We start from the raw sequence: 57,671 nt of genomic DNA on the forward strand, positions 1-57,671 counted from the left end.
TGAAAACCTTCAAAATTCTTGCTGAGCGATATCGCAATCGAGGCAAAAGACTAGCATTAAGATTCAATCTAATTGCTGGAATTTATAACTTGGAGCTGAGTGAAAAATGACTTATGAAAGAAATCTATTGTTTGAATCTTTTATTTGGAACTGAGTAAAAGTGACTTATGAATATAAATTAATTTTCAGAGTTAGGTGTGTTGATTTTACAAAGAATATTTGATCATGACGCTTTAAATTTATCAATAATTAAGTATAGTTATACCATTAAAAAATTACTAGATTAAACAAACAATGAGAATGCATATTTTTTTAAATTCCTTACTTACGATGTATTGTTCAATTTCAATATTTATGGTCATTTTTATATATTTTTTATCTAATTGGCAAATATGGGAAAAACATTTTACATTCATTAGTTTAATGTCATTCTTAATACTGGCAATTTGTTTTTACTTTAAATATAACGAAAAATTGAATGATGGTAATATTTTATTCAAGCAGTTGCCAATGAAAGTACAACTACCAATAAGAACTTCAACTATATTATTTTTAAACCTAAATTTGGGTTTTATCTTATTTATATTGGCAGTGCTTACGATAGTAATTACAGCTAATATATGGTTTTTTACACTTTGTATTTTTATTATTTGGAATGCAATAATTTGTCATCCTCATATTTGGTTTGTAGATTCAATTGATTTAAAACAAGATATAAAAAATAAAACAAACGAATTTGAAATTCTAAGACAGGATAAAGGTGATTTTGAATATTTTAATGATGGTTTCACATACACTATAACTGGGCCTGAAATAAGCACTAAAACTATATTATGGAAAGATATTCAAAGTATAGATGTCGTACGCCAAGATCTTGGAACCATTGATGAGATTCAGCTCTATATATTGTGTTCAAATACAATCATTTATATTGCCGAAAATACACCGGGTTATTACTATTTCATTGATCAACTGCATCAGAATTTTCCAGAAATAGATGAAATTTGGCAAATTTCAATCATTGCAGATGATTCAGGGCAACCATTCAATATTTTAAAAAAAGGCAATGGTCATTGATATGAAAAGTTATTTAGCCGTCTAAGATATTGGCGCATAATTTGCTTGCTTCTACCTAATTTTTTACTGTTTGATATAACAAATTAGGAAGTTGAAGTGACTACAGGCTACTTACGCGGGCAAGACTTAATTGACCAGATCCAACAACAGGATTATTCCAGAGATCTAATTGGATATCATGGCGATGTACCTCAAGTCGTATGGCCTAATCAGGCACGTATCGCAGTGCAGTTTGTGTTGAACTATGAAGAGGGTGGAGAAAACCATATCGAACATGGGGATGCAGGATCAGAACAATTCTTATCCGATATTATTGGAGCGGCCAGTTTTCCTGCCAAACATATGTCGATGGACTCGATGTATGAATATGGCTCCAGAGCCGGTTTTTGGCGGATTCATGAAGAATTTAAAAAACGTGATTTACCCATGACAGTCTTTGGCGTTGGTATGGCTTTAGCGCGCAATCCTTATATTGTCGAAGCGATCAAACAAGCCAATTATGATGTCGTTTCACATGGTCAACGCTGGTTACATTATCAGGATATGCCGATAGAGCTAGAATGTCAGCACATGGATCAAGCGATTAGTGTGCTTGAAGCTTTATTTGGAAAGACGCCTATTGGCTGGTACACAGGGCGTGACAGTCCCAACACACGTCAGCTATTGGCTGAATTTCCGCAAATTAAATATGACTGCGATCACTATGGTGATGACCTGCCTTTTTGGAGTCGTTTGACGAATGAAAATGGTCGAACCCGTCCACATTTAATTATTCCTTACACACTTGAAAGCAATGATATGAAGTTTTGTTCACCGGGTGGTTTTAACAGTGGTGAACAGTTTTATCAATATCTTAAAGATGCTTTTGATGTGCTATATGAAGAAGGTGAAAGTGCGCCAAAAATGTTATCGATAGGGATGCATTGTCGTATTTTAGGGCGACCAGGCCGTTTTAAAGCACTACAACGATTCTTAGATTATGTGCAATCACATGAAAAAGTCTGGATCTGTCGCCGTGGTGATATCGCGGAACATTGGTATACACATCATGCAGTCTAAAAAAAAATATTTGGATAAAGAGGAGCTTAGCTCCTCTTTTTTTAGGCCTGAACTTAGGTAACTGACATCATAGACCTAGGTTGGCACTGATATTGCAAAACTAAATTTGAACAATCATTCAATAATTTTAGGCGATTTTATAGTGCAACTTGTTGAATTTAATCAAGCATCCGAAGCAGATGTAAAAACTTTTTTAAAGCACTGTGTGCAAATTGAAGGCTGGGCAGAACACATTGTAGCGCAGCGTCCTTATACCTCTATCACGCAAATCACAGAGCAAGCAGTAAAAGCTGCAAAAGCTTGGACTTGGGATGAAATCAAAAATGCTCTAGATAACCATCCACGAATTGGTGAAAAAAAGGCGCAGGCTGAATTAAGTAGTTTGGAACAACAATTTTCAAATCAAGAACAGTCTGAAATTTCAGCAGATGAAGAAACTCAATTTGCATTGCTGAAAGGCAATATCGCGTATGAGAAAAAGTACGGTTATCTCTTTTTAATCAAAGCTTCAGGCCTCAGTAGTGAAGATGTACTACAGGCGCTGAAATATCGATTATTGAATGATCCTGAAACAGAAAAAAGAATTGTCCATCATCAACTGGCTGAAATTGCCTTATTAAGATTAAAACAGGAGCTTAGCGCATGATTAGCTCACATATTTTAGACACCAATCTAGGCAAACCTGCAGCGAACGTCAGCATTCAATTATTTAATGCTGAAGGTAAGTTGTTGGGTTCAGCCCAAACCAATGCTGATGGCCGCGTTAATGATTTTGCACTCAAGGAATTTACAGCAGGTGCGTATAGCCTTGAATTTGCGACTGCTGAATATTTTCAGACGTTAAATACCGAAACCTTTTTTCCAAAAGCTGTGATTCATTTTTATGTAAAAGATGCCTCGCAGCATTTTCATATTCCTTTACTCATTAGCCCATTTGCATATTCTACGTATCGCGGAAGCTAAGAGCAAAGTTAAAAAATAGGGGATATAAAAATGACAGAACAAGATAAAACAGTTTCACCAGAACATGAATATTTAGGCGCAGGGAAAAGCCTTGCCTATGGACTACAGCATGTATTAACCATGTATGGCGGTATTATCGCTCCGCCATTGATTATTGGTACAGCCGCGGGACTTGAACCTGCGCAAATCGGTTTATTGATTGCCGCGGCGCTTTTTGTCGGTGGCTTGGCGACCATCCTACAAACCGTAGGTGTGAAATATATCGGTGCAAAATTACCCTTAGTTCAAGGGGTTTCATTTGCAGGTGTGGCGACGATGATTGCCATAGTAACCGCAGGCGGTGGGCTTTCTGCTGTTTATGGTGCGGTGATTGTTGCATCTCTAATTGGCTTTTTTCTAGCACCTTATTTTTCAAAAATTATTCGTTTTTTCCCACCGATTGTGATTGGCTGTGTGATCACCGTGATTGGTCTTTCATTGCTGCCTGTAGCGGTACGCTGGATGATGGGGGGGAACAATAAAGCACCAGACTGGGGAAGTGCTGAGAACATCAGCTTGGCATTTTTAACTTTGGGTATCGTGATTGCGTTGAATTTAACCCGTAATGCAACCATCCGACGTTTATCTATTTTGTTGGCCATTGTCTTCGGTACAGTGCTGGCTTATGCCTTTGGCTTTGGCGATTTTTCTAAAGTTGCAAATGGTAACTGGATTCAATTTCCAAGCTTCTTTGCTTTTGGTATGCCAACTTTTGAGTTAAGTGCCATTATTGCCATGCTGATCGTGACTTTAGTGATTATGACTGAAACCACAGCAGATATTATTGCCGTTGGGGAAATTGTTGGTACTAAAGTGGATGCTGAGCGTATTACCAATGGCTTACGTGCAGATATGCTATCTAGTGCAGCAGCGCCAATCTTCGGTTCATTCATGCAAAGTGCTTTTGCACAAAATGTCGGTTTAGTAGCGATTACAGGCGTGAAAAGTCGCTTTGTTGTTGCAGCGGGTGGGATGATCTTGGTCGTATTAGGCGTTCTACCAATTATGGGACGACTGATTGCAGCGATTCCAGTCCCTGTATTAGGTGGTGCTGGTTTAGTTTTGTTTGGAACGGTTGCGGCAAGTGGTATTCGTACCTTGGCGAAAATTGACTATAACGAGCAAAAGAACCTCATCATTGTTGCGACTGCGATTGCAGCAGGGATGATTCCAATTATCGATCATTCTTTCTATGCAAACTTCCCGAAATGGGTGCAAACACTCTTTCATTCAGGCATTAGTTCAACTTGTTTGATGGCGATTATTTTAAATATTGTGTTCAATCATTTGAATTTATTTAAAAATAAGGAAGTGACTATGAGCAAAGATCAGGTTAAAAAACCAAGCATGGCGATAGATGTGCAACATTAATCATTGCCGATCTTGAGTCTTGAACCACACGATGATTCATAAAATAAAAACTTTATAGTTTAAAAAAGCCCTCGAAGTAGAGGGCTTTTTATTGAGTAATGTTTAAATAAAACATTATCAAGAGATGGAATAAATTATGTATTAACAGGTGGTTAGGTGGTTTTTAGCCTATTTAACTCTAAGTTTTTAAGCTAAAAACCATTAATTTGAAATGTGAATAGGCGTTGGGAACTGAAACACATCACAATTATGCCCAGCGCCAATCCGATCGATGACGGCAAAGCTACTCGGTGCTTCGAGTGTCAGGAGAGGATGATGCCATGTTCCTGCACGATAATTGACTCCTTGGCTACCATCAGTAATGAAAGCACATAGCTGTGTAAGATCGGGGCTGTGATCATCTAACGCAGGTGCAACTACCACTAAAAAAGCCTGCGCTTGCATTGGAATAAACGCTTGCGAGCCGTTGGGATGACGCTCTAACATCGAAATCGTAAAAGGCAATTCAGTGGTTTTGATATTTCTAAAGAGGCTAATTCCAGCAACCGCATCACCTGAAATTTCTGTTTCCACGAGGGCATGGTATCGCTCTGTATGTGCGTCATTGATGTGGAAAAAATCATGTCCAGTCGTGCAAATGACTTCTCCAAAAGGTGCAAAGCCTTCAATACTCAGAGCTTGTATTTTTATGCTGTGTGTCATGTTTAGATATCTTATAGGGCATTTAATTAAAAAAAATTGAAACCATACACATAGGAAGCACGAAGGCTTCCTATTTTATTTACACTGTAATTAAGGATGTATTTTCCCCCATAACCGTATGCGACTAATCCCCCCGTCAGGAATCATATTGATGCGGATATGCGATATTTTTTCATGCTTTAAAATCTCACTCACAAAGCTATGAATATGATCCATCTGCATGTCTTGTGCGTCGAGCAAAAACGGCCAGAACATACTTTGCGGAATCAGTTGAGGGTCAGTGGCATCTTCTATATAAATTGCTTGTATGGACACTTGTGCAGGAAAGTTGCCTTTAAAATGGGCAGTATCAATATCAATTTTCTCTATTGCACCAGATTGACCCAAAGCCAAAATGCACCAGTCAAAACCTGGTGCACGGCGACGTTTAGTTTCCCAACCATCTCCCATATTGATACCACGGCCAGGGTTAATTAAGTTTCGTGGATGTCCAAAATGAGCATCACTATAAGCAATTACGCGTCCACCATTTTCCAGTGCAACAAGGTCTAATGTGCTCGTATTGTCTTGAATTTGAACCTGAACTTCACCATAGACTTTAAATCGTGCAATACCACCGTCTGGGTATATATTTAAACGCACATGGGTAAAAACCTGATCATTTGAGACCATCAATATATGGTGTTGGCTCGGGCCCAATACGGTATTGTCTAAGATATTGACCCATGCTGCCTGTGCTAGCTCGCCATTTGGTGCAAAGCAGGCTTCAACTGATGCGGAAGCTGGATAATTCCCTGTAAAGAATGTTGTATCAATATCTAAGGCTTGAATTCGTCCAGCAACACCGAGTTGGATGATTGCCCAATCATAACCTGCATGGCGTTTACGACGCGTTTCCCAACCATCCATCCATTTGCCATGATCATCAAATTTATCTTCGACGAAGATAGGTGCATTAAATTGAAGCATGCGTTTTGCTTCTGCAAAAAAATCATCTGAACATTCAAGTATTTTTGCACCAATACGGTCATCTGCTAAATTTGTAAGTGTCTGTAATTGTGCAGGAATATCAAAACTTGGTGCGAGTAAAGTCGCCATATATAAAATCCATTCACTATTTTCATTTAAAACATATGCATTTTGTTTTTAGTGTTAAAAATTTAACATTTGATAAAAACTAGCATTTACACGTGTTTAGAAGCACAGCGTGTGCCAACTTTAGATTTTTTTATTGTTTGTTTGAAAAAATGGCATGCTTTTCGCTTTTTAGGAGAAAGATATTTAAAAAAACACAGGGGAGTTATAGATGGACATTACAATTATTGGTGCAGGTATGGCGGGCCTAACGACAGGGATCGCTTTGAAAAAATTTGGACACCAAGTAACCATCTATGAACAGGCAGAACAAATTTTACCTGTTGGAGCCGCTATTTCTTTATGGTCTAACGGTGTCAAATGTTTGAACTATTTGGGGCTAACCGAACAAGTCGAAAAGCTCGGTGGCAAGATGGATCACTTAGCCTATATCGATGGTTTAACTGGCGATGTTATGACGCAGTTTAGTCTGTTTCCTTTAATTGAAGAAGTTGGTCAGCGACCTTATCCAGTTTCACGTGCAGACTTACAAAATATGCTCATGGATGAGTTTGGCCGTGAGAATATTCATTTGGGTAAAAAAATGGTGAGCTTCTTGGAGCAAGATGATCAAGTGATCACACGTTTTGCAGATGGAAGTGAGGTTCAGGCTGATTTATTGGTGGGCGCCGATGGAACACATTCACTGACACGGGCGTATGTATTGGGGGAACAAGTTGAGCGCCGCTATGCAGGTTATGTCAATTGGAACGGTTTAGTCGAGATTTCAGAAGAATTTGCTGCGGAAGATCAGTGGACGACATTTGTAGGTGAAGGTAAACGCGTTTCGCTGATGCCCGTTGCCGACAACCGATTCTATTTCTTCTTTGATGTACCTTTAGCAGCAGGCTTAGAAAATGACCGCACACAATATAAGGCCTTATTTAAAGAATACTTTAAAGGTTGGTGTGAACCGGTGCAAAAGCTGATTGATGCTGTAGATGCCCAAAAAACCAATCGGGTAGAAATTCATGATATTGAACCTTTTGCAGATTTCTACAAAGGCCGTGTGGTGATCGTGGGTGATGCAGCACACAGCACAACGCCTGATATTGGACAAGGTGGTTGCCAAGCAATGGAAGATGCAATTTATTTAGCTCGTTCTTTGCAAATCAATACTTTGGGCTTACAAGATTCATTGCGTCGTTATCAAAATAAACGTAATGAACGTGCTAATGAATTGGTTCTGCGAGCGCGTAAACGTTGTGATGTGACGCATATGAAAGATGAAAGTGTGACGCGTGAATGGTATGCAGAACTGCGTAAAGAACAAGGCAATCATATTATGAAAGGCATCATTAGTAATATTGTAGGCAATCCATTGGATTAAAAAAATAAACTAATAAAACTTTAGCTTTCAGCAGCCAGTACGGGTTATTCGCACTGGCTTTTTTTAAATAATTATTTGCTATTACAACGCCAAAATATTGGTTTTAGGGGGTCATGGATTTTAAATTGATTTTAATTTCTTCCATTTTTTCCACCAAAAGATTAATCATGATCTGAGAAATTCGGGAGGTTTGGCGCTTCGATGCGACACATAAAGCGATGGTTAAACTGTGTAAACCTTTTTCACGGATCGGTTTAAAAATAATCTTATTATTCTCAAGCAGTGGCAAAGCATCCATATATGACATCAAACTGATGCCTAATTGTTGCTGAACCAATGACAATATCATTCTAATGTCATTACATTCGATCTTTTGAATCGGACTAAACTTATGATGTTTATATAAAGTCTGTACATATTCACTAATAATGAGTGGATCACTCGGTAAAATATGTCGTTCATTTAACGTATCTGAAAGATAAATTTTATCCATTCCACCCAAGGTATGATGCGGCGACATCACAAAGCCCAAGGGAATTTCTATAAAGGATAAAATCTCTAATTGGCTATGGCTTTTGGGATTTAAAATTATGCCAAAATCTAATTCTGCATCGACGATTTTTCTGGATATATCTTCACTGCTATTCATGCTGATATTGAGGTTGATCCACGGATATGTTTCAGCCATCTTTTGAATGCAGTCGACGACGAAACTGTCATTCAAAGCTGCAATAAAGCCCATTTCAATGTTTCCACGGTTTAAGCCTTGGATTTCATCAAATCGAGTTCGTGTCAGTTGATATTCTTTTTGCCATTTTAATAAATCGGCATACAGTAATTCACCCGCGAGCGTCAGTTTTAAGCCCTGAGGTAGTCGTTCAAATAGGGCAACCCCCAGTTCTTCTTCTGCCAAAACGATTTGTCGATGTACTGCCGAGACTGAAATAAAAAGTTGTTCAGCAGCTTTGCGCAGACTTCCAGTCCGTGCAACCGCCATGAAATATTCAGAAAATCTAGAAAAAGTAATCGACATACAGGCTTCAATCTCTATCGCGTCATCAGCGAATCATAATGTTATGCATTTTAAGCGATATTCATGCCAGCTTTATCAAATCAAGCAATAATGAATACTTAATGTTCCAAAAAACAGAACAATCTATGCAAATCATTCTAATAGACAAAAATGTGTTTAGATTTTAATTTCAATTTAGAAAATAAGGATTTAGCAAAATTTTGATGATGCTAAATGCTGAAGAAATATTGAAAATGTCGAGATGAACTATGAATGCCATTCCAGTACTCAATTTATTTACCCAACCTCAGTGCAGTACATTTGATGCTAACGACTGGAATATTTTGGCGCAGCATTGGTATCCCGTTGCACGTGTAGAAGATGTTTCGATTGAACCGCAACAAGTGCAATTACTCGATGTAAAAATGGCGTTATATCAAACTGAAAGTGGAAAAATTCATTTGGTTCGTGACATCTGTCCACATCGTGGGGTGCCATTAACCAAAGGCTGGGTCAAGGGTGAAGACATTATTTGTCCATATCATGGTCTACATTATAACGGCGCAGGAAAGTGTGTAAAAATTCCCGCACAGCCAGAGCTGACTCAAATTTCAGAGCGTTTTTCATTAACTAAATTTCCAGTTGTATTGAAATATGGATTAGTGTGGACCAGTTTATTTAACCGCGATGAATCTACGGCCAATTTTCCCGATTTAGACACGTGGGATACCGAGCAGCACCAATCTATATTGCCACCTCATGTTGATATTGGAGGTTCAAGTGGACGTCAACTCGAAGGCTTTATTGATGTTGCACATTTCGCATGGGTGCATCATGAGAGCTTTGCAGACCGTGAAAATCCTAAAGTACAAAAATATTCCACAGTACGCACGGACTATGGACTACATACAGAATATCTTAGTGATGTGAGTAATTATCCGCATGGCTTACAACATTTAGCACCAGAAGACTTTTTATGGAAAAGAACATTTGATGTCTATCCGCCATTTTCAGCAATTTTAACCATCGATTTTCCTGAAAATGGGGTGTTAAAAATATTAAATGCCTGTTGTCCTGTATCGCATAACAAAACCCGTTTATTTGTGCCTTTAACTCGTAATTTTGATACCACAGGAGATTTGCAAGCGGTCTATGATTTTAATGCACAAATTTTTGCTGAAGATCAGGACATGGTGGAAAGTCAAAAACCAGAGGAATTGCCATTGGATATCAGTATGGAGGCGCATTTCGAAGCAGATCGCTCATCGACAACCTATCGTCGCATATTAGCTGAATGGGGGTTAAGCAAACGTTATACCGTTTAATATATAAATTCCAAAATTTTTAAATTTGAAATTTTCATGCAAAAAAGCGACTCAATCGAGTCGCTTTTTGAATTTGTACGATACGGATTAGTTTACACGTATCCATGTCTGGCTGCGTCCAAGCGCGGATACTCCAATATAGCCACGACCATTCAAGGTCTTACCGTCATTCGACATTTTGGCATTGAAACTATAGGTTTTACCATTTTTCGGGTCAGTAATTTTACCGCCGTCATAGGTATTTTTACCGGTATTTTTCAAACCATTCACGATTTGCACACCGAGTAGTGGTTTATTGTGGAATTTACCTACACATTTTTGGCAGTTTTCTGCTTCACCCGGGGTGAGTACATCAACGATTTTTGCAGATAAAACGCCCTTTGATGTTTCGTTAAATTGAACTACAGATAAAGGTTTTTTGGTTTGGTCATCGATGGTTTTCCATTTAGTACCATGCAATGGATCAGCAGCCAAAGCTAAGCTAGACACCAGTGACAAACCGATTAGGCTAAGAGTTGTTTTTATCATTTTAGAACCTCTATTGAACATAGTAAGAGATGTGCATCCCTGATCTTCCAAAGGGTGGATACACAAGACTTGGAAAATTACAAAGCATCAGCCTTGTTGTCTTCAAGGGCTATATTCACAAAAAAATAAGTATATATTGTGGATTTTATATACTGATTTTGAATATCTAGAATCTGGATCGTGTAGAAAAATAGAATAAATGTTGAGCTTTGTTTATAACATTTGGGATTTGTATCAATTTTATAAATATCAAACGCTGTTTGAGCTGAAAAATTTAGAGCTACAATCCCAAAAAAAGCCGGAGCTAAAAGGCTCATTTAAGTTTTCAATTTTTGCTCTAATCATGTTGAATTACATTAATTTGATTTGAAGCAATAACGCTAAAGAGCTATGTATAGCATTCATATTTTACAATTAAATAAAATCATTTCATTCATAGATCAGTTCTCGTTAAGCTTGTGTTATGAATAATATGAAAATGCAGCTTGTTCACTGAACGAGATTAAGTGTGTATAGGAATAACGATGAAAAATTTTAACAACAAAGTCGCAGCCATTACTGGAGCAGGTTCAGGTATTGGGCAGCAGTTAGCCATTCAACTGGCTCAATCAGGTGCGCATCTAGCATTAAGTGATCGCAACCTCGACGGCCTTGCACAAACGGCTGAAATGATTAAGCACACCGGTGTGAAAATAACTCAGACCCAGTTAGATGTATCTGATCGTGCCGCTGTCGAGCAATGGGCGGCTGCAACCCAAGCTGAATTTGGTCAGGTCAATTTGATCTTTAATAATGCGGGTGTCGCGCTAGCCAGTACAGTAGAAGGTATGCATTATGATGAAATTGAGTGGATTATGAATATCAATTTCTGGGGCGTGGTGTATGGGACAAAAGCATTTTTACCGTACTTAAGACAAAGTGGCGATGGACATATAGTTAATATTTCCAGCTTATTTGGTTTGACGGCTCAACCGACTCAAAGTGCCTATAATGCAACGAAGTTTGCGGTACGAGGTTTTACTGAATCTTTACGCCAAGAATTAGACTTGGAAAATGCTGGAGTCAGCGCAACTTGCGTGCATCCGGGTGGGATTCGAACCAATATTGCAAATAGCGCGCGTATGAGTGACAGTATTCGTGCGTTAGGGATGAACCCAGATAGGGCAACCAAAGCATTTAATAAAGTGCTAAAAACACCGCCTGAAGTCGCAGCAAAAGGCATTTTAGATGCGGTAAAGCAGAATAAACGTCGAGTTTTAATTGGTAATGATGCCAAAATTATTGATTTAATTCAGCGAATTGCACCTACACGTTATGCCCAAGCCATAGATCTACTTAGTGGTAAGAAAAAACGTAAATAATTCAAAGATAAGTAAAAAAGGGATGATGCAACATGATCCCTTTTTTATCCTATAGAGCTCTTAATTTCGAATATTGAATTTTTAAGTTTAAATGACAAGAAAATCAAAAAATTGAGTTTTCGATTAAACAAAGAAGATGTAGTGTTCCATCTTCTTTGTATTGGCAATGCGTTTGGACATTATGAACTTTTAGAATCTTGAGTCGTTGTCATCGGTGCTTGTGTGGCTACTCGTTGGTGCTTGTGTGGCTACTCGTTTGGTCAAAATGACATGTGCAGCGACACCGATACAAATCCCCCAAAATACTGAGCTTAGCCCTAAAAAATGCATACCTGAGGCTGTCGCTAAAAAAGTGATTAGCGCCGCATCACGGTTGGCCTCATTTTTCATCGCAACGGACATGTTTGTTCCAATCGCACCTAATAACGCTAAACCTGCAAGTGCAGCGACCAACTCTTTAGGTAATAGGCTAAATAACATGACAATACTGCCTGCAAATAAGCCGCCTAAAATATAAAAAATACCATTGGCAATACCAGCTATATAACGTTTTTCTTTTAGTTCATGTGCATCTTTGCCCATACACATGGCTGCGGTAATAGACGCCAAAACAATGGTAATGCCTCCGACACATGCTACAGCGAGCGAGGCAATACTGGTCGCAGTGATAATGGGCTTAGCTGGCGTGTCATATCCACTTAGTTTCATGATCGCCATCCCCGGAAGGAATTGACCACTCAGACTGACTAAAATTAAGGGAATCGCCAAATTTAAAGTCGAGTTCCAAGTCCAAACTGGAGCAATAAACTGCGGTATAGCGAGTTGAAAATTCACATCAACAGGATTAATTTTTCCTAATGTAAAACTCAGGATGACACCAGTCAGTAAGACCCAAATCATCGCGTAGCGTGGCGAAAGTCTTTTCGATATGAGAAAGACCAATAACATGCCAAAGACAATGATCGGCATACTATCTGTCGCAGTGAACAGTCCAAGTCCAAACTGAAATAAAATACCTGCCATCATTCCCGCAGCGACATCTTGAGGAATCCATTTTAAGAGTTTGTCAAAATAGCCAGTGATGCCAATCAAGAAAATAACAATAGCGGACGTGATATAAGCTGCTATGGCTTCATTCAGTGAAATATTCGGAAATAGGGTGACTAAAAGGGCTGTACCGGGCGCTGACCACGCGGTAATCACCGGGGTTTTATATTTAATAGAGAGATAAATACCCGCCAGCGCAGCACCAATAGAAATCCCCCAAATCCATGAAATCATCATGGCTGGGGAAACTTGAGCTTTTTGTGCGGCTTGGAAAAAAATAATCAGTGGGCCTGAATATGAAATCAGCACGGCTAAAAATCCTGCAACCGTCGCTGAGATCGACCAATCTTCTTTTAATGTTTTTAACAGGGGTGCCATCGCTTTTGCCTCCATGCGACTATGTCAATGAGCCTGTTGAATTAAACCAATGACGGTATAGCGTTTAACCTTGATCTCCACCACCAACAGGGACGACTGTTCCTGTCATATAAGATGAATCATCGGATGCCAAAAATAAGATGGCATTCACTTGTTCCTGAATTGTGCCATAGCGTCCTAAGAATGTACGGTCAATGGTTTGATCGACCACGTCTTGCATCCATTGTTTTTCATGATCTGACAATGGATTGGTATTTCTTGGTACTTTTCGTGGTGGGGCTTCTGTGCCACCTGTGGCTACGGCATTGACTCGAATACCATCTTTGGCATGTTCAAAAGCGAGAGCAGCGGTTAAGCCATTAACCCCACCTTTTGACGCTGAATATGGCACACGGTTAATACCACGGGTTGCAATAGAAGATACATTTACAATTGTCCCTTGCTGATTTTGAATCATTTCAGGTAACACGGCTCGGCAGCACCAGAGGGTTGGAAATAATGAACGATTAACTTCCTTAATGATTTCTTCTTCTGAAAACTCTTGGAAGGGCTTCATCCAAATCGCACCTCCGACGTTATTGATCAAGATATCAATTCGGCCATATTTTTTAATGGCTTGGGTAGCAACTAATTGAGCGCCTGAATATGTTTCAAGATTGGCTTTAACAATAATGGCATCGCCATTGTGGGCTTGAATATCGTTCAGCGTATCTTCAACAAAATCTGAGAGATCTGCCAATACCACTTGAGCACCTTCTCGGGCCACTTGTAGTGCGACTCCACGACCAATACCTTGAGCGGCACCGGTTACAATAACAACTTTATTGCTAAATCTGGCTTGTTCTGACATTAAACTATTCTCCCTCAATTCGCTGAGAATTTTTCAAACAAGAAGTTTGCAGGTTTAACGCCTTCGGTATCTAACCAGCCACGTACAGCTTCGACCATCGGCACAGGACCACAGAGGTAAATATCCACATCACCATTGTTTAACCAATCTTTTTCAACATGACTGGTCACATAGCCTTTACGTTCATGCTGTGACTCAGGGTGAGCGACCACAGTACGGTATTCGAACCAAGGGAGTTTGTTTTGTAATTCATCTAGCTTGTCTTTTGCTACGATGTCAAAGTCATTGGTTACGCCAAATACAAGACGAACAGGTTGCTCAGAACCTTTTTCTTCAAGCACTTGTAACATGGACATAAACGGCGCAATACCTGTACCACCTGCAAGCATGACCACAGGACGGACGACATTACGCAGATAAAAACTACCAAAAGGACCTTTGAAGGTCATTTTGTCGCCGGCTTTCGCATCGGCACTCAGGAAGGTACTCATTTTTCCTTCAGGGACATTACGAACCACGAAGCCTGTTAAACGATTGCCCGGCTTTGAACTAAACGAATACGAACGAGTTTCTTCAGTCCCCGGAATGCCGACATTGACGTATTGACCTGCCAAGAAGTTAATGTCAGGTTGATCTTCATCCAGTTGAATATCAAAGGTAATCGTAGAATCCGACATATTTTCAACACGAGACAATGTGCCTTGAAACTCATGAATTTCAGTTTTACACACGTCAGATGATGCACTGATTTGGAAAACAGCATCTGAACTTGGACGACATTGGCAAGCTAAAATATGACCTTGCTCAGCTTCTTCGGGGGTTAAAGCGTCTTCGATATAAGATTCTTCAGGCATGTCGTAAGTTCCCGACTCACAAAATGCACGGCATGTCCCACATGCGCCATCACGGCAATCTAGAGGGATATTGATTTTTTGACGATAGGCTGCGTCGGATAAGGTTTCACCTTGAGCAACACTAATAAAACGAGTAACGCCATCTTCAAATTGAAGTGCAACATTATGGTTTGACATGGCTGAATATCCTTTTGAAAATCTGGTATAACGTGTCCTTTCAGCCAAATATCCTTCTGGCTGAAAGTAAAACCTTGCTTAGTAAAATAAGCTTTTAGAGGTGATAAATATCAATAACTTGGTTGATATAATCGTTTTTCAGAACAACATATTTGCTGAGGATTTTTGGCTGCTCACCTGAAAAATCAATTTCATAACGTGACATGCCAAAGTAGCTATAGTTGGTTTTGTAGCGGAAACTTAAGGTGTTCCAGTTAAAACGCACCGTTACTTTGTCACCATCACGTTCAATAATCTCGACGTTATTAATGTTGTGGCTGGTTCGGGTATCTGGCATCGTGGCAGATGAACGCTCAGTTTTAATGCGGAAGACACGGTCTTCTAAACCTTGACGGTCTGGATAATAAATCAAAGAAATCTCAGACTGAGGATCTTCTGTCAGGCGGTCATCATCATCCCAAGCAGGCATCCAAAATGATGCAGATGGGGCATAGCACGCTAGCCATTCATCCCACTTTTCATCATCTAAAAAACGCGCTTCGCGGTAGAGGAACTGAGATACAGCTTCAATGCTTACGCTGTCTAAATGTGCAGTTGCATTCATGCGACATCTCCTTGTTCATTTGCGACTTGTTGTGCCAATTCTTTTTCTTCAGCGATGGCATGTTTCATGGTTTTTAACCAATATTGATGCTGAGCAAGGTAAAGACCTTCATCTTCGGTTTTGATGCCACTTAATAGTGGTTTTAATCCAATTTCATTGGCTGCATCATCTGGTCCATGAATCCAGTGTTTTGAACCACGGCACATGTCGTTCCATTCCAGCTCAATCCCTGCATAACCTGCTTGGCAGGCACGGAATTCTTCTAAATCGTCAGGTGTTGCCATGCCTGAAGCATTAAAGAAGTCTTCATATTGACGAATACGACGTGTACGTGCTTCTGGCTCTTCACCAACAGGGGCGATACAGTAAATGGTGACTTCAGTTTTATTGACAGAAATCGGGCGTAAAACTCGAATTTGTGAACCGAATTGATCCATCAAATAGACGTTTGGATAAAGACATAGGTTACGTGAACGCTCGATCATCCATTTCGACATCGGTGCGCCGAATTTTTCGGTATATTCATCGGCTTTGCTAAAGTTTGGCCGGTCTTCTGGGTTAGCCCATTGTGTCCACAACAACATGTGACCACTGTCAAAACCATAAGAACCACCGCCTTGCTTGCCCCAAGAACCCGCACTCATGGCACGAATATTATCTGCCGCTTGTGCTTCTTTACGGTGCTGAGTGGTCGCTGCATAGTTCCAATGCACGGCTGATACGTGATAGCCATCTGCGCCATTTTCAGCTGTCAGTTTCCAGTTACCTTCATAGGTATAGGTAGATGAACCACGTAAAACTTCCAAACCGTTTTCCGACTGACCTTCGATCATGTCGATAATTTTGGTGGTTTCACCTAAGAATTCTTCAAGGCTTGGCACATCAGGATTTAAGCTACCAAATAAAAAGCCTTTATAACTTTCAAAGCGCGCGACTTTTTTCAAGTCATGTGAACCATTTTGGTTAAAGCAATCTGAATAACCCGCTTCGGCAGGGTCTTTAACTTTGAGTAATTTACCTGAGTTATTAAAGGTCCAACCATGGAATGGACATGTATACGTCGCTTTGTTGCCTTTTTTATAACGACATAACTGTGCACCACGATGTGAGCAGGCATTGATCATGGCATTCAGTTCACCATTACGGTTACGTGCAATGATGATCGGCTGGCGACCGATATGAGTCGTGTAATAATCATTGTTATTTGGAATTTGGCTTTCATGTGCCAAATACACCCAGTTACCTTCAAAAATGTATTTCATTTCAAGATCAAATAACGCTTGATCGGTAAATACTGAGCGGTGCAGTTTAAATTCACCAGTGTCAAAATTATCGACAAGAAGTTCATCAATACGATCTAGATGGCTAGTGTTAATTACAGGAATACGTGGCATGTCCATTCTCCGACTGTCCAATGAGGGGATAGTCGCCGAGTTGTCAAACTTGGATGAGACAGCTCGGCTTCCTTTGAGTGAGTAATTAAGCGCTAGCGCGTCGACGATCAACTTCAGTATTTGGTGCAGCAGCTTGTTCTTTAACTAACTCAACATTAAAGCTAATGTGTTTAAACGGTTGGTTTAGACCACGACGTGCAATTTCAGCTTCGTCTGTGATATCAACGGCAGTTGCCACTAGACCATCACGTGTTGCAAAGGCAAAGTCGTCCCAAAGGTATTTATCACCTTCGATGTTGAATTGAGTAGTTAGCTTGCGGTAACCCGGTGCAGAGATAAAATAATGAACATGTGATGGACGGTTACCATGACGGCCTAATTTGTCTAAAACAAATTGAGTTGTGCCTTCTGGAGGGCAGCCATAACCAACGGGCATCGTAGTTTGTGCAACATATTTACCGTCTTGGTCAGAAAGAATCGTACGGCGAAGGTTAAAGTCAGATTGAGACTTATCAAAGAAAGAATAGTTACCTAGGCTGTTGGCATGCCAAATTTCAACTTTAGCGCCTTCAATGATGTTGCCTTCGGTATCTGTTACCGTACCTTCAATAAACAGAGTTGGAATTTTATCGGTTTCCGTACCATCGTCCATACGAGCAAAGCCCACTGATTCAGGTGCGCCAGCCACATATAAAGGGCCTTCAATGGTACGTGGTGTACCACCTGTAATACCTGCTTTCGCATCAGCTTCATCCGCACGTAAATCAAGATAGTGCTCTAAACCTAAACCTGCGGCTAAAAGACCTAATTCGTTTGCTTGACCCGCGTCTGTAAAATACTCTAGACCTTTCCATAGTTCAGTTTGAGTAATATCTAGATCTTCAATCGCTTGGAATAAATCACCCAATAAACGTACCACAACTTGCTGTACACGTTGGTCAACAGGCCCTGTCGCTGTATCTACGTTCATTTGTTTAACCAGAACATCAATCTCTTGACGGTTCATACTATATCTCCTTAAGTATGCATTTAAGTATGGGTGGCTATCACTCGATAAAAGAGGTCTTTGGCTGCCACGTTCCTTGTTTGGTGTCTAACAATACTTTTTAAGTTGTTTCGTGTAGCGGTTGAAGCCTCTTTCAGGTAATGCGCTGCACGATGTTTTTGATCTGTTGGATGGGATTAAATTTGCTTAATCCTGTCTATGTGATATACCTTAAAAGAATAAAATCTTCACGTCGAAGATCAAATTTGCATTTTATTATACTTAATAGGTATCGATAACTATGGAACTAAGACACTTAAGATACTTTGTCGCGGTGGTTGAAGAGCAGAGTTTTACCAAAGCGGCAGAAAAACTATATATAGCTCAACCACCTTTGAGTCGGCAGATTCAAAATTTGGAACATGAGCTTGGAATTCAGTTATTTGAACGAGGTAGCCGTCCGCTTAAGACTACAGAAGCAGGTCAATTTTTTTATCATCATGCTTTAAAACTTTTGTCTAATGCAGAAGAAATTAAATCAATGACGAAACGAATCGGTTTGACAGAACGGACCGTGACAATCGGTTTTGTGAGCTCTTTATTGTTTGGTTTACTTTCGAATATTTTGTATTTATTTAAACAACAACACCCACATTTAAAAATAGAAATGGAGGAAATGGCGACCACTGAACAAATTAAAGCATTAAAAGAAGGTCGTATAGATGTCGGCTTTGGGCGTTTGCGTATTTCAGACCCCGCGATCAAACGGGTTTTACTGCGTGAAGAACGCTTAGTGGTAGCCTTACATGCTAGTCATCCATTGGCACAAAAAAAGGAAGGGGTATATCTCGCAGATCTGATCGATCAACAATTGATTTTTTACCCAAATCACAACAAACCAAACTTTTCGACCCAAGTGCGTGGCATATTTTCAGAGTATGGTTTAGAACCTAAAAAAGTACGTGAAGTACGTGAATTACAACTGGCACTAGGCTTTGTTGCAGCGAATGAAGGGGTTTGTATTACCCCAATGAGTGCCCAAAGTGTGCAATTAACACATTTAACCTTTGTTCCTATCTTAGACGAAGCCGCGATTAGCCCTGTATTTATGGCTGTGCGTCATATGGATGAGAGCGAAGATATTCGTGGTTTATTTGATAGTGTTTATCAAGTGTATGATTTAGAAGCGATTCCATATGATCGTGCTGTGTTTTGAGTATGCTGTCGCTAGACGTTCAGATGAACTGCAGTTATGAAATGATCTATTTAAATAAAGCGGAATCAAGGGATTAATTTATATTCTACTTTTTAGGTATACAAACATGCCTAATCGGTTTTGGACATTAAGCACCGACTTATTCATTGTGAAAAGCGAATTTTACAAGCTTCACAATTAGGAGGTGGGCTATGCAAAACCAGAAAATTAATATTAATACCTTGGTTGATGAAGCCAAATTTACGCCATTTCATTGGGGTGTTTTGATTTGGTGTCTTTTGATTATTATTTTTGACGGTTATGACTTGGTGATCTATGGCGTTGCCTTACCGTTGTTGATGCAAGAATGGTCCTTATCTGCGGTACAAGCCGGCTTACTGGCAAGTACGGCTTTATTTGGCATGATGTTTGGTGCCATGTGTTTTGGCACACTGTCCGATAAAATTGGTCGTAAAAAAACCATTATGATCTGCGTCGGTATTTTTAGTGGTTTTACCTTCTGCGGTGCTTTTGCAAGTACTCCAGTTGAGTTTGGTATTTTACGCTTTCTTGCCGGTCTAGGCATCGGTGGTGTTATGCCGAACGTTGTGGCATTAATGACAGAATACGCGCCAAAACGTATACGCAGCACCTTGGTTGCACTAATGTTTAGTGGTTATGCCATTGGTGGTATGGCTTCAGCGTTATTGGGTGCTTGGTTAGTGCCTGTATATGGCTGGAAAATCATGTTTTATATTGCGATTATTCCATGTCTTGCACTGCCTTTAATCTGGAAATTCCTCCCTGAATCATTGATGTATTTAACTTCAAAGCATCAAACAGATACGACTCGAACGATTGTCTCAAAAATTGCCCCTGAACAAGTCCTCACAACAGATACTCAATTTGTACTCAATGAGGTTTCTGAAGAAGACAAAGCTCCGTTAAAAGCATTATTTCAACAAGGCCGTAGTTTCAGTACGTTTATGTTCTGGATTGCATTTTTCATGTGCTTATTGATGGTTTATGCACTTGGAAGTTGGTTACCAAAATTGATGATTCAAGCTGGCTATTCGCTAGGTGCAAGTATGATTTTCCTCTTTGCACTGAATATTGGTGGAATGGTAGGTGCTATTGGTGGAGGTGCTTTGGCAGACCGATTCCATATCAAGAAAGTACTAAGCATCATGTTCATGTGTGGCGCATTGGCTTTAATCTTACTGGGCTTTAACAGTCCGCAAATGGTTCTGTATACCTTAATTGCTGTAGCAGGCGCAGCTACCATCGGTTCGCAAATCCTACTTTATACCTTTGTCGCACAATACTACCCAACCACGGTACGTTCTACAGGTATGGGCTGGGCATCGGGTATTGGACGAATTGGTGCAATCGTTGGACCTGTGCTTACAGGGGCACTGTTAACCATGAATTTGCCGCATCAAATGAACTTCTTGGTGATAGCCATTCCCGGTGTTATTGCTGCATTGGCGATCTTTATGGTGAATTTGCAAGCGTCTGTAGAGGCATCTACTCAAGGTCAATCGCCAAAACTCAATACGCAAGCTATCAAAAATCCAGCGAATTAAGCCGATATTTAAAGATTTAACATTACCCCAAAATTTTAAGTTTCCAGGCCCTGATGCACAGCATGAGGGCTAGTGGGAAATTGTGACAAAAAATAAGGAAAGGGCATTGCCCAAATCGAGGTCAGGATGAAAACTCAAAAGCTAAATTTAGTCAAAAAAACCTTTAAAATTAAACCGATGATACTAGCTTGTGCAGTCGCGTTCCCCATGTGGACACATGCGGCAGTCAGCGAAGCTGAAGTTGAACAGTTGCGTGATGAAGTCAAAGCATTAAAAGCCATGATGCAGCAATATGTTCAGCAGCAAAACACTTTGTCGAGTGAAATCAAAGACGTAAAACAAGGGTCTGTAGTTGCTGCGCAGAATCAAAAACCGACTCAAACACCGAGCCTGAGTTTAAATACCAAATCGGGCGCTGAGTTTAGCTTGTATGGCAATGTGCGTGCAGATGCATCTTATCAGGCAGAAGGCGGCAGCTTATCTCGCCTGTATAACCAAATGAATAGTGTTCCGCTAGAAGGGAATGCTGAAAGTTCAGATCGTTTAAAAGCAACACTTGCTGCCACACGTTTAGGACTAGACTTTAAAACGCCGACTCAAGTGGGAAATGTAGGCGGTAAAATTGAAGCCGACTTTTTGGGCGCAAATGATGGACTACGTATTCGTCATGCCTATTTAACCTATAGCAATTGGTTGGTGGGGCAAACATGGTCTAACTTTGCTGTACCTGATTATATGCCTGAAACCATTGATGCATTGGGCTATGTCGGTGGTGCTGTTAAACGTACACCGCAAGTTCGCTATAGTCACAAATTTAGTCCTGAGACAAATCTAGTACTTGCCGCAGAAGATTCTAAGGATGACAGCTCAAATATGCGTTTACCTGCATTAACAGTGCGGTTAAACCATAAAATGACAGATACACTCATGTTGAGCGCACGTGCGATGGGTGCTGAAAAGAAAACGGATACGGATACAGAAACTGCATGGGGGCTTGGTCTGGGCGCAAAGCTAGATTTGACGGATAAAACAGTGCTCAAAGCGGATTATTACCATGTCAAAGGCGACAGTAGTTTTGTGTCATGGACCAACCAAGGTTTTGTGACCAATGCGGATAAAGACATCATCGCCACCAATGAATTTGACTCGATTACAGTAGGTTTAACTCAACAAATTTCAGCACAATGGCGCGGAACATTGGGCTATGGTTATATGAAAGCAGATAACAATGCAGATTATGTCAACTCATTAGTCGATAAAACCAAGGCCAATAAAAACTTGTGGCAAGCATGGGCAAATGTATTTTACAGCCCTGTTAAGCCGATTAGTTTAGGTCTGGAGTATGTTTATGGTGAACGTGAAGCATTTGGTGCTGCACCAAATGGCAGTACGAAGGGTGAAGATAACCGAATCAATGCGGTCGCGATGTATAACTTCTAATGCCATTACAGAGAATTGTTTAATTTAAATTGGCTTAGAAATTTCAATATCAATTTAACGAGAGCGTGATTGGAAGTATTTTCAAGTTTTGACATCTGACTTTCCGACAATCTTTCAATGCGTACTCTTAATCAATACACGCCCTTGATCTTCTCCGATTGAGGGCTTTTATCTTATTTAGAAACTTTTATTTTTTGACTAAAAAATATAATTATCTGTTTTATTTCATTTAACAAATCATTTGAATATAAAAATACGAAGAAGGATATTGATAAAAATCATGAATTTTGAAATATTTTAATACATACATGACGATAAAACACACTACAATCCTTGCCGTAAATTTCGTTTCACTTAGAAGACGCAATCATGGATGTCCCTCAATTTTCCAAATATAACAACACGTCACTTAAGCTTTTAAGCCTGATGATGCTCACCGCAATGGCACAATATAGTGTTGCAGATAGCAATGTATTACCTGAAATCACCATCAACGTTGAACAAAGTTCAATGGATGAACAAATAAAAAAAGCACTGACTAAAGTAAATGGTGCAACCAATGCGATCGTTGCAGCAGACATTCAGAATATACCGAAGCGAACAAATGCTGATTTATTTAAAAATCAACCGGGGATTTACGCGGCATCTTCAGGAAATGAAGGGGTAAAACTGTCGATACGTGGCTCGGGGATCAATCGCGCACCGGGGGCGCATGCTTCAGGGTTGTATGTAACCTTAGATGATTTGCCATTTACAGGGCCAGGAGGAACACCTTATGAACTGCTTGAGCCGCTGTGGGTAGACCATATAGAGGTTTTACGGGGGGCTAATGGTTTAACACGTGGTGCATTAAGCTTGGGTGGTCTAATTAACTATGATAGCCCAACTGGAAAAAATGCAGCAAAACTGTCAGTGCATCATGAAATGGGTAGCCACGGTTATCAGAAAAGTGAAATCAGCTCAGGACAACAAATCGGCGACTTAGACTATTATCTTTCCTTAACGCAAAGTGATGATGATGGTTTTCAAGATCATTCCTCAAGCCAGAGCAAAGGTTTATCGGCCAATGTGGGATATAAAATAAACCCTAACCTAGATACACGTTTTTATCTGCGTTACCGAGAGACTGAACACCAAACACCGGGACGTCTAACCCAACAACAGATTGAACAAGATCCAAAACAAGCAGTACCTCTAAATATCTCGCTGAATAATAATCGTCCGCAGCCGGGAAGTCTTTGGTTGGCGAATAAAACCAATATGACTTTGGACTCAGGCGATCGCTTACAGTTGGGGCTGGCCTATCATCATTATCCGATGGATTTGCAAGAAGGACTTTATAGTACTGATGTTGACTATGATGATATTAGTACCTTATTTAACTACCAATTTGACCGAACCTTGTGGGGGCATAAAAGCCAAAATAACTTAGGTTTTCGTAGTACCACGCATTTGCCAGATGGTCAGGTCGTTGAACGCTTGCGTGTAGCGCAAGGAGCTTTTGCTGCGGGTACAGAAACGCGGCATTATACCTACCAAGGTGGTGACTATGTTTTACATTATGCTAATGCCTTGGCACTACACCCACAGTTTTGGCTCGATAGTCGTGTTGCATTGGCGTACACCCATCGTGAAAGTGAAGTGACATGGCCTGTGCAAAGCCATAAAGAAAATATTCGTGAATGGAATGTCCTGCCATCGCTAGGTTTTCGATATCAAATTCAACCTGAAACACAGCTCTTTGCCAATGTCAGTCGAAGCTTAGAAGCACCACATCCATGGGCTTTAATTTGGGGGTCGGATCAATACTTCCCAGATGGTAGTGGCGCAGCAACGGGACGCCAAAGTGCTCCGATACATTTGAATAGTCAGACAGCGAACACTCTTGAACTAGGTGGGCGTGGTCAACATGCACTGGGTGAGTGGAATATTGCATATTACTATTCACAGGTTAAAAATGAACTATTGGCCGTTGAAATCCAATCAGAGCCTAAAAAGATTATTGCTGAATCGAATGCTTCAGACACTGTCCATCAAGGGATTGAAGTCGGTTTAAACAGTTCACTTTGGCAAAATGATGTATATGGACAAGTTCAACTGAAACAAGCTTACACCTTGAATGATTTTCACTATAAAAATGATGCGGTATTTGGAAAAAATGAGCTGGCAGGTATACCAAAACACATCTATCAGGCTGAACTCAAATACGAACATCCTTTAGGCTTTTATGCTGCGGTGAATACACTTTATGCCGCAAAGGTCGCAACCGACTATGCCAATAGTTTCTACGCAAAAGATTGGCAAATTTGGGGAGCATCGTTCGGCTATATACAACCACAAAAACAATATATGGCGTGGTTGGATTTCAGAAATATGGCCAATAAAAAATATGCATCTACCGTGACACCGGGCTATAACGATGCCGGCAAAGATCCTGCTCGTTTAACACCGGGTGAAGGCCGAGCGGTATATGCAGGACTAACGTATCATTTTAATTAAGCATCTTGTATTTAAACAGTGATCTATTAAAAAGCTTTGATTCGCAGATTTGAAAATAAAAAAAGGGAGCCAATCAGCTCCCTTTTTTAACTCTTTGATTCGGTTGTTAAGCAGTTCGAGGCATATCCTGAATACGTCGCCATGGCTGAGCTTCTTCAATTTCATATGCCAGTTCGATCAAGGTTTTTTCATCATCGACATCGGCTGATATTTGCATACTGATCGGTAGTCCGTCGTTTTGCGTTTCTCCCATAGGAATCGACATACCCGGCGCACCCACCACATTTTGAATAGGTGTAAAAGTCACATAGTTCTGAATACGCTCAAATAATTGGTCAAACGGTAATTGAGGTGACAAATAGCCAATTTTCGGTGTGGTATGTGCAAGTACAGGCGATAGCAAAACGTCATAATGCTTAAAGATTTCACGATATTGTTGCTGCATTTTCTTTAATCGATACAGAAATAGCGGGGTTTTATAAAAGTTCTTTTTATATAACATCGATAAACCAACGGTTAAGTTATCTAACTCTTTTGGATTAAAGTCAGCGCCAAAAATTTTCTTGCCAAAGGTACTCAGTAAAAAGGACAACATCCCCCAATATTCACTAAAATCTTCAACAAAGCTTAAGGCAAAAGGTAATTGAAGTTCTTCAACATGATGGCCTAATTTTTCCAATAGTGCTGCGCTATGCATTAATGTTGCAGTCGTTTCGCTATCTATTTGCCCAGTAATCGATTGCGGGACTAAACCGATGCGTAGTCGACGTTTAGAAGGGCCATGAATCATGCCTATGCGTGGCAGCTTTTTATTGTAATAACTTGACTCCATTCCTGCATAGAAATGCGCAGTATCTCGTATGCTACGGGTTAGGACACCTTCACTGATGATATTAATCGGAAGAGAGCCTGCTGCTTCACTGTCATAAGTACGGCCACGGCTAGGCTTTAATCCAATCAGGCCGCAGCATGCAGCAGGGATACGAATCGAACCACCGCCATCATTGGCATGGGCAATCGGAACTACACCGGCTGCAACGAGAGCTGCGGAACCCCCTGAAGATGCACCGCAGGAATAACCTAAATGCCAAGGGTTATAGGTGGCTGATCCATCTTTATATTCGGTGCTGGCATTTAGACCAAATTCAGGGAGCTTGGATTTTCCTAATACGACAAACCCTTGATCTAAGATTTGTTGGCTAATTTGAGGATTACGATCGGCTGGTTTTAAACCTATGGCCTTTGAACCATGGCGTGAGGGCAATCCTTGATAATCTAGATTATCTTTAAAGAAAAAAGGGACACCCGCAAAAAGACCATGTTCAACATATTGATTTTGCTCTAAAGCACGCTGAAAACAGTCCAGTTCAATGGCATTTAGATGCGGGTTCACTTGTTCCGCACGTGCAATGGCCGCTTGAGTTATTTCTTGCACGGAGGCTTCTTTAGATTTGATGAGCTGTGCAATCCCCACAGCATCTAGATCTGTGAGTACATCCGAACTAAAGGCATGTATGCGTTGACTGTGTTTTTGATCTTCCATGAACGAACCTATTTGTTTTTTGAATTTTGGTAAATGTTGAATGAATTCGTTGTTATCTCAACAACAAATATATGTATTTGAACAATATCTGTTTGAGCATAATAATGACAATAAAAATTGTCAAATATTCATCTGATCTGAGGAAAGTGCAGAGATTGTACTAAGGAGGGCATCTAAAGCCTGTTGAATCTCATCCTTCCATGCAAAGGAACAATTTAAACGGATATATTGAGTTTTGGCTTCCGCAACATTAAATAAACGGCCTGGTGCAATGCCAATCTGCTGTTGAATTAGGGCTTCATAGACTGCCATACTTTCAACATTTTCCGGTAGTTTTAACCAAAGAAAATAACCACTTGGATGATATTGTAATTTGCATCCAGTCGGTAGGCGGCTTTCTAAATAACGGTAAAACTGTAATTTATGCTGTTGTAGACTTTTTCTTAAGACCCTTAAATGTTTTTCATAATGATAATTTGAAATAAATTCCACTAAGGCATTTTGCAATAAGGTATTAACGGAAATAGTGCTCATAAGCTGTAAGTGTTGAATCGCTTGAGAGTATTTACCTGCATGCACCCAACCGACCCGAAATGCAGCGCCCAACGTTTTAGAAAAAGAAGAGCAATGTAAGACCATATTATTTTGATCAAAGTATTTCATTGAAACAGGTTTCTTAGACGCATAATGCATTTCTTCATACACATCGTCCTCAATTAAATGCACATGATATTGGTGTAAGAGCACGGCAATTTTTTGCTTGATTTCATCGCTGACTGTAAAGCCCACAGGATTATGCGAATTCAGCATCAACCAACAGATCTTGACGGGATAAGTTTTTAAAATATGTTCAAACGCGGTTAAATCAAAACCATCTTGTGGATGTTCAGGTAAGTTCACCACTTTAAGGCCTAAGCGCTCTGCAGCTTGCAAGGCGCCATAGAAAATATTTTGCTGTAACACGATATAGTCACCCGGTGAGGCTATGGCCTGTAAGGAAAGATTCAGTGCATCCATACAGCCTGAGGTAATCACAATATCCTCTGGATCAGTGGCTATGCCTTGCATGCAATAACGCTGTGCAATCAACTTACGAAGGGCTAAATTACCGGGTGGAAGATTATCAATGGCATCGTAACTTTTGGGATTTCGGGAAATTTGCCCCATGATTTGGGTTAACTTTTTAGAAAAAACAATGTCTTGAGCTGGAAAAGCTGATCCCAATGGAACGATTTTTTCATCTTGTATTGATTTTAAATACTTAAAGACCAGAGAGTTAATTTCAACCGGCGTGTTTAAGGACACGATTTGAGCGTGTTCAGCCTCTATTTCGACTAAGCCTTGCGCCACATAGTAGCCTGATTTTTCACGTGCATAGATTAAGCCACGCGATTCTAACTCCTGATAAGCATTCATGACCGTGATTAAACTAAAGCCGGACAACTGTACTTGTTCACGTAAAGAAGGGAGTTTTTCGTGCGCTTTTAAAGTGCCATTTTCAATCAGTTGACGTAGGTGCTGTGCGAGCTGTTCCGATTTATACATAGTCATCAACAAGTCAAGATTCTGTTATAAATATATCAGTAAAAGTTTCCCAGCATTATATTTTTATAACAGATGGGTCGGTACTGTTATATGTTTTTTCAAATTCACTGTATCTAGTTTTAAGCTTGAATTTTTTATAAGGTGCATTGACCACAACACTTGTGGCGTCAAATGGTATGGAAGTTAGGGAGTTGACTATGTTTAAAGCCAGTGAATTAGAACTGTTACAACATTTACTGGTGGGTGTTCCATTGACAGATTCAACGCTGCATCTGTTGCAACAACAGCATACTAATTTAGAAGCAGTACTTTTACGCAGTCGAATTTTACGACAAGTACAGCAAGTGGGCTATGTCAGTATTTGTCAGGAGCATATGAATGCCAAGGCTGAAAATGCGGCTTTTTTATTTGCACCTTTTATCCTAGCGAATTTGAATCAGAAGGTGATGTACGCTACACCACAAAGCCCTGAAAATGTTGCGATATTGAATCGTTATTATCATGCTGAGGCTAAACTTAGCGCATTTAAAGTTGATGATGTTTTATCGGGACTCAATGTCTACATTGAGCTAAATAATGAACAGCTATCGCCAGCAGAATACTTCTATTTTAGTTTGATCAATAGCTTATGTAATCCGAAAGTTTCCAAAATTATTTGTATTACACATCTACATATCGACTTAGAAAAATTAAATCAGCTTGCTGAATATTTAGATGTTGAAATCCATGTCTTGGCGGATAAAGCTGAACCGATTGACTTTGATCTAAATAAAATCAATATGTTAAAGCTGCTATTTAAAGACAAAGATCAGCAATATATCGATTTATGTCAAAAATTTTCGTTTATTAATGCGCAAATTTTACAACGATTAGGTTTATATGAATTTGACCGTGCGCAAGTCTTGGTAGAAGACATGTTTTATTCAGAACACATCTTTGAAAAAATGTCGGTATACGGTGAATATATTCAAACGCATCTACAGCACCAAGTTTAAAAAAACAGAGTCCTGCATAAGCGATTCAGAGGGGAAAGTAATTTTATAGCTGTAATTTGATCACTTTAAAAATGCAAAAAAGCTTGTAAATCTAGACTTACAAGCTTTTTTTAAATTCAAATTTAAACCAATTTATTTGGCCCAATGATCCGATTAATACTTTATGAACTGATCATGAGCAAACATGAAATGTAAGATATACATGCAATAGCGAGTTGCAATAAGTGAATAGATTATCGCTTAAGGTAGATAAGAATTATCTGCACCAACGACAAACGCTACACCAATACAGAATAAAAGCACATAGATTGAGAACCAAATAATGGCACGTTTAAAGGCCTTATCTGAAATTTCACTGTCTGCATATTTTTGCGGTTTTTTAGGCTCTTGATTGCTCATAAGATGTACTCTAAATCCCTAGTGGTTATAGGTGATTATTGGGGTATATCGCTTGAAAGCATAGATACAACATTCATCTAAATTTCTATAACAGTTATAGTTTGGAAGGAAGCTTCATCTCTTAATCCATTAATAAACTATGATATTGGTCAGTTCTTTTTCTCAAAAAGTCCCAGACCAGCTTAATGCGTGGCTCATGTTGTAAATCGACTAGGGTTAGCATCCAAAAGGTATGCACAAAACGAACATCTTGCGCCAAGACTTGTTCTAATTCGGGTTTTTCCTCGGCCAAAAATTTGGGCAATATTGCCAATCCTGCACCCGCACTCACGGCAATTTGTTGTGCCAAAATACTACTACTTCTAAAGTTAGCATTGAGCTGAATAGGTAAGCGCTCTAAACAATACAGTTCTGGGCTATAGACTAGATCATCTATATAGTTCACAAAAGTGTGTGATTTTAAATCTTCTAATGTATGAATGGGTTGCGTGTTTTTTAAGTATTCTTTACTGCCATAAATCTTTAAACAATAGTCTGCTAGTCGAGTAATAATATAAGGTCCTGATTTCGGTCGATCAATTGAAATAACAATATCTGCTTCACGATGTGAAAGTTTGATCATTTTCGGCACTGGAATAAGGTCGATAGTCAATAGAGGGTATTTTTTGGACAATTCTGCCAAGAGCTGTGTCAAAAATGCTGTTCCAAACCCTTCGGGTGTGCCAATTCGCACACGACCTTGCATAGGTTGGTTAGGTTTTTCGATTTGTAAAAATGCCTGTTCCATTTGTTCTACCCGAGGAACCAGTGCCAAACCTTCTAAGGTAAGCTCATAACCTGTGGCTTCACGTTTAAATAATGGCGTGCCTAAAGCCAGTTCTAGCGCATGTATACGTCTAGAAACTGTACTGTGCTCAACTCCAATAATACGTGCGGTATTGGTTAGGGTTTTCGCACGAGCCAAAACCAGAAAATACTGTAAATGATCCCAATCTACTTTCATTGTTATTGTCATCCCTGTGCATATTTGCACATCAATCGTGCGTGAATCTCTATTGGTAGTCAAAATTTTCTTTGCTAGTTTGAAGTGAATTGGAAAATATAAATATAAGGCTTTTGGATATTTTCTAAGTCAGTACAAAACAATAAGTGCCTATGGAGAGGTCATGAACACAATGTCAAATATTCAGTCAGCGACGGCTAAATTATTAATTAACGGTAAATTTATAGAGTCAAACACTACAGAGTGGCAAGACATTCTAAATCCTGCAACTCAAGAGGTTTTGGGTCGTGTTCCAATGGCGACTATGGAAGAAGTGGATGCAGCGATTGCTTCAGCGCAAGAGGCGTTTAAGACTTGGCGCTTAACACCTGTTCAAGCACGTATGCGCATTATGCTGAAGCTACAAGATCTCATCCGTAGCAATATGAAAGAGATTGCCCGTGTACTGACTGCTGAGCAAGGAAAGACGCTAGCAGATGCTGAAGGTGATATTCAACGTGGTTTAGAAGTCGTTGAGCATGCATGTTCGGTTGGCACACTTCAAATGGGCGAATATATAGAAGGTGTGGCACGTGGTGTGGATACCTATACTTTGCAGCAACCTTTGGGTGTATGTGCAGGAATTACGCCATTTAACTTTCCTGCGATGATTCCACTGTGGATGTTCCCAATGGCCATTGTCAGTGGAAATACCTTTGTCTTAAAGCCATCTGAACAAGATCCATTGTCGACCATGATGCTTGTCGAACTTGCGATTGAAGCCGGTATTCCAGCAGGTGTATTAAACGTAGTGCATGGTGGTAAAGACGTTGTTGATCGTTTATGTACACATCAAGCTATTAAGGCCATTTCATTTGTAGGCTCTACAGCCGTTGGTACACATGTATATAACCTTGCAGGACAGCATGGAAAACGTGTGCAGTCGATGATGGGGGCTAAAAACCATGTGGTGGTGATGCCAGATGCCAATAAAGAACAAACCTTAAATGCCCTCGTTGGTGCAGCATTTGGTGCGGCAGGTCAGCGTTGTATGGCTTTGTCTGTTGCTGTCATGGTTGGTGAAAGTAAAGAATGGGTCAATGAACTGGTTGAAAAAGCCAAAACGCTGAAGGTCAATGCAGGGCATGAACCGAATACCGATATTGGCCCAGTCATCTCACCTCGCGCAAAAGCACGTGTACTGGATTTAATTCAAAGCGGTGTAGATCAAGGCGCAGAGCTGTTGCTGGATGGTCGTGATATTCAAGTCATCGGCTATGAGCAAGGAAACTTTGTCGGAGCAACGATTTTTAATCAAGTTTCAACTGATATGCGCATCTATACCGAAGAGATCTTTGGACCCGTGTTAGCCATTATTCATGTTGATACTTTAGAGCAGGCAATTGAATTAATTAATGCCAATCCATTTGGCAACGGTGTTGGACTATTTACACAAAGCGGTGCAGTCGCTCGTACATTCCAAAGCGATATCGATATTGGTCAAGTGGGTATCAATATTCCAATTCCTGTACCTGTACCTTTCTTTAGCTTTACAGGATCGCGTGGTTCAAAACTGGGTGACTTAGGTCCATATGGTAAGCAAGCAGTTCAGTTCTATACACAAACCAAAACCATCACCAGTCGTTGGTTTGAAGATACACAAGAAAAAGGTGAAGTGAATACCACCATTAACCTACGTTAATTTAGGAGTTCAAGGATGAATATTGCCTTTATCGGTTTAGGAAACATGGGCGGAAAAATGGCTCAAAACCTACTCAAAGCAGGTTTTACGGTTTACGGTTTCGACTTAAGCGAAATTGCGATTCAGCATTTTACTGAAGCAGGTGGCATCGTTTGCCAAAGCCCACAAGATGCCGCGAAACAAGCAGATGTCGTGATTAGCATGTTGCCTGCTGCCAAGCATGTCAAAGAGGTGTACTTGGGAGAAAATGGTGTATTGGCGGTAATGAAAGCAGGAAGCTTATGTATCGATAGCAGTACCATTGATCCGCAAACCATTAAGGATATAGCCGAGGCGGGTGCTGCACATCAGATAAAAATCTGTGATGCACCTGTTTCAGGCGGAACTATTGGTGCTCAGGCAGGTACATTAACCTTTATGGTCGGTTCGGATGATCAAACCTTTGAAAAAACCAAAGCTGTCTTAAGCCACATGGGTAAAAACATTGTGCATTGTGGTGATGTGGGTGCAGGTCAAATTGCGAAAATTTGCAATAACTTGATTCTTGGTATTTCCATGGCAGCCGTTGCTGAAGGTATGGCACTCGGTGCGCGTCTGGGAATTGATCCTCAAGCCTTAGCGGGTGTGGTGAATAGTTCGAGTGGACGTTGCTGGAGTTCGGATGTATGTAATCCATGGCCGGGTATCTCAGCAAATGCACCTGCGGGACGTGGCTATACTGATGGTTTTGCAACGCAGTTGATGTTGAAAGATTTAGGGCTGGCTGTAGAAGCCGCAGGACAAGTCAAACAGCCGATTATTTTAGGCGGACTGGTTCAGCAAATGTATCAACAGCTGTGTTTACAAGGTAATGCTCACTTAGATTTTTCAAGCATCGTGCAGCAATATTTACCTAAGGATGCTGAATAATCGCATTGAACACCAATCAGGCCTAGGTATGGCTAACAATACAAACACTCGTGTCGGAATAACAATAAATTGAGACTGAGGTAGAGAAGATGTCGAATTATCAAGATGTTGCTAAGGCATTTGACTTAAATCATGCTGCCAAAGAAATGTTATCAGGCTCTTTAGAGCAATTAAATGCATGCTATGAATGCTGTGACCGTCATGCGATTGATCAAGATAAGGTCGCACTGTATTGGCAAGGTAAAGATGGGCGGAAAGAACAATATACCTTTGCAGAGCTACAACAGTGGTCGAGCCAATTTGCCAATTTTTTAAAGTCACAGGGTGTGCAAAAAGGTGATCGTGTATCGGGTTTATTACCTCGTACAGTTGAATTACTTGTGGTGATTTTAGGGGCTTGGCGAATAGGTGCTGTATATCAACCGCTGTTTACCGCCTTTGGCCCCAAAGCCATTGAACATCGTTTACACCTTGCACAAAGCAAATTGGTGATTAGCGATGTGGGTAATCGCAGTAAATTAGATGAAGTTGCACATTGTCCCCAAATCGTTACTGTTGCAGATCTAGCGGGTCAAGGGATTCAACAGGGAGATTTAAACTTTTGGGATGAAGTAAACGCACAGTCTACAGATTGTGAAATTGTCCTACAGAGCATCAATGATCCATTTCTTTTGATGTTTACTTCAGGTACTACAGGTCCTGCAAAGCCCTTAGAAGTCCCGCTTAAAGCTTTGATCGCTTTTGGTCAATATATGAAAAATGCGGTAGGGCTACGTGAAGATGATTCGTTTTGGAATATTGCCGATCCGGGTTGGGCTTATGGTTTGTATTACGGAATTACTGGGCCACTTTTACTTGGACATGCAACACTCTTTTACGAAGGTGGTTTTAGCATTGATAGTTTGTGTCAGATCGTAGATGACTACAAAGTAACAAACCTTGCAGGTGCACCGACAGCATATCGAATGATGATGGCGGCTGATCCTGAACAAATGGCAAAACTTAAAGGCAAATTTCGTGTGGTCAGTAGTGCTGGAGAGCCGCTTAACCCTGAAGTGTTCCGCTGGTTTAAACAAGTCCTAGATGCACCGATCTTTGACCATTATGGGCAGACTGAAGTCGGTATGGTGGTGTGTAATCACCATGGTTTACAACATGATATTCGCGCAGGTGTAGCAGGTTATGCCAGTCCAGGATATCGCGTGGCGGTTGTTGATGAACAAGGGCAAGAGCTAGCTGCAGGAACGCCGGGAGTGCTTGCCGTCGATATTAGTCAATCACCGATGATGTGGTTTGGTGGATATAAAGAAAGTCGTAAGTCACCCTTTGTAAAGCATTATTACCTCACTGGTGATACCGCAGAATTACACGCAGATGGCAGTATGAGCTTCGTTGGTCGTAATGATGATGTGATTACAACATCAGGTTATCGTATCGGGCCATTCGATGTAGAAAGCGCTTTACTTGAGCATGATGCAGTGATTGAAGCTGCGGTCATTGGTGTACCTGATCCGGATCGGACAGAAATCGTAAAAGCTTTTGTAATTTTAGCTGAGCATGTCACAGCGTCAGAAGAATTAGCAGAGCAGCTGGGGCAATTTGTGAAAAAGCGCTTATCCGCACATGCTTATCCACGATTGGTGGAGTTCGTTCAAGAACTACCGAAAACCCCAAGTGGAAAAATTCAGCGTTTCTTATTAAGAAATCAAGAGATTGCGAAACAATCCACGCAGCATGCAAGTTAAATGACGTAACGATTAACCCTAAATTAATGCCGAACAATCAGGATCAAAATCAAGCTTTCATTCAGTTTTAATCATTTTCAAACTGGATGAAAGCAAATGATTGATGTACAGGACGATAAGATGCAATTTACCGAAGAACAATTATTAATTCAGGACATGGCACGCAGTTTCGCGCAGGAACAAATTAAACCTCAAGCGGCTGAATGGGATAAACACGGAACCTTTCCCAAAGCGGCTTTAGCGCAGATGGGAGAACTGGGTTTATTGGGTATGTTGGTATCAGATGAATGGGGTGGTTCAGATACAGGTAATCTTGCCTATGTTATGGCTTTAGAAGAGGTTGCCGCGGCCGATGGGGCAACATCAACCATTATGAGTGTACATAACTCAGTAGGCTGTGTTCCTATTGCTAAATTTGGCACAGAAGAACAAAAGCAGAAATATTTAGTGCCTTTAGCACAAGGCAAAATGATCGGTGCATTTGCATTAACTGAGCCGCATACGGGTTCAGATGCTGCTGCCATTAAAACTCGTGCAGTAAAAGATGGCAATGAATGGGTGATTAATGGTGCTAAGCAGTTTATTACCTCTGGTCATAATGCAGGGGTCATTATTGTCTTTGCTGTGACTGACCCAAGTGCAGGGAAAAAAGGCATGAGTGCTTTTATTGTCCCAAGAGAAACACCTGGTTATGAAGTGATTCGTACTGAAGAAAAGCTTGGGTTACATGCTTCCGATACCTGCCAAATCGCACTCACAGACGTGCGTGTGCATGAAAGCCTAATGTTAGGAAAAGAAGGTGAAGGTTTGAAAATCGCCTTATCAAATCTAGAAGGCGGTCGTATTGGTATAGCAGCGCAAGCAGTCGGTCTTGCACGTGCAGCATTAGAAGAAGCAACCCGATATGCCAAAGAGCGTATTACTTTTGGAAAGCCGATCTTTGAACATCAGGCTGTTGCGTTCCGATTGGCAAGTATGGCAACAGAAATAGAAGCTGCACGCCAATTGGTCTATCACGCGGCACGTTTAAAAGAAGCAGGACAACCTTGCTTAAATGAAGCGTCTATGGCCAAGCTTTTTTCATCTGAAATGGCAGAACGAGTTTGCTCCGCAGCATTACAAGTCTTTGGAGGTTATGGCTATCTCAAAGATTTCCCTATAGAGCGTATTTATCGTGATGCACGTATTTGCCAAATCTATGAAGGCACAAGTGATATCCAACGTTTAGTGATTGCTCGCAGCTTATAACGTGGTCATTAAGACATTTAAAACGACAAGGCTTCAGACGAAGCCTACTTATAAATATTGAACAAATATAGGGATATTACATGCAATTTGAAACGATTCTACTCGAAAAGAACAAGGGTGTTGGACTCATTACTTTAAATCGTCCTCAGGCCTTAAATGCGTTAAATAGCACATTAATTCAAGACCTTAATTTGGCCTTAGATGATTTAGACAGAGATTCTTCCATTGGCTGTATGGTTATTACAGGTTCAGAAAAAGCCTTTGCCGCTGGTGCAGATATTAAAGAAATGGCTGAACTGAGTTTTCCAAATATTTATTTGGATGATTTTTTTCATCTGGCAGATCGAATTGCTCAGCGCCGTAAACCTCTAATCGCAGCTGTCAGTGGTTATGCGTTAGGTGGAGGCTGTGAGTTAGCGCTCATGTGTGACTTTATTTACTGTGCCGATAATGCAAAATTCGGTTTACCAGAAGTGACTTTGGGAGTAATTCCCGGGATAGGTGGGACACAGCGCTTAACGCTTGCTATAGGTAAGGCCAAAGCCATGGAAATGTGTCTGACTGCGAGACAAATGGGCGCAGTAGAAGCAGAGCAGAGTGGTTTAGTTGCGCAAGTCTTCCCTAAAGAGGAGTTAGTCGAAAAGACCTTAAATGCTGCTAAAAAAATAGCCGAAAAATCTGTGGTGGCAACCATGATGATCAAAGAGTCAATTAACCGTGCATTTGAAGTCAGTTTGCAAGAAGGTTTGCGTTTTGAACGCAGAACATTCCATTCGATTTTTGCAACTCAAGACCAAAAAGAAGGCATGCAAGCATTTGTTGAAAAGCGCCAAGCCAATTTTAAAGACAATTAAAAATAAAAAAGGATGATATGGATATGAGTACAAATAACTTAATGATTGAAGAACATGGACATTTAGGCCAAATCAGTTTAGATCGCGTGGCAAGTTTAAATGCCTTGTCTTTAGAAATGATCCAAGGGATTCAACAGCAATTAGCACTATGGGCTGATCAAACCAATATTCATGCCGTACTTATTCGCTCAAATAGTCCCAAAGCATTTTGTGCAGGTGGAGATATTCGCTATCTCTATGATAGTTATATGAATGGTAAAGAAGATCATCAAGCTTATTTTCAAGCTGAGTATGAAATGCTGAATACCATTCGTGCGTATGAAAAACCCATTATTGTCATACTTGATGGCTATGTACTTGGCGGTGGATTTGGCTTAGCCCAAGCATGTCATGTGCTTGTCAGCAGCGAAAAGTCTAGATTTGCCATGCCTGAAACTGCCATTGGATTTTTCCCAGATGTGGCTGCGACACACTTTTTATCCCGTTTAGATGATATTGGTGTGTACATGGCAACTACGGGCGATCAAATCAGTGCTAGCGATGCGTTGTATCTAGATTTGATTGACTACCATGTTCCGAGTGAGCAACTTGTTCAATTAGAAGAAGATTTAAGAAATTCCAAGCATCTCAGCAAAGAAAATATTGAACAATTGATTGCGAAATATATTACTCGACCAGCGGAAAGTGAACTTAGTCAAAATGCAGATTTAATTCGTAAGCATTTTGGTTTTGAGAGCATTGATGCCATTGAAAATAGTCTTGAAAATGAACAGCATAATGATGCTCAAGCGTGGGCGTTAAAAATACGCAATACCTTGGAACAACGATCTCCAATCGCGAAAAGGATCAGTTTGCAACTCCAACATTTAGGTCGAGGTCTTTCACTAAAGCAATGCATGCAAATTGAACGACATTTACAAGACGTTTGGTTTCAACATGGCGATATTGTCGAAGGTGTGCGTGCATTAATTGTGGATAAAGACAAACAGCCAAAGTGGCAACAGTCTAGTCCGACTTTAGACAAAATAATGGAGGAAATATCTATTTAATCAGTAGGTTTATATTTTTAACGGTTCAAACCCTTGGTCAATATTCATATTTGATTTTATGTTCGATATGAACCAGTGACTCAGCGTAAATTAAACACATATAAGATCTAAAAATATTGATTTTCATGAAGAAAATCATCATACAAATCAAGCATCGTGAAAATGCAACGTAGAAATATCTTGCAGAATAAGGAAGATAACAATGCAAAATGTACAGGGAAACACAGCTCCACCAGCTAAGTCCTCGCATCGTTTAGCGGGTATTTCCAGCATGGTGGGTACAACCATCGAATGGTATGACTTTTTTATCTATGGTGCTGCCGCAGCACTCATTTTCAATCGACTTTTTTTCCCAAATCTTGATCCCTTAACTGGCGTATTGGCAGCATTTGCTACCTATGCTGTAGGCTTTATTGGTCGACCACTTGGTGGCATTGTTTTTGGCCATTTTGGCGATAAAATTGGTCGTAAATCAATGTTATTGGTCACACTAATGTTGATGGGTATTCCAACGGTTATGATTGGGTTGTTACCGACTTTTGAAACCATTGGTTATTGGGCAACGGTCTGTTTAATTATTTTAAGATTTATACAGGGCATGGCCATGGGTGGAGAATGGGGCGGAGCAGTCCTCATGGCGGTAGAACATGCGCCAGCGGGTAAAAAAGGCTTTTGGGGAAGTTTACCGCAAGCCAGTACAGGTGGTGGTTTATTGCTCGCTTCGGTGGCTTTAGGTTTAGTCTCAATGTTGCCTGAAGAAGCACTTTTTAGCTGGGGTTGGCGTCTGCCATTTTTAGCCAGCATTATTTTACTGGCTGTAGGTTGGTATATTCGCGTAAAGGTGCCTGAGTCTCCAGACTTTGAAAAAGTTAAAGCTCAAACCGAAACAATTAAAGTTCCAGCAAAACAAGTGTTTAAAAATCATCCTAAGCAGTTGATTACGATTATTTTATCTCGTGCTGCTGAAAATGCTTGGTTCTATTTGGCATCGACATTTGCTTTAGCCTATACCACCACACAGCTAAATATTCCTAGGCAAGATATCTTGTTTGCAACGATTTGTGGTGCTGCAGTCATCATGGTTATTACGCCAATTTTTGGACATTTGTCTGATAAAGTTGGGCAAAAAAACATGTTCAGATTTGGTTTATGCGTACTGGCTTTATACAGCTATCCATTTTTTGCAATGTTAAATACCAAGGATCCTGTATTGGTTTGGACGGCCATTGTGATTGGTATTGGCGTAGTTTTTCCTTTGATGTATGCGCCGCAGTCACAGTTATTTTCACGCCAATTTCCAGCAGAAATACGTTATAGCGGTATTTCAATCTCAGTTCAATTTGCAGGCGTGCTAGGTGGTGGTTTAGCTCCATTAATCGCGACGAAATTGTTGAGTATTGGTGATGGAAGCCCCAATTTAATTATTGCCTATATTTCAGGCTTTGCAGTGATTGCGATTATTGCGTCGTCATTTTTAAAGCCGGATCAAATAGAGCAAAAAACAAAAGCATTTAGCAGTAAAGAAATTAAATCTTCATAAATCAAAAATCAGGTAAACAGTAGGCTGATTTAAATATAGAAATTAATGTGAATTAGCCATAGCAATCGTTGTTATGGCTTTTTTCTTGTCTGAGGATTGTAGCAGGACAAATAATATTGTCAGTATTGCGTAGGATCTTGGCGGCACAAAATATGTTTGATGTGTAAGAGCAACAAATCAAGTTTGTTACACAAATGAAAGATTTAAGCACCAATAAATTAAAAAATATTAAATATCAAAGTCTTAATTATACTTGTTATTCCCAAGTAGAAATGTCCTACCTTAAAACCAAATAGAAATGTCCTATACAGGCATTTCCAAGTCAAGCACAGGATTCAGATTTCGTTGTTCAATCGCTGTTTTCTGTGCACGTCTACTTGGCATCTTTTGAGAACGATTGCGTTTGTTTTGTTGTTCCAGTTCTTCATGCTGTTGTTGGATATGATTCAGAACAGCACTCAACCGTTTATTCTCAACGATCTCTCGCTGATTCAGCTGACTTAATTTATCGAAGAGGCTGTAATTGATCTTTCGGCTATTATGCATGATGGCTACAGTACCATCCGGGTATTCCAGGAACTCAAGATACTTACCGATCAACCTCTGATTTTCTTCGGTGTTTTCCAAGAGATATACGCATTTATCATAAGTAATCGTCAGGCTATTCGTGACTCTGCGGGGTTCACGCCAAGTAAAAATATCATCTAACTCTTCGGCTGTTTCAGTGATAGGCCGATGTAGATTCTTAGGATTAAAAGCCATCTTGGCGAACTTCTGATTGAACTGCTCAATGAAGCAGGGTAGCCAGGCATTCGCTTGCTCAATCGAACAGATGCCTTTCAGGCGCATCTCCTTGATCAGACGGTCCTGAAGGGTTCTGTTGGCCCGTTCTACACGGCCTTTGGCCTGCGGTGAATTGGCGAAGATGATATCGATATTCAGGGTGCTGAGTACACGTCCAAACTGGGTAATCTTGGTGTCTTTCTTGCTGCTTTGATTCACTCTAAAGACTGAATGTTTGTCGCTGTAAAACGCTAAAGGCTTACCATGCTGTTCAACATACAAGCGTGTCGAAATCATATAGTCAAAGGCTGATTCTGATTCACAGAAGCGTAAATGCTGCAATTTGCCTGTGGCATCATCGATAAAGACTAGCAGACAGCATTTAGCGGCTCTTCCTTCAAACCAGTCATGGTGTGAGCCATCGATTTGTACCAGTTCACCATAACAATCTCGGTTATATCGAGGCTGATATGGGCGTTTCAGGCGCTTGCAGCGAGGGATCCATAAATCGGCTGCAATCATCCAAGAACGCAGGGTTTCTACTGAAAGATCGAATCCATGTACGGTAGTGAGCTTTTCATGCGCTAAAGTGGGTCCGAAACCATAAAGTTGATCTGAAACAATATTGAGGCACTTGAGTCTGATTTCTTCAGGAAGTTTAGAATTGCTGATTTGGCCACGACCGGCATGGGCTAATGCAACTGGACCTTGGGCTTTGTATTTCTGCAGTAAGCGTCTGATCTGACGTTCTGAAATATGAAGTAGCTGAGCAGCATGGGATTGAGTTATGCGTTGATCGCAGGTTTCCTGCAAGACCGACAATCGTTTAAGTTCTTTATCCGACATAGACACCAACATATCAAACCGTCCGCTAAGGAAATTGCAGAAGTGCATATTCTAAAAGCGGACATTTTTACTTTGGAGAAACCGGACATTTCTATTTTGGAGTTACAGAGGCATTTCGTATAATATGGTCGAAGATTATGTTACATAGGTGATTTTGTACAATATCGAGCTGCAAAATCACCGTCATTTAACATCAATCTTTATTATACGAAATTAGTCGTTTACTAATTAAGAAGGGCCTTATTCGGCCCTTTTTGTATATTTAATATTCGATGTCTATAAGAATTACACTAATCAGCTTTTTTTATTTCCTCAATGTATTTTGTTACATCTTTCGAGTTTATATCTTTTAAGTGTTTGTAAATTAAAGCATTAATTATGTCCGCTTCTTCTATTCTTTCCTTAGTTTCAATAATAAAGTCTAGTGATTTTTCCTTAATAGATTCAACAAATTCTCCTCGAACTCTATAAGTTTTTGATAAGTCTGATTTTTTCATGTAACACCTGAACATTGTTTAACGCAACAATATTATTGTGTCACACGTTGCAGTGTTGCGTGCAATTCTGTTATATTCCTGTGAAATTGTTGCGTGTGATGTTGTTGCAATGGAAAAAGAACTAGCTTTCGAAATTGTCTCAAAAATTATCTTCGACAGGGCATGTCAGCTCATTGTTGGTGGTAATCCTGCTTACGAATCTGAAAAGGTTCTTTTTCACATTGAAATGGTCATGACAGAGTGGGGCTATCGCTCTGCAAAAGTGGCTGAATATTGCGACTTGCTAAAACAAGAAAACGACCACATGCGTTCAATGGGGATTCAGGGATGATCAATAATCAATCGAATACAGCGAGTTTACAGTGGGGATTGGATACCCCCTCTAATAAGATGGGGGTAAAGCTTAATCAGCCGTCACGCATGGATACTACTGATTGGGACTTGCCGCTACCTTTTGGCCGTGAATTTCCTGTTCCGTACATGCACATGGTTTCAACAAGTTCAGGAATGAAACCAGTTCAATGCCGTTTACCTGCTGACAATGAAATTGCTGTAGTCGATTGGGTCAACTTCACCATTGGTATTGAAACAATGGGTGATCGTTTCCTAAATACCGAAGATGACACAGACGAAAATCGTTGGTTACAAGCGATTCAAAAACTTGATGACATCCTGACTGATATTTTTGGTTTCTCCACAACTTCACAAAATAAATCAGGACGAAACTTTTACAAGCAATCTTATGTTCTTGGTCAAGAAATGGGGATCGTTTGTATTGGTGGTCAACGAAATACAATCCTTGTAATGCTTTCAGGTAAAGGCTGTGCATTTGCGGATTCAGGATGGGAACGTCGTTTATATAACTTCCTTAACGTATCTGCTAAACGTGCAAAATTAACTCGTATTGACTTAGCTCATGATGACTTTGATGGAAAAAATATCAATGTTGATTGGGGCAATATGCAAGATGATTTAGGCGGATTCCAATGTGGTAATCGTGCTCCAAATATTGAATATAAAGGAAATTGGAAGCGTCCAAATGGGCGTGGTCGTACTTTAAATATCGGTAGTCGTGAATCAGGGAAATATCTTCGTCTTTATGAAAAGGGTCGTGCTGAAGGTGATCCAGACGATAACTGGCAACGTGCAGAAGTCGAATTCAAAGCTGTAGACCGTATTTTGCCTTTCGATATGCTTCTTGCACCTTCTGAATATTTTTTAGCTTCGTATCCATGCTTTCAGCAAATCGCTGCTGATATTCAACCTGCACGTATCGAAACACTTAAAAAGAATGCGTCTATCTCTGCTAGTGCAGCGATTCAAACGATCAAACGCCAATACGGTAAATATATCAATCTATTCAAACAGGTTTATGAGCCTGAAGAATTAATCAATTTAATTTCACACCCTGACAGCTTTGCTTATCCAAAGCGGTTAGATCATGTATTGCTTACAGCAATGAGGATGTAAAAAATGATGCAGTTTAAAAACAAAGTAAAAATCTTAGGTGCTAAGGCTGTCGATTTCAAAACTGATGACGGCCGTCATTACAACCATGTAGCCCTTTATTGCGAAGTTCCTCTTGATACTTCTCAAGGTACTGCTGTTGGTAATGCTTGTGAGATTTTTAACTGGCAGGACAACTCAAATATTGTATTGCTCCGTCAACATAAATTTCCAATTGAAGCTGAAATTAGTTTCGAAATGGTGACAAGTGGTAAGAGTTCTAAATTTGTGGTTAAGGGTGTTGAACTTCCACAGGTTCAAAAAATCTAATGAATATTCGATTTGTTCATCAGATCGACACGGTTGAATGCCCACGTTGCTATTCAATCTTTCATAAAAATTATATTTCTTTTCATCTAACACGATGCAACGGATAAGGAATTTTAAGAAATGGCATACGTCTGTGAATCAATTGAATTAGTAAATGGTTTGCAGACATGTGTCGCTTGGATTCTGCAAAAAGAACCTGAGTTCAATTTGCTGAATCTATCAATCGCTGATGCAAATCTTTTGCTATCGCAAGTAGCGGTTTGTTTTGCATCGGTATTTTTGTGGAACGTCGTTAATGACGCATTTAAAGGTAGATAAGTATGCAAAATACTAACAACGGAATGCCAGCTCCTAAAACTGGTTTAGTACAAAAAGCGATTGTAGCTGCTGCTGTAGCTGCTGCACCTGTTCTTTCATTTGCAGCCGAAGGGGATGTTGATGTATCAGCGGGTGTAACTGTTATTGCGGGGGCTGTCGGTGTGATCGCTTTAGTTGGTGCTGCCAAAATTGTACCAAACGCAACAATGCAAGTTTGGGCTTATGTGAAACAAGCCTTTAACCGTACTTAATCGGTTTTGAACTAGGGAGGAATTTCCTCCCTTTTTCTTTTGGGGATTCGAATGTCTTTTGGTTTCTTTTACTTAATTTTAATGTCCGTCATTTTTTACTTGTTATTAAGGAAATAAGAATGAAAAAAATAATCGCTTTTTTATTATCCGTAATAATTGCATATACGCCAACTTTGATTTTTGCAGGTATTGACGATCCTAATTATGATTGGAATAAACACGTTGATACAGGCCCGTGGAAACATAATAAAGTAACACCGTATAACACTGCCGGCTCTACGCAGCCGGATTATTTCAACTCATCAAAATACAACGTCAATTCATCCCGTGATGTCACGAGTAACGGCTCTAAATACAAACAAACCGTTAACGTTGCTGTAGAAGCTTCAAAAGCTGAAAAGGCTGCAACGATTGCCAATCGTGCAAAAAATTATGCTGAGTATCTTAAAAAATTTGGTAAAGCTTCGCTTCCAAGTATGGTCGGCTCTGCTGCAATTTATGGTTTGTTTGAGGGCATTGATTATGTTATGGATCCTGAAAACAATACGATTCAAAAGCCAAATCCTGCACTTTTAGAATTACCGTATAATCATCCTTCTGTACCAACAATTTTTATAACGTCTGGTCATAGTACTACTCGTTCATCTTCTCCATCGGGTTCGTGTTCTCTATACAATCAAAATTTTATCAATGCTGGTAGTGAAGCAAGATACAAATTCGTCTCTGTGCCACAAGTTGGTAATACTTATGGTAAATGTGTTAATACTAAGAAAGAAACTATTTATTCAATTGTTACTGGTTCTGCTAATCCTGCTTATGATCCAAGCATTGAATCTGATCCTAGTCATATAATTGCATCACCTCAAGACATTGAAGAAGCTATAAAAAAAGCATTAGAAGAAAATAATGCTGCTCAAGCTGCTGCTATCGCTGAAGCAATTAAAGACGCTTTTTCCGAATCTGATTTAGATACCAATCCGAACACCGGTGCAAAAGACAATCCTATTGCTGACAAAACCAAAAAAGCACTTGATGAAAAAGGCGCTGCTGAACTAAAAGAAGATGCAGATCCTACGGTCTGCGTCCCTCGTCCCGGTGATTTAGAGGGGCAATGTACAAATATGCCAAAGTCTGAAGCCGATCAGATACCCACTTTGGAGTGTGTAAACAATCCGATTGTTTCAGCCAATTCATGTGTATATCAGGTTGATCCTAATGCACCGACTAAACCCGGCACGATTGAAAAGCCCGGTGTTAATCCTGAAACAGGTGAGCTACCTGAAGCTTGTGTATGGTTTGATGTTCATTGTAAATGGTTGGAATGGACTCAAGAAGAGCCGGATCAAGACAATACAGATACCGAAGTTGAAGAAAAAGACCGAGATTTTGATTTTGATATCTTTAAAAAAGACCGCTTCACAGTCTCTCGTCAATGTCCTGCTCCAGTCGAACATACAATTGAACTTTCAGGCATTTCAACAAGTTTCAGCTTTGATTTAAAACCGCTTTGTGATGTCTTAGAAATGGCTCGTCCTGCTTTGGTTGGCTGTTCGTATTTGTATGCCGCATACATTGTTATAGGGGCTGCACGTAATGGGTAATTTTTTAAAAAAATTATTAGATAGCTTTGCAGACGGCTTTTTAAATCGCCTTTTAAAAGGTGCTGGTATCAGTCTGCTTTCGGGTACTTTGATCTTAACTGTAATCAATCATTTGGTTGCTAAGTTCCTTTCCGATTTCTTCGTTGTGGGTGATCTTGCTGCCTTGGTCGGTGTTGGTGGTTTGGATCAATGCATATCTATTGTTATTTCTGCAATGATTGCTCGTGCAACTATTTCAAGTTCGTCTATGTCTTGGGGTAAAACAACATGATTACGTTAATTTCAGCTACACCTGGTTCAGGCAAAACACTGTGGGCTGTTAAAGAAATCTTTGCTCGTTCTAATGAGGCAGAACCTTGGAACATTTTTTCAAATATTGATGGTTTAAAACTCGATACGGCTCAACCATTAAAAGAATCTTTCAAAGATTATCCTCCTCGCTCGTTAGTTGTAATTGATGAAGCCCAAAGGATTAAGCATTTTAATAAAAATTATAAGCATCCTGTTAAAAATGAAATGCATCCTGAGGTTCAGTTCTTAGAAACACATCGCCATGCTGATCACTTGGATATTATCTATATCACTCAAGCCCCTCGAAGGCTTCATGCTGATGTTTTAGATATGGTTGGTATGCATTATCATCTGCATCGGCCTATGGGTATGAAAATGGCGACTTGGTGGCTTTGGAGACATCACCAATTAAATCCGAATACAAAATCAGTTAAAGCTGATGCAGAAGATACAGGTACTTTTACATATCCAAAACACCTTTTTGATATGTATAAGTCATCTGATGGCGGTGATGATTCACATAGTAAAATCAAAATTCCGATGAAAATTCTGAATGCAGTTTGGATGCTTTGCCTTGTTTTGGGTGTCACTGCATATCTTTATATGTCATCACGTCCTGCTGACAAAGAGGAAACTGTAAATAATGAACCTAAACAGACTATTGAAAAGACTATTCCTGACACTGCTAATGGCTCAAATTCGCAGACTGCTCCGCAGCCTGATGAATCGCTAGACGTATTTTGTAGAAAAGGCATTAATGTAGAAAAACCTGAATGCGTAAATTGGTTTAATAATTTATCTGTGAACAATGCAACTGTTACACCGCAACAAGTTTCTTATAACCCTAATAAACCTTATGATTTTGAATATATACCTAAAGCTGAACCCTTAGATTTTCCAAGAATGTCCGGAGTTATTAAGCTCTCCAGTGGGAAATTAATGGCTGTTGATCAACAAGGTAATTATATGCCTAAGATCACCGAAGATGACTGCAAACAGTGGCTTGCAGGATTTCGACCTTTTGATTATTACCGCAAAGAACAGCCAAAACCTGAAACTAAGCCAATTGAGACTGAAGAATCTATAATGTCTGCCAAGATACAACAGCTTCAACTTGAAGCATTACAGCATCAACAGAGGGAGCGGAGTGCTCCCGAATCGCAGGCTATGAATCTTGTAACTTCTTCTCTCTGAATACAAGCTCCCTTATACTTCTAAGACTTAGAATCAGAGAATCCCGAAGGGTTCGAACTATGCATACTGAATACATTGAAAATCAATTAAATATTATTCGTTTTTCACCTGATCGCGCTTTTGATATTGCAAAGTTTCATGGTGCTTTAGACTACTTTGTTTATAAGGGTGATATCACTTTAGAAGAACATCAATTCTTTTTAGATCGTGCTTTAGTTTTCTGGACTTATTCTGAAAAATATCCAGTTCAACAGCCAAAAGTTGGACGATGCGGAGGCGGACGACGTAAGGAGGACAACGATGCAGAGGACAAAAACTCAGCTTTTAAAGATGAATAGGCGTAAATAAGATGCCTGTAAAGATTTCCACTGGAGACAACAATGATCACTTTTCAATATGTTAATGATCTTGCTGTAGAACTTGCGACACAGCATAAAAAAACTGGTGTCTATAGAGAAACAACAATTTCAAAGCGAGTTCTAAACAATAAGAAATTAAGAGGATTTTTTAAGCTTGAATATAATAATGCTTATGGTGGTGTTTATTTTAAGCATTTAGACTGATTTCGTATAATATGGTCGAAGATTATGTTACATAGGTGATTTTGTACAATATCGAGCTGCAAAATCACCGTCATTTAACATCAATCTTTATTATACGAAATTAGTCGTTTACTAATTAAGAAGGGCCTTATTCGGCCCTTTTTGTATATTTAATATTCGATGTCTATAAGAATTACACTAATCAGCTTTTTTTATTTCCTCAATGTATTTTGTTACATCTTTCGAGTTTATATCTTTTAAGTGTTTGTAAATTAAAGCATTAATTATGTCCGCTTCTTCTATTCTTTCCTTAGTTTCAATAATAAAGTCTAGTGATTTTTCCTTAATAGATTCAACAAATTCTCCTCGAACTCTATAAGTTTTTGATAAGTCTGATTTTTTCATGTAACACCTGAACATTGTTTAACGCAACAATATTATTGTGTCACACGTTGCAGTGTTGCGTGCAATTCTGTTATATTCCTGTGAAATTGTTGCGTGTGATGTTGTTGCAATGGAAAAAGAACTAGCTTTCGAAATTGTCTCAAAAATTATCTTCGACAGGGCATGTCAGCTCATTGTTGGTGGTAATCCTGCTTACGAATCTGAAAAGGTTCTTTTTCACATTGAAATGGTCATGACAGAGTGGGGCTATCGCTCTGCAAAAGTGGCTGAATATTGCGACTTGCTAAAACAAGAAAACGACCACATGCGTTCAATGGGGATTCAGGGATGATCAATAATCAATCGAATACAGCGAGTTTACAGTGGGGATTGGATACCCCCTCTAATAAGATGGGGGTAAAGCTTAATCAGCCGTCACGCATGGATACTACTGATTGGGACTTGCCGCTACCTTTTGGCCGTGAATTTCCTGTTCCGTACATGCACATGGTTTCAACAAGTTCAGGAATGAAACCAGTTCAATGCCGTTTACCTGCTGACAATGAAATTGCTGTAGTCGATTGGGTCAACTTCACCATTGGTATTGAAACAATGGGTGATCGTTTCCTAAATACCGAAGATGACACAGACGAAAATCGTTGGTTACAAGCGATTCAAAAACTTGATGACATCCTGACTGATATTTTTGGTTTCTCCACAACTTCACAAAATAAATCAGGACGAAACTTTTACAAGCAATCTTATGTTCTTGGTCAAGAAATGGGGATCGTTTGTATTGGTGGTCAACGAAATACAATCCTTGTAATGCTTTCAGGTAAAGGCTGTGCATTTGCGGATTCAGGATGGGAACGTCGTTTATATAACTTCCTTAACGTATCTGCTAAACGTGCAAAATTAACTCGTATTGACTTAGCTCATGATGACTTTGATGGAAAAAATATCAATGTTGATTGGGGCAATATGCAAGATGATTTAGGCGGATTCCAATGTGGTAATCGTGCTCCAAATATTGAATATAAAGGAAATTGGAAGCGTCCAAATGGGCGTGGTCGTACTTTAAATATCGGTAGTCGTGAATCAGGGAAATATCTTCGTCTTTATGAAAAGGGTCGTGCTGAAGGTGATCCAGACGATAACTGGCAACGTGCAGAAGTCGAATTCAAAGCTGTAGACCGTATTTTGCCTTTCGATATGCTTCTTGCACCTTCTGAATATTTTTTAGCTTCGTATCCATGCTTTCAGCAAATCGCTGCTGATATTCAACCTGCACGTATCGAAACACTTAAAAAGAATGCGTCTATCTCTGCTAGTGCAGCGATTCAAACGATCAAACGCCAATACGGTAAATATATCAATCTATTCAAACAGGTTTATGAGCCTGAAGAATTAATCAATTTAATTTCACACCCTGACAGCTTTGCTTATCCAAAGCGGTTAGATCATGTATTGCTTACAGCAATGAGGATGTAAAAAATGATGCAGTTTAAAAACAAAGTAAAAATCTTAGGTGCTAAGGCTGTCGATTTCAAAACTGATGACGGCCGTCATTACAACCATGTAGCCCTTTATTGCGAAGTTCCTCTTGATACTTCTCAAGGTACTGCTGTTGGTAATGCTTGTGAGATTTTTAACTGGCAGGACAACTCAAATATTGTATTGCTCCGTCAACATAAATTTCCAATTGAAGCTGAAATTAGTTTCGAAATGGTGACAAGTGGTAAGAGTTCTAAATTTGTGGTTAAGGGTGTTGAACTTCCACAGGTTCAAAAAATCTAATGAATATTCGATTTGTTCATCAGATCGACACGGTTGAATGCCCACGTTGCTATTCAATCTTTCATAAAAATTATATTTCTTTTCATCTAACACGATGCAACGGATAAGGAATTTTAAGAAATGGCATACGTCTGTGAATCAATTGAATTAGTAAATGGTTTGCAGACATGTGTCGCTTGGATTCTGCAAAAAGAACCTGAGTTCAATTTGCTGAATCTATCAATCGCTGATGCAAATCTTTTGCTATCGCAAGTAGCGGTTTGTTTTGCATCGGTATTTTTGTGGAACGTCGTTAATGACGCATTTAAAGGTAGATAAGTATGCAAAATACTAACAACGGAATGCCAGCTCCTAAAACTGGTTTAGTACAAAAAGCGATTGTAGCTGCTGCTGTAGCTGCTGCACCTGTTCTTTCATTTGCAGCCGAAGGGGATGTTGATGTATCAGCGGGTGTAACTGTTATTGCGGGGGCTGTCGGTGTGATCGCTTTAGTTGGTGCTGCCAAAATTGTACCAAACGCAACAATGCAAGTTTGGGCTTATGTGAAACAAGCCTTTAACCGTACTTAATCGGTTTTGAACTAGGGAGGAATTTCCTCCCTTTTTCTTTTGGGGATTCGAATGTCTTTTGGTTTCTTTTACTTAATTTTAATGTCCGTCATTTTTTACTTGTTATTAAGGAAATAAGAATGAAAAAAATAATCGCTTTTTTATTATCCGTAATAATTGCATATACGCCAACTTTGATTTTTGCAGGTATTGACGATCCTAATTATGATTGGAATAAACACGTTGATACAGGCCCGTGGAAACATAATAAAGTAACACCGTATAACACTGCCGGCTCTACGCAGCCGGATTATTTCAACTCATCAAAATACAACGTCAATTCATCCCGTGATGTCACGAGTAACGGCTCTAAATACAAACAAACCGTTAACGTTGCTGTAGAAGCTTCAAAAGCTGAAAAGGCTGCAACGATTGCCAATCGTGCAAAAAATTATGCTGAGTATCTTAAAAAATTTGGTAAAGCTTCGCTTCCAAGTATGGTCGGCTCTGCTGCAATTTATGGTTTGTTTGAGGGCATTGATTATGTTATGGATCCTGAAAACAATACGATTCAAAAGCCAAATCCTGCACTTTTAGAATTACCGTATAATCATCCTTCTGTACCAACAATTTTTATAACGTCTGGTCATAGTACTACTCGTTCATCTTCTCCATCGGGTTCGTGTTCTCTATACAATCAAAATTTTATCAATGCTGGTAGTGAAGCAAGATACAAATTCGTCTCTGTGCCACAAGTTGGTAATACTTATGGTAAATGTGTTAATACTAAGAAAGAAACTATTTATTCAATTGTTACTGGTTCTGCTAATCCTGCTTATGATCCAAGCATTGAATCTGATCCTAGTCATATAATTGCATCACCTCAAGACATTGAAGAAGCTATAAAAAAAGCATTAGAAGAAAATAATGCTGCTCAAGCTGCTGCTATCGCTGAAGCAATTAAAGACGCTTTTTCCGAATCTGATTTAGATACCAATCCGAACACCGGTGCAAAAGACAATCCTATTGCTGACAAAACCAAAAAAGCACTTGATGAAAAAGGCGCTGCTGAACTAAAAGAAGATGCAGATCCTACGGTCTGCGTCCCTCGTCCCGGTGATTTAGAGGGGCAATGTACAAATATGCCAAAGTCTGAAGCCGATCAGATACCCACTTTGGAGTGTGTAAACAATCCGATTGTTTCAGCCAATTCATGTGTATATCAGGTTGATCCTAATGCACCGACTAAACCCGGCACGATTGAAAAGCCCGGTGTTAATCCTGAAACAGGTGAGCTACCTGAAGCTTGTGTATGGTTTGATGTTCATTGTAAATGGTTGGAATGGACTCAAGAAGAGCCGGATCAAGACAATACAGATACCGAAGTTGAAGAAAAAGACCGAGATTTTGATTTTGATATCTTTAAAAAAGACCGCTTCACAGTCTCTCGTCAATGTCCTGCTCCAGTCGAACATACAATTGAACTTTCAGGCATTTCAACAAGTTTCAGCTTTGATTTAAAACCGCTTTGTGATGTCTTAGAAATGGCTCGTCCTGCTTTGGTTGGCTGTTCGTATTTGTATGCCGCATACATTGTTATAGGGGCTGCACGTAATGGGTAATTTTTTAAAAAAATTATTAGATAGCTTTGCAGACGGCTTTTTAAATCGCCTTTTAAAAGGTGCTGGTATCAGTCTGCTTTCGGGTACTTTGATCTTAACTGTAATCAATCATTTGGTTGCTAAGTTCCTTTCCGATTTCTTCGTTGTGGGTGATCTTGCTGCCTTGGTCGGTGTTGGTGGTTTGGATCAATGCATATCTATTGTTATTTCTGCAATGATTGCTCGTGCAACTATTTCAAGTTCGTCTATGTCTTGGGGTAAAACAACATGATTACGTTAATTTCAGCTACACCTGGTTCAGGCAAAACACTGTGGGCTGTTAAAGAAATCTTTGCTCGTTCTAATGAGGCAGAACCTTGGAACATTTTTTCAAATATTGATGGTTTAAAACTCGATACGGCTCAACCATTAAAAGAATCTTTCAAAGATTATCCTCCTCGCTCGTTAGTTGTAATTGATGAAGCCCAAAGGATTAAGCATTTTAATAAAAATTATAAGCATCCTGTTAAAAATGAAATGCATCCTGAGGTTCAGTTCTTAGAAACACATCGCCATGCTGATCACTTGGATATTATCTATATCACTCAAGCCCCTCGAAGGCTTCATGCTGATGTTTTAGATATGGTTGGTATGCATTATCATCTGCATCGGCCTATGGGTATGAAAATGGCGACTTGGTGGCTTTGGAGACATCACCAATTAAATCCGAATACAAAATCAGTTAAAGCTGATGCAGAAGATACAGGTACTTTTACATATCCAAAACACCTTTTTGATATGTATAAGTCATCTGATGGCGGTGATGATTCACATAGTAAAATCAAAATTCCGATGAAAATTCTGAATGCAGTTTGGATGCTTTGCCTTGTTTTGGGTGTCACTGCATATCTTTATATGTCATCACGTCCTGCTGACAAAGAGGAAACTGTAAATAATGAACCTAAACAGACTATTGAAAAGACTATTCCTGACACTGCTAATGGCTCAAATTCGCAGACTGCTCCGCAGCCTGATGAATCGCTAGACGTATTTTGTAGAAAAGGCATTAATGTAGAAAAACCTGAATGCGTAAATTGGTTTAATAATTTATCTGTGAACAATGCAACTGTTACACCGCAACAAGTTTCTTATAACCCTAATAAACCTTATGATTTTGAATATATACCTAAAGCTGAACCCTTAGATTTTCCAAGAATGTCCGGAGTTATTAAGCTCTCCAGTGGGAAATTAATGGCTGTTGATCAACAAGGTAATTATATGCCTAAGATCACCGAAGATGACTGCAAACAGTGGCTTGCAGGATTTCGACCTTTTGATTATTACCGCAAAGAACAGCCAAAACCTGAAACTAAGCCAATTGAGACTGAAGAATCTATAATGTCTGCCAAGATACAACAGCTTCAACTTGAAGCATTACAGCATCAACAGAGGGAGCGGAGTGCTCCCGAATCGCAGGCTATGAATCTTGTAACTTCTTCTCTCTGAATACAAGCTCCCTTATACTTCTAAGACTTAGAATCAGAGAATCCCGAAGGGTTCGAACTATGCATACTGAATACATTGAAAATCAATTAAATATTATTCGTTTTTCACCTGATCGCGCTTTTGATATTGCAAAGTTTCATGGTGCTTTAGACTACTTTGTTTATAAGGGTGATATCACTTTAGAAGAACATCAATTCTTTTTAGATCGTGCTTTAGTTTTCTGGACTTATTCTGAAAAATATCCAGTTCAACAGCCAAAAGTTGGACGATGCGGAGGCGGACGACGTAAGGAGGACAACGATGCAGAGGACAAAAACTCAGCTTTTAAAGATGAATAGGCGTAAATAAGATGCCTGTAAAGATTTCCACTGGAGACAACAATGATCACTTTTCAATATGTTAATGATCTTGCTGTAGAACTTGCGACACAGCATAAAAAAACTGGTGTCTATAGAGAAACAACAATTTCAAAGCGAGTTCTAAACAATAAGAAATTAAGAGGATTTTTTAAGCTTGAATATAATAATGCTTATGGTGGTGTTTATTTTAAGCATTTAGACTGATTTCGTATAATATATATTATGTTAAATTGAGTACATGATACTTTAAGTTCATAGACCTCGTTGCTCAACCTAAAATCAATCACTTATGTAAAATAACATTTCACATTCAGTTCACTTATGTTTATATTTTATTTACTTCATAAAGTTCTTGGTACTTAGAATGTTTGTCGTAAAAACAATTAAACTTTCAAAAAAGTATTCAAATCAAAATCACATAGTTCTATTGTTTGATGCTTCAGCTACAGTACCTTGTCTCTATCCTTTACTCTATTCTACGGCTGTCCTGAGATTTCAAAGTTTTGCCACACAACAATCAGATATGCTGGCACTAAAGTTTTGGTTTATTTAAAAACTTATTTTCTATCTTTACTAGGCTCTATGATCAAAATCATACTGGCACTCAACACTGTAAATTTGAGAATGAATCTGTACGTACAGACTCATTCCCTATCTATAAAGATATTAGAAATAGCTATATAGAGTTTATTTCTAGCTTATTCAAATTAGTCGTTCAAATTAGGCTTTACTACGGATGAACAATAATTTTTACAGCAGACTCATTATTATGAATCAGCGTTTCAAAGCCTTTAGAAACAAGATCATCTAATGCAATCCGTTGGGTAATAAAAGGTTCTAGATTAATCTTACCTTGCTCAACCAAACGAATAGTTTCCTGATGGTCATTGACGTAAGCTATCGTGCCACGAATATCTAGCTCTTTCATCACCACACTATGCACATTAATTGTGGCAGGATGGCTCCAAATAGAAACGATAACGACTACACCAGTTGGTTTCATTGCTGCAACGAGTGTATCCATGACTTTATTGACACTACTACATTCAAAAGCAACATCTACACCGCGGTCTTGAGTAATTTTCATTACTTCATTTACCACATCAACCTGAGATGGATCCAATACATAATCGGCAACACCAGCCTCTATCGCTTTTTCTTTACGTTTTGCACTCAGTTCAGTGATGATAACCGTAAGACCTTTAGCCTTTAAAATAGCAGATAAAAGTAAGCCTATTGGGCCTGCTCCACCAACCAGTGCGATATCGCCAGCTTTTGCGCCACTTCTGACATAGGCATGATGACCGACAGATAAAGGTTCTATCAATGCTGCTTGGTCTAAAGGAATATCATTTGAAATAGGATGTACCCAACGCCGCTGAACTGCAATTTTTTCAGAAAGACCACCACCGCGTCCGCCTAAACCAATAAAATTCATATTTTTTGATAAATGATACTTATCATTGGGGCCAGTCGGGACATCATCCGCAATAATATAGGGTTCAACTACGACATGTTGTCCAATTTGGATATCGTCTACACCCTCACCAACTGCATAAACTACGCCTGAAAATTCATGTCCCATTGTTACAGGTGCAGATTCTCCCGAAATTGGATGTGGATGACCACAAGGTGGAATAAAAATAGGGCCTTCCATGAATTCATGTAAATCTGTACCGCAAATACCGCACCATGCAACTTGAATTCCAACTGTGCCTGGAAGTACTTTCGGTTCAGGGATATCTTCAATTCGAATATCCCCTCGGTCATAAAAACGAGCTGCTTTCATTGTGTATTCCTTATGTTGATATTAACGGTAAACCATTCCACCATCTGTCAAAATAGACTGACCTGTAATATAGTTTGCATCCTCGCTGGCTAAAAATGCAACTAATGCAGCCACGTCATCTGGTGTTTCAGCACGTCCTAAAGCAATACCATCTACATATTTTTTATACGTTTGACCAATTGGTGCACCTGTAATTTCAGAGAACCGCTGATCTATTTCGACCCACATGTCTGTACCAACAACACCCGGACAATAACTATTTACAGTAATTTCAACACTAGCATATTCTTTAGCCGCAGCTTGCGTCAATGCACGAACTGCAAATTTCGTTGCCGAATAAACACCGAGTAAAGCAAAGCCTTCATGACCTGCTATTGAGCATGCATTAATAATTTTTCCAGCCTGTTGGCGTTGTTTAAATTTATTTGCTGCGGCTTGAATCCCCCAAAGTACACCACCGACATTGATGTTCATAATTTGGTTAAATTCACTAGGCGTTACTTCTGCCAAAGCTTTGACTTGTGCAATACCTGCATTATTAATCATGATATCAAAGCCATTAAGTGTCGATTCTGCATGATTAATAGCGTCACTGATTTGTATTGGATCTGAAATATCCGCAATAAATGTGGTGGCTTTTACGCCAAAGGCTTCAACCTCTTGTTGAACAGTATTTAACTTTTCTTGATGAAGATCGACCAAGGCAATATGTACACCTTCTTGTGCTAAACGTAAGGCAATACCACGTCCAATGCCTTGTGCCGCACCCGTAATTAAAGCAACTTTGTTGTTTAAACCTCTAGGCATGTTGCGACTCCTTAAATATGGATTGCACGTTGCATCGCCGACAAGACCGACTCATGCATCGCCTCAGACAAAGTAGGATGAGGGAAAATGACCTGCGCTAAGCTTTCATCTGTAGCTTCTAGGTATTTCGCGATGGCAAAACCTTGAATGTGTTCGGTGACTTCATGTCCAACCATGTGAGCACCCAACAATTCACCCGTTTCCTGACTAAAAATGGTTTTAATAAATCCTGCGCTATCGCCCAAAGCCAATGCTTTACCATTCGCTTGTAAAGGAAACTTACCCACATTGATATTCAAGCCCGTAGCTTTCGCTTTCTGTTCTGTCAAACCAATACTGGCCACTTGTGGATGGGTAAAGATACAGCCCGGAATTTGTGTACGATCTAAAGCATGTACATGACTTAGGCCTGCAATTTTCTCCACACAAAGAATGGCTTCATGACTGGCTTTGTGTGCCAAACACGGTGCACCTGCGACATCACCAATTGCATAAATGCCCACTACATTGGTTTTACACCATGAGTCGACTTTAATAAAACCATTCTCAAATTCAACTCCCAAAGCTTCTAGGCCAAGATTTTCAGCATTCGGTTTCACGCCAATAGCTGAAAGCACCTTTTCAACAGTAATGATTTGCACACCTGTGGCAGTTTCAATATGACAATGTACTTGAGCCTGATCAGTTTCTATTTTTTTTACAGTCGCTTCGGTTAAAACCTGCATACCCTGCTGTTCAAATTGCTTTTGTACATACTTCGCAACTTCAATGTCTTCGCTAGGGAGAATCTGCTTTGCAATATCAACCAAGGTAACTTGGCAGCCTAAGTCTTGGTATAGGCTTGCAAACTCACTGCCTATAGCCCCCGAACCAATGACCAGTAAAGATTTTGGTAATTGTTCCGGAACTAAAGCCTCTTTATAACTCCAGACCTGATGGCCATCTACAGGAATATGAGGCAAATTGGCCGCACGTGCACCTGTTGCGACAATAATATGCGGTGCAGAAATCTGCTGTTTTTGACCATTCGCATCTGTAAGCTCTAATTGCTCTTTGGCAATAAACTGGGCTGCCGCGTTAAAAACAGTGATTTGATTTTTTTTCAATAATTGACCGATACCTTGCACGAGTTGCTCAGAAACCTGTCTGCTATGATGGACCAGTTTTTGAATGTCAAAATCAATCGCGTTAAGAGTAAAGCCAAACTGCCCTGCATGTTTGAACTGCTGTGCAAGCGCAGCCCCGCTCAATAATGCCTTGGTTGGAATGCATCCCCAATTAAGACACACTCCGCCTAAGTGTTGTTTTTCAACGATTACAGTTTTTAATCCCAGTTGCGCTGCGCGAATCGCAGCGACAT

Annotated in this window: 58 protein-coding genes and 1 pseudogene (1 of these 59 running past the window's edge); 39 read left to right on the forward strand and 20 right to left on the reverse strand. The window is 39.8% G+C overall.

Features of this window, described 5'->3' with window-relative positions; translation table 11 throughout:
* The 6 genes and pseudogenes from FTT76_RS12990 to FTT76_RS13015 all read left to right on the forward strand — a co-directional run.
* Positions 1-110: pseudogene (locus tag FTT76_RS12990) on the forward strand (IS5/IS1182 family transposase); the annotation flags it as partial.
* Between the two features lie 400 nt (positions 111-510).
* The gene (locus tag FTT76_RS12995; RefSeq protein WP_180008127.1) at positions 511-1,077 is read left to right on the forward strand and encodes a hypothetical protein; all 567 of its coding nucleotides are present in this window, start codon (positions 511-513) and stop codon (positions 1,075-1,077) included.
* Between the two features lie 96 nt (positions 1,078-1,173).
* A complete protein-coding gene (gene puuE / locus FTT76_RS13000; RefSeq protein WP_180008128.1) occupies positions 1,174-2,136 on the forward strand; it encodes an allantoinase PuuE in 963 nt (320 codons plus the stop codon).
* 142 nt (positions 2,137-2,278) lie between these two features.
* Positions 2,279-2,782 (forward strand): 2-oxo-4-hydroxy-4-carboxy-5-ureidoimidazoline decarboxylase, encoded by a 504-nt coding sequence (gene uraD, locus FTT76_RS13005; RefSeq protein WP_180008129.1) that lies wholly within the window; start codon positions 2,279-2,281, stop codon positions 2,780-2,782.
* Complete coding sequence (gene uraH / locus FTT76_RS13010; protein WP_180008130.1) at positions 2,779-3,099, forward strand: hydroxyisourate hydrolase; 321 nt, start codon at positions 2,779-2,781, stop codon at positions 3,097-3,099. The genes uraD and uraH overlap by 4 nt, the downstream gene beginning before the upstream one ends.
* A 30-nt stretch (positions 3,100-3,129) precedes the next feature.
* Positions 3,130-4,509, forward strand: a complete 1,380-nt coding sequence (locus tag FTT76_RS13015; RefSeq protein WP_180008131.1) for a nucleobase:cation symporter-2 family protein — start codon at positions 3,130-3,132, stop codon at positions 4,507-4,509.
* A 201-nt stretch (positions 4,510-4,710) separates the two neighbouring features.
* Here FTT76_RS13015 and FTT76_RS13020 read toward each other — a convergent pair whose 3' ends face one another.
* Both FTT76_RS13020 and alc read right to left on the reverse strand, forming a co-directional pair.
* Positions 4,711-5,211, reverse strand: coding sequence for an ureidoglycolate lyase (locus tag FTT76_RS13020; protein WP_180008132.1), 501 nt, complete (start codon positions 5,209-5,211; stop codon positions 4,711-4,713).
* A gap of 90 nt (positions 5,212-5,301) precedes the next feature.
* Positions 5,302-6,309 (reverse strand): allantoicase, encoded by a 1,008-nt coding sequence (gene alc, locus FTT76_RS13025; protein ID WP_180008133.1) that lies wholly within the window; start codon positions 6,307-6,309, stop codon positions 5,302-5,304.
* 208 nt (positions 6,310-6,517) lie between these two features.
* Between alc and hpxO the strand changes: the two genes are divergently transcribed.
* The gene (gene hpxO, locus FTT76_RS13030) at positions 6,518-7,675 is read left to right on the forward strand and encodes an FAD-dependent urate hydroxylase HpxO (RefSeq protein ID WP_180008134.1); all 1,158 of its coding nucleotides are present in this window, start codon (positions 6,518-6,520) and stop codon (positions 7,673-7,675) included.
* Between the two features lie 103 nt (positions 7,676-7,778).
* Here hpxO and FTT76_RS13035 read toward each other — a convergent pair whose 3' ends face one another.
* A complete protein-coding gene (locus FTT76_RS13035; RefSeq protein ID WP_180008135.1) occupies positions 7,779-8,708 on the reverse strand; it encodes a LysR family transcriptional regulator in 930 nt (309 codons plus the stop codon).
* 248 nt (positions 8,709-8,956) lie between these two features.
* Here FTT76_RS13035 and FTT76_RS13040 point away from each other — a divergent pair, with 248 nt between their 5' ends.
* The gene (locus tag FTT76_RS13040) at positions 8,957-10,012 is read left to right on the forward strand and encodes an aromatic ring-hydroxylating dioxygenase subunit alpha (RefSeq protein ID WP_180008136.1); all 1,056 of its coding nucleotides are present in this window, start codon (positions 8,957-8,959) and stop codon (positions 10,010-10,012) included.
* An 87-nt stretch (positions 10,013-10,099) separates the two neighbouring features.
* Here the strand turns inward: FTT76_RS13040 and FTT76_RS13045 are convergent, their stop codons facing one another.
* Complete coding sequence (locus tag FTT76_RS13045; RefSeq protein WP_168379617.1) at positions 10,100-10,540, reverse strand: DUF2147 domain-containing protein; 441 nt, start codon at positions 10,538-10,540, stop codon at positions 10,100-10,102.
* Between the two features lie 524 nt (positions 10,541-11,064).
* Here FTT76_RS13045 and FTT76_RS13050 point away from each other — a divergent pair.
* Positions 11,065-11,901, forward strand: a complete 837-nt coding sequence (locus FTT76_RS13050) for an SDR family oxidoreductase (RefSeq protein WP_180008137.1) — start codon at positions 11,065-11,067, stop codon at positions 11,899-11,901.
* A 189-nt stretch (positions 11,902-12,090) separates the two neighbouring features.
* Here FTT76_RS13050 and benE read toward each other — a convergent pair whose 3' ends face one another.
* The 6 genes from benE to catA all read right to left on the reverse strand — a co-directional run bounded on the left by benE (position 12,091) and on the right by catA (position 18,211).
* Positions 12,091-13,326: a benzoate/H(+) symporter BenE gene (benE, locus tag FTT76_RS13055; protein WP_180008138.1), complete on the reverse strand. Its 1,236-nt coding sequence runs from the start codon at positions 13,324-13,326 to the stop codon at positions 12,091-12,093.
* Positions 13,327-13,390: 64 nt separating this feature from the next.
* Positions 13,391-14,176, reverse strand: a complete 786-nt coding sequence (gene benD / locus FTT76_RS13060; protein WP_180008139.1) for a benzoate diol dehydrogenase BenD — start codon at positions 14,174-14,176, stop codon at positions 13,391-13,393.
* 14 nt (positions 14,177-14,190) lie between these two features.
* Positions 14,191-15,207, reverse strand: coding sequence for a benzoate 1,2-dioxygenase electron transfer component BenC (gene benC / locus FTT76_RS13065; protein ID WP_180190564.1), 1,017 nt, complete (start codon positions 15,205-15,207; stop codon positions 14,191-14,193).
* A gap of 94 nt (positions 15,208-15,301) precedes the next feature.
* A complete protein-coding gene (gene benB, locus FTT76_RS13070; RefSeq protein ID WP_078193336.1) occupies positions 15,302-15,811 on the reverse strand; it encodes a benzoate 1,2-dioxygenase small subunit in 510 nt (169 codons plus the stop codon).
* Positions 15,808-17,205 carry a benzoate 1,2-dioxygenase large subunit gene (benA, locus tag FTT76_RS13075; protein WP_180008141.1) on the reverse strand — a complete coding sequence of 466 codons (1,398 nt, stop codon included), beginning with the start codon at positions 17,203-17,205 and terminating at the stop codon, positions 15,808-15,810. The genes benB and benA overlap by 4 nt, the downstream gene beginning before the upstream one ends.
* A gap of 85 nt (positions 17,206-17,290) precedes the next feature.
* Positions 17,291-18,211: a catechol 1,2-dioxygenase gene (catA, locus tag FTT76_RS13080; protein WP_078193335.1), complete on the reverse strand. Its 921-nt coding sequence runs from the start codon at positions 18,209-18,211 to the stop codon at positions 17,291-17,293.
* Positions 18,212-18,491: 280 nt separating this feature from the next.
* Here catA and FTT76_RS13085 point away from each other — a divergent pair, with 280 nt between their 5' ends.
* From FTT76_RS13085 to FTT76_RS13100, 4 genes are all read left to right on the forward strand, one after another.
* Entirely contained in the window at positions 18,492-19,406 is a 915-nt protein-coding gene (locus FTT76_RS13085) for a LysR family transcriptional regulator (protein ID WP_180027179.1), read from the forward strand.
* Positions 19,407-19,597: 191 nt separating this feature from the next.
* A complete protein-coding gene (locus tag FTT76_RS13090) occupies positions 19,598-20,971 on the forward strand; it encodes an MFS transporter (protein WP_180004495.1) in 1,374 nt (457 codons plus the stop codon).
* A gap of 177 nt (positions 20,972-21,148) precedes the next feature.
* Complete coding sequence (locus FTT76_RS13095) at positions 21,149-22,411, forward strand: DcaP family trimeric outer membrane transporter (RefSeq protein ID WP_257224594.1); 1,263 nt, start codon at positions 21,149-21,151, stop codon at positions 22,409-22,411.
* Between the two features lie 369 nt (positions 22,412-22,780).
* Positions 22,781-24,910, forward strand: a complete 2,130-nt coding sequence (locus FTT76_RS13100; RefSeq protein ID WP_180008144.1) for a TonB-dependent receptor domain-containing protein — start codon at positions 22,781-22,783, stop codon at positions 24,908-24,910.
* 106 nt (positions 24,911-25,016) lie between these two features.
* On the opposite strand, the gene FTT76_RS13105 is transcribed toward FTT76_RS13100, so the two are convergent.
* Positions 25,017-26,453: an amidase gene (locus FTT76_RS13105; RefSeq protein WP_180008145.1), complete on the reverse strand. Its 1,437-nt coding sequence runs from the start codon at positions 26,451-26,453 to the stop codon at positions 25,017-25,019.
* A gap of 120 nt (positions 26,454-26,573) precedes the next feature.
* Positions 26,574-27,998: a PLP-dependent aminotransferase family protein gene (locus tag FTT76_RS13110; protein ID WP_180008167.1), complete on the reverse strand. Its 1,425-nt coding sequence runs from the start codon at positions 27,996-27,998 to the stop codon at positions 26,574-26,576.
* Positions 27,999-28,195: 197 nt separating this feature from the next.
* Here FTT76_RS13110 and FTT76_RS13115 point away from each other — a divergent pair, with 197 nt between their 5' ends.
* Entirely contained in the window at positions 28,196-28,993 is a 798-nt protein-coding gene (locus FTT76_RS13115; protein ID WP_180008146.1) for a hypothetical protein, read from the forward strand.
* Between the two features lie 240 nt (positions 28,994-29,233).
* Here FTT76_RS13115 and FTT76_RS13120 read toward each other — a convergent pair whose 3' ends face one another.
* Both FTT76_RS13120 and FTT76_RS13125 read right to left on the reverse strand, forming a co-directional pair.
* Entirely contained in the window at positions 29,234-29,392 is a 159-nt protein-coding gene (locus FTT76_RS13120; protein WP_168379604.1) for a hypothetical protein, read from the reverse strand.
* 121 nt (positions 29,393-29,513) lie between these two features.
* On the reverse strand, positions 29,514-30,395 hold the full coding sequence (locus FTT76_RS13125; protein ID WP_078193328.1) for a LysR family transcriptional regulator: 882 nt from the start codon (positions 30,393-30,395) through the stop codon (positions 29,514-29,516).
* A gap of 163 nt (positions 30,396-30,558) precedes the next feature.
* Here FTT76_RS13125 and FTT76_RS13130 point away from each other — a divergent pair, with 163 nt between their 5' ends.
* The 7 genes from FTT76_RS13130 (at position 30,559) to FTT76_RS13160 (ending at position 39,421) form a co-directional block, all read left to right on the forward strand.
* Complete coding sequence (locus tag FTT76_RS13130) at positions 30,559-32,076, forward strand: CoA-acylating methylmalonate-semialdehyde dehydrogenase (RefSeq protein WP_180008147.1); 1,518 nt, start codon at positions 30,559-30,561, stop codon at positions 32,074-32,076.
* 15 nt (positions 32,077-32,091) lie between these two features.
* The gene (gene mmsB, locus FTT76_RS13135) at positions 32,092-32,985 is read left to right on the forward strand and encodes a 3-hydroxyisobutyrate dehydrogenase (protein ID WP_180008148.1); all 894 of its coding nucleotides are present in this window, start codon (positions 32,092-32,094) and stop codon (positions 32,983-32,985) included.
* An 89-nt stretch (positions 32,986-33,074) separates the two neighbouring features.
* Positions 33,075-34,730: an AMP-binding protein gene (locus tag FTT76_RS13140; RefSeq protein ID WP_180008149.1), complete on the forward strand. Its 1,656-nt coding sequence runs from the start codon at positions 33,075-33,077 to the stop codon at positions 34,728-34,730.
* Between the two features lie 120 nt (positions 34,731-34,850).
* Positions 34,851-35,978, forward strand: coding sequence for an acyl-CoA dehydrogenase family protein (locus FTT76_RS13145; RefSeq protein WP_180008168.1), 1,128 nt, complete (start codon positions 34,851-34,853; stop codon positions 35,976-35,978).
* Positions 35,979-36,058: 80 nt separating this feature from the next.
* Entirely contained in the window at positions 36,059-36,832 is a 774-nt protein-coding gene (locus FTT76_RS13150) for an enoyl-CoA hydratase (RefSeq protein WP_180008150.1), read from the forward strand.
* Between the two features lie 23 nt (positions 36,833-36,855).
* The gene (locus FTT76_RS13155; RefSeq protein WP_180008151.1) at positions 36,856-37,881 is read left to right on the forward strand and encodes an enoyl-CoA hydratase/isomerase family protein; all 1,026 of its coding nucleotides are present in this window, start codon (positions 36,856-36,858) and stop codon (positions 37,879-37,881) included.
* Between the two features lie 202 nt (positions 37,882-38,083).
* A complete protein-coding gene (locus tag FTT76_RS13160; RefSeq protein WP_180008152.1) occupies positions 38,084-39,421 on the forward strand; it encodes an MFS transporter in 1,338 nt (445 codons plus the stop codon).
* Between the two features lie 303 nt (positions 39,422-39,724).
* On the opposite strand, the gene FTT76_RS13165 is transcribed toward FTT76_RS13160, so the two are convergent.
* Together FTT76_RS13165 and FTT76_RS13170 are read right to left on the reverse strand one after the other, a co-directional pair.
* The gene (locus tag FTT76_RS13165; protein ID WP_180008153.1) at positions 39,725-41,050 is read right to left on the reverse strand and encodes an ISNCY family transposase; all 1,326 of its coding nucleotides are present in this window, start codon (positions 41,048-41,050) and stop codon (positions 39,725-39,727) included.
* Between the two features lie 290 nt (positions 41,051-41,340).
* Entirely contained in the window at positions 41,341-41,547 is a 207-nt protein-coding gene (locus FTT76_RS13170; protein WP_086178959.1) for a hypothetical protein, read from the reverse strand.
* 109 nt (positions 41,548-41,656) lie between these two features.
* Here FTT76_RS13170 and FTT76_RS13175 point away from each other — a divergent pair, with 109 nt between their 5' ends.
* The 9 genes from FTT76_RS13175 to FTT76_RS13215 all read left to right on the forward strand — a co-directional run bounded on the left by FTT76_RS13175 (position 41,657) and on the right by FTT76_RS13215 (position 47,541).
* Complete coding sequence (locus tag FTT76_RS13175; RefSeq protein WP_180190565.1) at positions 41,657-41,878, forward strand: hypothetical protein; 222 nt, start codon at positions 41,657-41,659, stop codon at positions 41,876-41,878.
* Positions 41,875-43,017, forward strand: coding sequence for a replication initiation factor domain-containing protein (locus FTT76_RS13180; protein WP_373686554.1), 1,143 nt, complete (start codon positions 41,875-41,877; stop codon positions 43,015-43,017). Before FTT76_RS13175 ends, FTT76_RS13180 begins: the two co-directional genes overlap by 4 nt.
* 3 nt (positions 43,018-43,020) lie before the next feature.
* On the forward strand, positions 43,021-43,323 hold the full coding sequence (locus FTT76_RS13185) for a hypothetical protein (RefSeq protein ID WP_180190566.1): 303 nt from the start codon (positions 43,021-43,023) through the stop codon (positions 43,321-43,323).
* A 320-nt stretch (positions 43,324-43,643) separates the two neighbouring features.
* On the forward strand, positions 43,644-43,892 hold the full coding sequence (locus tag FTT76_RS13190; protein ID WP_257235102.1) for a hypothetical protein: 249 nt from the start codon (positions 43,644-43,646) through the stop codon (positions 43,890-43,892).
* A gap of 119 nt (positions 43,893-44,011) precedes the next feature.
* Positions 44,012-45,493 (forward strand): virulence factor TspB C-terminal domain-related protein, encoded by a 1,482-nt coding sequence (locus FTT76_RS13195; RefSeq protein ID WP_180190567.1) that lies wholly within the window; start codon positions 44,012-44,014, stop codon positions 45,491-45,493.
* On the forward strand, positions 45,486-45,764 hold the full coding sequence (locus tag FTT76_RS13200; protein ID WP_180190568.1) for a DUF2523 family protein: 279 nt from the start codon (positions 45,486-45,488) through the stop codon (positions 45,762-45,764). The genes FTT76_RS13195 and FTT76_RS13200 overlap by 8 nt, the downstream gene beginning before the upstream one ends.
* Positions 45,761-46,978, forward strand: a complete 1,218-nt coding sequence (locus FTT76_RS13205) for a zonular occludens toxin domain-containing protein (RefSeq protein WP_180190569.1) — start codon at positions 45,761-45,763, stop codon at positions 46,976-46,978. Before FTT76_RS13200 ends, FTT76_RS13205 begins: the two co-directional genes overlap by 4 nt.
* A gap of 59 nt (positions 46,979-47,037) precedes the next feature.
* A complete protein-coding gene (locus FTT76_RS13210) occupies positions 47,038-47,316 on the forward strand; it encodes a hypothetical protein (protein ID WP_180190570.1) in 279 nt (92 codons plus the stop codon).
* Between the two features lie 42 nt (positions 47,317-47,358).
* Positions 47,359-47,541: a hypothetical protein gene (locus tag FTT76_RS13215; protein ID WP_180190571.1), complete on the forward strand. Its 183-nt coding sequence runs from the start codon at positions 47,359-47,361 to the stop codon at positions 47,539-47,541.
* 177 nt (positions 47,542-47,718) lie between these two features.
* Here the strand turns inward: FTT76_RS13215 and FTT76_RS13220 are convergent, their stop codons facing one another.
* On the reverse strand, positions 47,719-47,925 hold the full coding sequence (locus FTT76_RS13220) for a hypothetical protein (RefSeq protein WP_086178959.1): 207 nt from the start codon (positions 47,923-47,925) through the stop codon (positions 47,719-47,721).
* A gap of 109 nt (positions 47,926-48,034) precedes the next feature.
* Between FTT76_RS13220 and FTT76_RS13225 the strand changes: the two genes are divergently transcribed.
* From FTT76_RS13225 to FTT76_RS13265, 9 genes are all read left to right on the forward strand, one after another.
* Positions 48,035-48,256, forward strand: a complete 222-nt coding sequence (locus FTT76_RS13225; RefSeq protein ID WP_180190565.1) for a hypothetical protein — start codon at positions 48,035-48,037, stop codon at positions 48,254-48,256.
* Entirely contained in the window at positions 48,253-49,395 is a 1,143-nt protein-coding gene (locus tag FTT76_RS13230; RefSeq protein ID WP_373686554.1) for a replication initiation factor domain-containing protein, read from the forward strand. Before FTT76_RS13225 ends, FTT76_RS13230 begins: the two co-directional genes overlap by 4 nt.
* 3 nt (positions 49,396-49,398) lie before the next feature.
* On the forward strand, positions 49,399-49,701 hold the full coding sequence (locus FTT76_RS13235) for a hypothetical protein (protein WP_180190566.1): 303 nt from the start codon (positions 49,399-49,401) through the stop codon (positions 49,699-49,701).
* A gap of 320 nt (positions 49,702-50,021) precedes the next feature.
* Positions 50,022-50,270, forward strand: a complete 249-nt coding sequence (locus FTT76_RS13240; protein WP_257235102.1) for a hypothetical protein — start codon at positions 50,022-50,024, stop codon at positions 50,268-50,270.
* A gap of 119 nt (positions 50,271-50,389) precedes the next feature.
* Positions 50,390-51,871, forward strand: a complete 1,482-nt coding sequence (locus tag FTT76_RS13245) for a virulence factor TspB C-terminal domain-related protein (protein WP_180190567.1) — start codon at positions 50,390-50,392, stop codon at positions 51,869-51,871.
* On the forward strand, positions 51,864-52,142 hold the full coding sequence (locus FTT76_RS13250) for a DUF2523 family protein (protein ID WP_180190568.1): 279 nt from the start codon (positions 51,864-51,866) through the stop codon (positions 52,140-52,142). The genes FTT76_RS13245 and FTT76_RS13250 overlap by 8 nt, the downstream gene beginning before the upstream one ends.
* Entirely contained in the window at positions 52,139-53,356 is a 1,218-nt protein-coding gene (locus FTT76_RS13255) for a zonular occludens toxin domain-containing protein (protein ID WP_180190569.1), read from the forward strand. The genes FTT76_RS13250 and FTT76_RS13255 overlap by 4 nt, the downstream gene beginning before the upstream one ends.
* Before the next feature lie 59 nt (positions 53,357-53,415).
* Complete coding sequence (locus FTT76_RS13260; protein WP_180190570.1) at positions 53,416-53,694, forward strand: hypothetical protein; 279 nt, start codon at positions 53,416-53,418, stop codon at positions 53,692-53,694.
* A 42-nt stretch (positions 53,695-53,736) separates the two neighbouring features.
* Positions 53,737-53,919 carry a hypothetical protein gene (locus FTT76_RS13265; protein WP_180190571.1) on the forward strand — a complete coding sequence of 61 codons (183 nt, stop codon included), beginning with the start codon at positions 53,737-53,739 and terminating at the stop codon, positions 53,917-53,919.
* Positions 53,920-54,445: 526 nt separating this feature from the next.
* Here FTT76_RS13265 and FTT76_RS13270 read toward each other — a convergent pair.
* The 3 genes in view from FTT76_RS13270 to lpdA are tightly spaced (at most 21 nt apart) and all read right to left on the reverse strand, a layout consistent with a single transcriptional unit that may run on beyond the window.
* Positions 54,446-55,504: a 2,3-butanediol dehydrogenase gene (locus FTT76_RS13270; protein WP_005105897.1), complete on the reverse strand. Its 1,059-nt coding sequence runs from the start codon at positions 55,502-55,504 to the stop codon at positions 54,446-54,448.
* Between the two features lie 21 nt (positions 55,505-55,525).
* On the reverse strand, positions 55,526-56,311 hold the full coding sequence (locus FTT76_RS13275) for an acetoin reductase (RefSeq protein ID WP_108619593.1): 786 nt from the start codon (positions 56,309-56,311) through the stop codon (positions 55,526-55,528).
* An 11-nt stretch (positions 56,312-56,322) separates the two neighbouring features.
* Positions 56,323-57,671, reverse strand: the 3' portion of a protein-coding gene (lpdA, locus tag FTT76_RS13280) for a dihydrolipoyl dehydrogenase (protein ID WP_180008154.1). Its footprint extends 52 nt past the window's final position; only the last 1,349 of its 1,401 coding nucleotides appear in the window; its start codon lies beyond the right edge, outside the window; it ends in the stop codon at positions 56,323-56,325.

Source organism: Acinetobacter sp. YH01009 (genome assembly GCF_013420765.1).
GTDB classification, from domain to species: domain Bacteria; phylum Pseudomonadota; class Gammaproteobacteria; order Pseudomonadales; family Moraxellaceae; genus Acinetobacter; species Acinetobacter amyesii.

Coding starts and splice junctions, on each gene's coding strand:
- FTT76_RS12995 (WP_180008127.1), top strand. CDS start 511: ATGAAAGTACAACTACCAATAAGAACTTCAACTATATTATTTTTAAAC.
- uraH (WP_180008130.1), top strand. CDS start 2,779: ATGATTAGCTCACATATTTTAGACACCAATCTAGGCAAACCTGCAGCG.
- FTT76_RS13015 (WP_180008131.1), top strand. CDS start 3,130: ATGACAGAACAAGATAAAACAGTTTCACCAGAACATGAATATTTAGGC.
- FTT76_RS13020 (WP_180008132.1), bottom strand. CDS start 5,211: ATGACACACAGCATAAAAATACAAGCTCTGAGTATTGAAGGCTTTGCA.
- alc (WP_180008133.1), bottom strand. CDS start 6,309: ATGGCGACTTTACTCGCACCAAGTTTTGATATTCCTGCACAATTACAG.
- hpxO (WP_180008134.1), top strand. CDS start 6,518: ATGGACATTACAATTATTGGTGCAGGTATGGCGGGCCTAACGACAGGG.
- FTT76_RS13035 (WP_180008135.1), bottom strand. CDS start 8,708: ATGTCGATTACTTTTTCTAGATTTTCTGAATATTTCATGGCGGTTGCA.
- FTT76_RS13040 (WP_180008136.1), top strand. CDS start 8,957: ATGAATGCCATTCCAGTACTCAATTTATTTACCCAACCTCAGTGCAGT.
- FTT76_RS13045 (WP_168379617.1), bottom strand. CDS start 10,540: ATGATAAAAACAACTCTTAGCCTAATCGGTTTGTCACTGGTGTCTAGC.
- FTT76_RS13050 (WP_180008137.1), top strand. CDS start 11,065: ATGAAAAATTTTAACAACAAAGTCGCAGCCATTACTGGAGCAGGTTCA.
- benE (WP_180008138.1), bottom strand. CDS start 13,326: ATGGCACCCCTGTTAAAAACATTAAAAGAAGATTGGTCGATCTCAGCG.
- benD (WP_180008139.1), bottom strand. CDS start 14,176: ATGTCAGAACAAGCCAGATTTAGCAATAAAGTTGTTATTGTAACCGGT.
- benC (WP_180190564.1), bottom strand. CDS start 15,207: ATGTCAAACCATAATGTTGCACTTCAATTTGAAGATGGCGTTACTCGT.
- benB (WP_078193336.1), bottom strand. CDS start 15,811: ATGAATGCAACTGCACATTTAGACAGCGTAAGCATTGAAGCTGTATCT.
- benA (WP_180008141.1), bottom strand. CDS start 17,205: ATGCCACGTATTCCTGTAATTAACACTAGCCATCTAGATCGTATTGAT.
- catA (WP_078193335.1), bottom strand. CDS start 18,211: ATGAACCGTCAAGAGATTGATGTTCTGGTTAAACAAATGAACGTAGAT.
- FTT76_RS13085 (WP_180027179.1), top strand. CDS start 18,492: ATGGAACTAAGACACTTAAGATACTTTGTCGCGGTGGTTGAAGAGCAG.
- FTT76_RS13090 (WP_180004495.1), top strand. CDS start 19,598: ATGCAAAACCAGAAAATTAATATTAATACCTTGGTTGATGAAGCCAAA.
- FTT76_RS13095 (WP_257224594.1), top strand. CDS start 21,149: ATGATACTAGCTTGTGCAGTCGCGTTCCCCATGTGGACACATGCGGCA.
- FTT76_RS13100 (WP_180008144.1), top strand. CDS start 22,781: ATGGATGTCCCTCAATTTTCCAAATATAACAACACGTCACTTAAGCTT.
- FTT76_RS13105 (WP_180008145.1), bottom strand. CDS start 26,453: ATGGAAGATCAAAAACACAGTCAACGCATACATGCCTTTAGTTCGGAT.
- FTT76_RS13110 (WP_180008167.1), bottom strand. CDS start 27,998: ATGTATAAATCGGAACAGCTCGCACAGCACCTACGTCAACTGATTGAA.
- FTT76_RS13115 (WP_180008146.1), top strand. CDS start 28,196: ATGTTTAAAGCCAGTGAATTAGAACTGTTACAACATTTACTGGTGGGT.
- FTT76_RS13120 (WP_168379604.1), bottom strand. CDS start 29,392: ATGAGCAATCAAGAGCCTAAAAAACCGCAAAAATATGCAGACAGTGAA.
- FTT76_RS13125 (WP_078193328.1), bottom strand. CDS start 30,395: ATGAAAGTAGATTGGGATCATTTACAGTATTTTCTGGTTTTGGCTCGT.
- FTT76_RS13130 (WP_180008147.1), top strand. CDS start 30,559: ATGAACACAATGTCAAATATTCAGTCAGCGACGGCTAAATTATTAATT.
- mmsB (WP_180008148.1), top strand. CDS start 32,092: ATGAATATTGCCTTTATCGGTTTAGGAAACATGGGCGGAAAAATGGCT.
- FTT76_RS13140 (WP_180008149.1), top strand. CDS start 33,075: ATGTCGAATTATCAAGATGTTGCTAAGGCATTTGACTTAAATCATGCT.
- FTT76_RS13145 (WP_180008168.1), top strand. CDS start 34,851: ATGCAATTTACCGAAGAACAATTATTAATTCAGGACATGGCACGCAGT.
- FTT76_RS13150 (WP_180008150.1), top strand. CDS start 36,059: ATGCAATTTGAAACGATTCTACTCGAAAAGAACAAGGGTGTTGGACTC.
- FTT76_RS13155 (WP_180008151.1), top strand. CDS start 36,856: ATGAGTACAAATAACTTAATGATTGAAGAACATGGACATTTAGGCCAA.
- FTT76_RS13160 (WP_180008152.1), top strand. CDS start 38,084: ATGCAAAATGTACAGGGAAACACAGCTCCACCAGCTAAGTCCTCGCAT.
- FTT76_RS13165 (WP_180008153.1), bottom strand. CDS start 41,050: ATGTCGGATAAAGAACTTAAACGATTGTCGGTCTTGCAGGAAACCTGC.
- FTT76_RS13170 (WP_086178959.1), bottom strand. CDS start 41,547: ATGAAAAAATCAGACTTATCAAAAACTTATAGAGTTCGAGGAGAATTT.
- FTT76_RS13175 (WP_180190565.1), top strand. CDS start 41,657: ATGGAAAAAGAACTAGCTTTCGAAATTGTCTCAAAAATTATCTTCGAC.
- FTT76_RS13180 (WP_373686554.1), top strand. CDS start 41,875: ATGATCAATAATCAATCGAATACAGCGAGTTTACAGTGGGGATTGGAT.
- FTT76_RS13185 (WP_180190566.1), top strand. CDS start 43,021: ATGATGCAGTTTAAAAACAAAGTAAAAATCTTAGGTGCTAAGGCTGTC.
- FTT76_RS13190 (WP_257235102.1), top strand. CDS start 43,644: ATGCAAAATACTAACAACGGAATGCCAGCTCCTAAAACTGGTTTAGTA.
- FTT76_RS13195 (WP_180190567.1), top strand. CDS start 44,012: ATGAAAAAAATAATCGCTTTTTTATTATCCGTAATAATTGCATATACG.
- FTT76_RS13200 (WP_180190568.1), top strand. CDS start 45,486: ATGGGTAATTTTTTAAAAAAATTATTAGATAGCTTTGCAGACGGCTTT.
- FTT76_RS13205 (WP_180190569.1), top strand. CDS start 45,761: ATGATTACGTTAATTTCAGCTACACCTGGTTCAGGCAAAACACTGTGG.
- FTT76_RS13210 (WP_180190570.1), top strand. CDS start 47,038: ATGCATACTGAATACATTGAAAATCAATTAAATATTATTCGTTTTTCA.
- FTT76_RS13215 (WP_180190571.1), top strand. CDS start 47,359: ATGATCACTTTTCAATATGTTAATGATCTTGCTGTAGAACTTGCGACA.
- FTT76_RS13220 (WP_086178959.1), bottom strand. CDS start 47,925: ATGAAAAAATCAGACTTATCAAAAACTTATAGAGTTCGAGGAGAATTT.
- FTT76_RS13225 (WP_180190565.1), top strand. CDS start 48,035: ATGGAAAAAGAACTAGCTTTCGAAATTGTCTCAAAAATTATCTTCGAC.
- FTT76_RS13230 (WP_373686554.1), top strand. CDS start 48,253: ATGATCAATAATCAATCGAATACAGCGAGTTTACAGTGGGGATTGGAT.
- FTT76_RS13235 (WP_180190566.1), top strand. CDS start 49,399: ATGATGCAGTTTAAAAACAAAGTAAAAATCTTAGGTGCTAAGGCTGTC.
- FTT76_RS13240 (WP_257235102.1), top strand. CDS start 50,022: ATGCAAAATACTAACAACGGAATGCCAGCTCCTAAAACTGGTTTAGTA.
- FTT76_RS13245 (WP_180190567.1), top strand. CDS start 50,390: ATGAAAAAAATAATCGCTTTTTTATTATCCGTAATAATTGCATATACG.
- FTT76_RS13250 (WP_180190568.1), top strand. CDS start 51,864: ATGGGTAATTTTTTAAAAAAATTATTAGATAGCTTTGCAGACGGCTTT.
- FTT76_RS13255 (WP_180190569.1), top strand. CDS start 52,139: ATGATTACGTTAATTTCAGCTACACCTGGTTCAGGCAAAACACTGTGG.
- FTT76_RS13260 (WP_180190570.1), top strand. CDS start 53,416: ATGCATACTGAATACATTGAAAATCAATTAAATATTATTCGTTTTTCA.
- FTT76_RS13265 (WP_180190571.1), top strand. CDS start 53,737: ATGATCACTTTTCAATATGTTAATGATCTTGCTGTAGAACTTGCGACA.
- FTT76_RS13270 (WP_005105897.1), bottom strand. CDS start 55,504: ATGAAAGCAGCTCGTTTTTATGACCGAGGGGATATTCGAATTGAAGAT.
- FTT76_RS13275 (WP_108619593.1), bottom strand. CDS start 56,311: ATGCCTAGAGGTTTAAACAACAAAGTTGCTTTAATTACGGGTGCGGCA.